A 51,358-nucleotide genomic window follows, 5' to 3' on the forward strand; every position below is an offset into this window, starting at 1 on the left:
GACGTTCAGGCTGGCGCGACGCTGGCTCTGCTCCCGCTCCGCCACCAGTCACGAATGGGGCACGCTGGCCGACGCCGACCTTGGCTTGTATGCCTGTGGCGACTGGTGCTTGTCTGGCCGCGTAGAAGGCGCCTGGCTCAGCGGCCAGGAAGCCGCCCGCCGCTTGCACGAGCACCTGCAGTGAACCGCATCAATCCAGGCAAATTGCTGCTGTCGAAATGGACAGCAGCCCACCCGCAAAACCGTGAAAAACATTTTTTGGTGACCGAGCTGTTCCGTGATGAGGAAGGCGTCGTGCTGGAAGTTGAAATCCAGGCGGTGTTGACCAAGCGCAGCGAACGGTTTGAATGGCAGGGCCTTCGCAATCAGGACCAGTGGAAAATGGGTTGGTTGTAGGAGGCCGATAAAAACCTATACAAATAATTTGACTTGTACAGCTTCGAATCTATGATGAGCTTATGTTGTACAGAACCTCGCATCTGTACAAGTTTAGATTCGAGGTGTTCCGATGATCCCTGCCACCGTGAAACCGAAGATTGCCATCAGCGCCTGCCTGATGGGCGCCGAAGTACGCTTTAACGGCGGACACAAAGAATCTCGCCTGTGCAGTCGCACCCTCACTGAATACTTCGATTTCGTCCCGGTTTGCCCGGAAGTCGCCATTGGCCTCGGCATTCCTCGCCAACCGATCCGTCTGGTCGGTGATCCTGAACAACCTCAAGCCGTCGGCACCGTCCTTCCAGAACTCAACGTCACTCGGCCACTGGCTGAATACGGTGAAAAAATGGCGGCGGAACTGGAGGACATCTGCGGCTACATTTTCATGCAGAAATCCCCTTCCTGCGGGCTGGACCGGGTCAAGGTCTACCACGCCAACGGTGCACCTGTGGATGGCGGTGGACGCGGTATCTACGCCCAGGCTTTCTGCTCACGGCACCCTGATTTACCGGTGGAGGAAGACGGGCGGCTGAATGATCCAGTGCTGCGCGAGAACTTCCTGACGCGGGTTTTCGCCTACAGCGCCTGGCAGCAACTGTTGAAAGAAGGCCTGACTCGCCGCGGCCTCACCGACTTTCACTCGCGCTACAAATACCTGCTGATGGCCCACAACCCGGTGCAGTACAAAACCCTGGGCAACTTGCTGGGGAACATGGGTCAGACTGACCCGATCGAGTTGGGCCCGCGCTATTTCAGCGAGCTGATGGCGGCCTTGAAGAAATGCGCCACGCGACGTACCCACAGCAACGTCCTGCAACACATCAGTGGTTACCTCAAGCAGGTAATCAGCGCTGAAGACAAACAGGAAGTGCAGCACGTTATCGGCCAATACCGCCACGGCATCGTGCCGCTGGTGGTGCCTTTGACGCTGCTCAAACACTACTTCCGCCAACACCCGGATCCCTACATTGCGCAACAGGTTTACCTGCAACCGCACCCGGAAAACCTCAGCCTGCGAAACGCGATCTAATGAACGACCGACTCGACACCAGCGCCAGCGAAGACCTGGGCGATGATTTCAAAAAAGCGCTCGACGAAGGCTGGCTGCCCATCCGTGAAGTCGCGCGGCAGACCGGCGTCAACGCCGTCACCTTACGTGCCTGGGAACGTCGTTATGGACTGATCGTGCCCCAACGCACGCCCAAAGGTCATAGGCTGTTCTCGGCCGAGCACGTGCAACGCATCCTGACGATTCTCACCTGGCTCAATCGTGGCGTGGCCGTCAGTCAGGTCAAGCAACTGCTCGATACCCCACAAGCCTTGAACGTACCCGTCGAAAGCGATTGGCACGTACTGCGGCATACGTTGCTGCAAGCCGTAACGCAGCTTAACGAGCGCACCCTGGACGACACCGTCAATCAGGCAATGGCGCTGTACCCGCCACGCACCTTGTGCGAGCAGTTACTGATGCCGCTGTTGGCGGACCTGGAGCAACGCTGGAAGGGCCAGTTCGGCGCGCAAATGGAACGCGTGTTTTTTTATTCCTGGCTGCGCAGCAAGTTTGGCGCGCGCATTTACCACAACAACCGTCAACTACGCACCGCGCCGCTGCTGTTGATCAATCACTCGGACCTGCCGCTGGAGCCTGACCTGTGGCTCACCGCCTGGCTGGTCAGTAGCGCCGATTGCCCGGTCGAGGTGTTCGACTGGCCGCTGCCGGCGGGTGAACTGGCGCTGGCGGTGGATCATTTGAAGGCTCGCGGCGTGCTGCTGTATTCCAGCAAAGCCATGAACCTGCCGCAACTGGTGAAACTATTGAGCGGCGTGAGTTGCCCAAAAATCATTGCCGGCCCAACGGTATGCATCCATTGCGCGGAGTTGTCCGTAAGAACCTCTGAGATCGCTGATGTGTTCCTGGCCGAAGATCCCTTGTCGGCTCACCAGAACCTCGTGCAGCAGGGGCTCATTTAATGGCGACTCTTAATAAAAGTACGGACACCACCATGCAATTGATCTGGCTGCGCAGCGACTTGCGCCTACTCGACAACACGGCGCTCAGCGCGGCTGCGGCGCGCGGCCCGTGCGTGGCGGTGTATGTGTTGAGCCCGCAGCAATGGCTGGAGCATGACGACGCGCCGTGCAAAGTGGATTTCTGGCTGCGCAACCTGAGCGAATTGAGCCGCGCATTGGGCGAATTGAACATCCCCCTGCTGATTCGCGAGGCGTCACGGTGGGATGACGCACCGAAGGTCTTGCTCGATCTCTGCCAGCAATTGAAGGTCGAAGCGGTCCACGTCAACGAGGAGTACGGCATCAATGAAAGCCGGCGTGACGAGCAGGTTGGCGAAGCACTGACGGCCGAAGGCATCGGTTTTTACAGCTATCTCGATCAGCTGTTTTTCAAACCTGGCAGCGTGCTGACCAAGACCGGGACCTACTTTCAGGTCTTCAGTCAATTTCGCAAGGTCTGCTACGAACGTCTGCACCGCTCGATACCCGCCATGGTCGTGAAACCCGCAGCGCAGGATTCGCTAGACATCGCCAGCGACAAGATTCCTGCCAGTGTCGAGGGTTTCGAAACGCCCGGCGAACAGCTGCGAGCACTCTGGCCTGCCGGCGAAGCGCAAGCCCGTCTGCGTCTCGATGCCTTCGCCGACGCCCAGATCGATTACTACAAAAACGAGCGCGACTTCCCCGCCAAACCGGGCACCAGTCAACTGTCAGCCTATCTGGCGGCCGGGGTCGTTTCCCCTCGCCAGTGCCTGCACGCGGCCTTGCAAAGCAATCAAGGGGAATTCGAAAGCGGCAACGTTGGCGCAGTCACCTGGATCAATGAACTGCTGTGGCGTGAATTCTACAAACACATCCTGGTGGGCTACCCACGGGTTTCTCGTCACCGAGCTTTTCGCCCGGAGACCGAAGCGCTGGCGTGGCGCGACGCCCCGGATGAACTGTTGGCCTGGCAGCAGGCCCGCACCGGGCTGCCGATCATCGACGCAGCCATGCGCCAACTGCTTGAAACCGGCTGGATGCACAACCGCCTACGCATGGTGGTGGCGATGTTTCTGACAAAAAACCTGCTGATCGACTGGCGCGAAGGCGAACGTTTTTTCATGCGCCACCTGATCGATGGCGACCTGGCGGCAAACAACGGTGGCTGGCAGTGGAGTTCATCAACCGGCACCGACTCGGCGCCCTACTTCCGGATATTCAACCCGCTGAGCCAGTCCGAGAAATTCGACGCCGAAGGCGTCTTCATCAAGCACTGGCTGCCTGAGCTGGCCGGACTGGACAAGAAGCAAGTGCACAACCCGGCAGACGTCGGCGGATTGTTCGGCGTGGCGGATTATCCATCGCCCATCGTCAATCTGAGCACGTCTCGACAGCGTGCCCTGGCCGCATTCAAAAACCTGCCCTCGCGGCAGGCGCAAGATTGAAAAGGAGAATGGGATGAGCCTTACACCTCCACGACGGTATTGGTTGACTGGCGCCAGCAGCGGTATCGGCGCCGCGCTGGCTGAAGAGATACTCAAGAGCGGCGCACACCTGGCCGTGAGTTCACGCTCGGTGGCGCCGTTGAAAGTCTTGTCCCAACGCTATCCGGGGCAAGTCCTGGTCGTGCCGGGTGATCTGACCAACAGCCAGAAAGTGCGAGAGATCGGCGAACAGATTGCTGAGGCTTGGGGATCGCTGGACACGGTGATTCTTAACGCCGGTACGTGCGAATACGTCGATGCCCAGCAGTTCGATGCGTCCATCATCGAGCACGTGGTGCGGACCAATCTGCTCGCCAGCGCCTACTGCATCGAAGCGGCCTTGCCTTTGTTGCGCGCCGGGACTGCGCCGCATCTGGTCGGCATGGCAAGCTCGGTAACTTACCTTCCGCTGCCCCGAGCCGAAGCCTATGGCGCGTCGAAGGCGGGCCTTCGTTACCTGTTCGAATCGCTGCGCATTGATGTGGCGTCTGAGGGCATCGAGGTCACGGTTGTCAGCCCGGGCTTTGTCGATACACCGCTCACGGCCAAAAACGATTTCCCGATGCCCCTCAGCTGGCCTGTGGATAAAGCCGCGCGGCATATCTTCGCCAAACTTGCGAACCGTCCACTGGAGATCGCGTTTCCGGCGCTGTTCATGGCCGCCCTGTGGCCGCTGTCGAAACTGCCCAATCGCATTCAGCTCGAGATCGGCAAACGCATGGTGCGCAGCAATCCGCCCATCAAGGACACACCGTGAACATCGCCATCATCGGCAGCGGTATCTCGGGGCTGACGAGCGCCTACCTGCTCAACCGCAGTCACGAGATCACTGTGTTCGAAGCCAGCGACTGGGTCGGCGGGCACACTCACACCGTGGACGTGACGGTCGAGGGTCGAAGCTACGCCGTGGACACCGGGTTCATCGTATTCAATGACTGGACCTACCCCAATTTCATTCGCTTGCTGGAACAGCTTGGCGTGGGCTTCAAACCCACCGAGATGAGCTTCTCGGTCACCGATCCGGACAGTGGCCTGGAGTACAACGGCAACAACCTCAACAGCCTCTTCGCCCAGCGGCGCAATCTGTTGTCACCTGGGTTCTGGGGCATGTTGCGTGACATCCAGCGCTTCAATAAGGAGGCGCTACGCGACCTCCAGGAAGAGCGGATCGACATCAACACCACGCTGGATGATTACCTCAAGGCCGGTGGCTATGGTGAGCGTTTCATCCTGCATTACATCGTCCCGATGGGCACGGCGATCTGGTCGATGTCCATGGCCGACATGCTCGGTTTTCCGTTGCAGTTATTTGTACGGTTTTTCAAGAATCACGGCTTGCTGTCCATCAACAATCGGCCGCAGTGGCAGGTGATCGAAGGCGGCTCCAGCGCCTACATCGAGCCGTTGACCGCTTCGTTCCGTGAACGCATTCGGTTGAATTGCGCCGTGACCCGGGTCGAGCGCGATGAGGAGGGTGTGGTTATTCACAGCGCCGCCGGTATCGAGCGGTTCGACAAAGTGGTGTTCGCTTGCCACAGCGATCAGGCACTGAAACTGCTGGCGGCACCGAGCGACGCCGAACAATCGATCCTCGGCGCCCTGCCCTACGCCGATAATGAGGTGGTGCTGCACACCGACACGCGCCTGCTACCCCAGCGCAAACTTGCCTGGGCCAGCTGGAATTACCGCCTCGGTGGCCCAGGCCATACACGGGCCGCCGTAACGTACGACATGAACATCCTGCAAGGCATCCAGAGCGACATCACGTTCTGTGTCAGCCTGAACCAGAGCGCGGGCATCAGTCCCTTCAAGGTCCTTGCCAAGTACACCTACGCGCATCCGCAATACAGCCTGGCTGCCGTTGCCGCACAGGGGCGTTGGGAAGAATTGAACGGCATTGAGCACACCTGGTATTGCGGCGCGTATTGGGCCAACGGTTTTCACGAGGATGGCGTGGTCAGTGCGTTGCGGGTTGCCCATGCGTTTGGAGAGCTGCTGTGAACAGCGCCCTCTACAGCGGCTGGATCTCCCATCGCCGATTCGCCCCACGGCGTCATGAATTCCGCTACCGGATCGGTCTGCTGTACCTGGACCTCGATGAGCAGGACGAAGTGCTGGGGTTATCACCGATGTCGGGTAACAGTCGCTTTTCGCCGTTCTCATTTCGCGAAACCGATTACCTCAAAACCTACACCCGCAGCGGCATGCGTCTGATCGATGCGGTGCGCCTGCAGGTCGGGGAAGCACTCGGACATGTTCCCCAAGGCTCGATCTGCCTGCTGACTCAAGCCCGTAGCTGGGGTTTGTCGTTCAATCCGGTGAGTTTTTTCTATTGCCATGAAGCCGATGGTCAGCTGGCAGCGATTCTCTGCGAAGTCAGCAACACGCCCTGGCGCGAACGCTATCACTACGTGCTACCGGCCAAGACCCCGGAAGATCTGGGCGATTTCCATCAGCACTTCGCCGTGGCCAAGGCCTTTCACGTCTCGCCGTTTTTGCCCCGGGACCTTGAATACCGAATGAGCTTCAGCCCGGCCGCGAAAAAACTCGGCGTGCACATGGCTGACTGGCAGGGCGAACTGAAGCTCTTCGACGCCACGCTCAATCTGCAACGTGAGGCCCTGGATCGCGCCAGCCTGCACCGTTACCTGCGGCGTTTTCCGTGGATGACCGCGAAAACCTGCCTGGCGATTTACTGGCAAGCCCTTCGCCTGCTGCTCAAGGGCACACCGATTTTTGCTCATCGACCTGCCGACGGCAGCTTTCAAATCGCCACAGTTCCCCCCAAGGATCGCCGCCATGAAATCCTCTAGCGTCACGGCCAAAGCCCCCCTGCTCAGTACCAACGGCCTGACCGGAACGCTGTTGCGTCGGGGCGTACTGCGTCAGCTGGCACACCTCAAACACGGGCAACTGGTGGTGGTCGAAGACGGCGAACGCCACGTTTTCGGCACCCAGGGCAGTCACTTGCTGGGAGAGATTCAGATCCTCAATGCCGCAGCGTGGGGATTGGTGGCGAGCAACGGTTCGATCGGTGCCGGGGAAGCGTTTATTCATGGCTACTGGAGTTCGCCCGACCTCACGGCGGTGGTGCGGGTATTTGTCAGCAACCTTGACGTGCTGGACGCGCTGGAAGGTGGCCTGGCGAAACTCGGCCGGCCCTTCGTTCAAGGACTGCACTGGCTGAACCGCAATACCCGCAAGGGTTCGCAAAAGAACATCGCCGCCCATTACGACCTCGGCAACGACCTGTTCGAACAGTTTCTCGATCCGACCATGATGTATTCGGCCGCCCAGTTCCTGACGCCCGAAGACAGCCTTGAGCAAGCGCAGCTGAACAAGCTGGAGCGGATTTGTCAGAAGCTGGCGCTCAAGCCGACCGATCACTTGCTGGAAATCGGCACAGGTTGGGGCAGCATGGCGCTGTATGCCGCGCAGCAATATGGCTGCAAAGTCACCACTACGACGCTTTCCAAAGAGCAATACGCCTTCACTGCGCAACGTATTGAAGCGCTCGGGCTGCAAGATCAGGTGACGCTGTTGCTGTCCGATTACCGCGACCTGACGGGCCAATACGACAAGCTGGTGTCGATCGAGATGATCGAAGCCGTCGGGCATCGCTTTCTGCCGACCTACTTCAAGCAATGCGCGCATTTGCTCAAGAGCAACGGACTGATGCTGTTGCAAGCCATCACCATTCGCGATCAACGCTACGAACAGGCCAAGAGCAACGTCGACTTCATTCAGCGTTACATCTTCCCCGGCGGCGCCCTGCCCTGCGTGCAAAAGATGCTGGAGATCGTCAGCCGCGACACCGATATGAACCTGCTGCACATGGAAGATTTCGGCCTGCATTACGCCAGGACACTGCGCCTGTGGCACGAGAACTTTCGCCGGGCCCACGGCCGCCTGAGCGAATTGGGTTACGACGATTATTTCCTGCGCCTGTGGGAGTTTTACCTGTGTTACTGCGAAGGTGGTTTCCTGGAGCGCACCATCGGCACGGCGCAATTGCTGCTGGCCAAACCATCAGCAATCACCGCGCCGCTGCTGGGCCGTTTCGATGCTTGAACGCCTGACCAACGCCGCGTTGTTTCAATTGGGCTGGTTCGCGTGCGTGGTTGGTGGCGACAGTCTTTGGTTGTTGGTGCCGTTGGCAGCGTTAGTGATTCATCTGCTGTGGATAAGTCGTTGGGCGGATGAAGGCCGACTGATCCTCAGCGTGGTTCTGTTGGGCACGACCGTGGACAGTACGTTGCGCTGGTTGGGGGTGTTCGATTTCGCCGATGTGGCCCCCCTCATACCGCTATGGCTGATGCTGCTATGGGCGCTGCTGGCGACGACCTTGCGCCATTGCCTGGCCTGGAGCGCCCATCCGTGGTGGCTCGCCAGTGCATTGGGCGCGATCGGGGGGCCGCTTTCCTATTACGCAGGCAGCCAACTGGCTGGGGTGCAATTTCCCTACGGACAATGGGTGACACTGATCGGCATCGGCGCACTGTGGGCGATGCTATTTCCCACGCTGCATTTCATGGCCCAGCGACTGGCTTCGGACACCCATCGTTAAACGTCTGTCAGGCCTTTTACACTCACAAGGTCCACTGCCTTACACTGCGCGCCATGAAGACCATTCCCCATACGCAAATCGCCGAGCCGGCGGTCACGTGCTCGACCTGCGCAGCGTGCTGCTGTCAGCTCGAAGTCATGCTGATCACGGACACGGGCGTGCCTGAACGTTTTATCGCTACCGATGACTGGGGCGGGGAAGTGATGCTGCGTCTGGATGACGGCTGGTGCGCCGCGCTGGATCGCAACACCATGATGTGCACGATCTACGAAAAGCGTCCGCTGATCTGCCGGGAATTCGAGATGGGTGCACCGGAATGCATTGAGGAAAGACAGGGCATTACGACGGCGTATCGGTGATTTTTGGACCACCGTGGATCATATGTGGGAGCTGACCTGCTCCCACAGTGATCAGTGCTTACAACGGCATTGTGTAATGCAGGGCGTAGCTTTCTACGCCGTCGTTGTGGTTGGCCAGTCCGGCATTGGAATAGTGTGTAGCCCGAATCCCGACTTCATGACCGCCCGCAAAGCGCAGACCGAAACCTAGACGGTCTTCAAACTGAAAAGACTGACCGATGTTGTTGTCTTCCAGCTGGGTATCGGAGAAGAACGCAACCCCAACGCCTGCCTCAATGTAAGGCTTGACGTTTTGACCGGCAAATTCGTAAACGAACACCGGAGCAAACGACAGGCTGTTGTTGCTGGAAGTCTTGTCGCCCTCCCAATAGGTATAGGCGCCGCTCCAGAAACCGGTCAGGCGACCCACATCGCTCTGCCACCAGCTCTTGTCCCAATCGAACTGCATGCCCAACCGGTAGGTCATGGTTGAGTCGCTGGTCGCGCCGACTGCGAACTCCACGCCTGCCGCCTGTGCAGTAATACTTTGCCCCATCAGTGCGGCCGCAATCGCGGCCAAGCAGAATAGTCGCTTCACTAGAAACATCCTTTTCCGAACGATTTTCGTATGGTTTTTTTGGTGCAGCTCAACATTCAAAGCTATAGAAGTCGACGATTAGTCAGAAGTTCAGACTGCTACGCGACTTTTTCACATTTTTTTTACAAGTCGAAGCTACGCACAATGCCGGTGGAATTCCAGAGTACCGGCAACACATTACTAAAATGTTCCGGATCGGCACTCGTCCAGAACTGTGCGGCGCGAGCAGGCCCCTCGGCGAGCAACTCACGTTCTGCCAACAGGCGCTGAAGTTGCCGTGCTACCGCAGCACCGGTGTCGATCAGGCTGATGTGCTCTGGGATCATCTGCTTTAGCAAAGGCTTTAGGAAGGGGTAATGCGTGCAGCCGAGAATGATCGTGTCACACCCTGCGGCCAGCAGCGGCGCGACATAGCTGCCAAGCAACGTTCGCAAGGCCGGACTGTGCAGATCACCGTTCTCGATCAACTCCACCAGACCGGGACATGGCTGGGTAATCACGCGCACATCGGTGGCAAAGCGGTCGAGCAGCGCGGCGAACTTGGCACTCTGCAATGTCCCGGTGGTGGCGAGGACACCGACCACGCCACTGCGCGTTGCAGCTGCGGCAGGCTTCACTGCGGGCTCCATGCCAACGATGGGCCACTCGGGATAATCGCGGCGCAAATCTGCGACACCTGCCACCGTCGCGGTGTTGCAGGCCAGCACCAGCGCCTTGGCGCCCTGCTGCTGAAAAAAGCCGGCCATTACGCTGCAACGATGGCGGATGAATTCCGGGGTTTTCTCGCCATAGGGAACGTTCCCGCAATCGGCGACGTACAGCAGGGACTCGTCAGGCAGCAAACGCTGGATTTCAGCCAGCACCGAGAGTCCACCGACACCGGAGTCGAACACGCCAATCGGCGCTTCACGCATGTTTCGACCCACAAACGCCGCAACCCGGATCTCGCTTGACGCGCAATTCCCGGAACCGTGTGCCCAGGGCATCAATCAACAACAATCGACCCACCAGCGGCTCGCCAAAACCTGCCAGCAGTTTCAGCGCTTCGAGGGCCTGGAGGCTGCCGACCAAACCGACCAAGGGACCGATGACGCCGGCTTCGCTGCAGGTCAGCTCGGCTTCGCTGCCGTGTCCGTATAAACAGTGGTAGCAGGGGCTTTCCGGGCGCCGTGGATCGAACACCGACAATTGCCCTTCGAGGCGAATGGCGGCGCCGCTCACCAGAGGTTTGCCGGCCAGCACACACGCGGCGTTGACCGCTTCGCGGGTGGAGAAATTATCGGAACAGTCCAGCACCAGGTCCACCGCCGCTACCGCAGCAGCGAGTGAATCCTCATCCAGCGCAGTGCGATGGGCGATCAGCTGAATCTCGGGATTGATGGCGCTTAATCGGCGGATGGCCGAATCGACCTTGCTGACACCCACGCTGTCGGTGTCATGAATGATCTGGCGTTGCAAATTGGTCAGGTCGACGCTGTCGAAGTCCGCCAGATGCAGCTCGCCAACACCGGCAGCGGCCAAATACAGCGCAACCGGCGAACCGAGACCGCCGAGGCCGACAATCAGGACACGGCTTGCTTTGAGTCGCAGCTGACCGTCGATATCGACGTGCTGCAACAGAATCTGACGGCTGTAGCGCAACAATTCCTGATCATTTAGCACGGCAAGCGTCCCAGGCTGATACGTTCGTGACCGCCCAGATCGGTGCGGCTGTGCACTTCTTCAAAACCACGGGTCAGCAGCAGATCGCGCACTGCCAAGGCCTGATCGTAACCGTGTTCGAGCATCAGCCAGCCACCCGCTTCAAGGTAGTCCGGCGCCTGGGCGACGATCAAACGCAAATCGTCGAGCCCGTCGATACCGGCAACCAGGGCACTGGCCGGCTCGAAGCGCACGTCGCCTTCGACCAGATGCGGATCGGCGCTGGCGATGTAAGGCGGGTTGCTGATGATCAGTTCGAAGCGCTGGCCTTCCAGGGCACTGAACCAATGGCTGCTCAGCACAGTGGCATTGTTCAGGTGCAGACGCTGGCGATTGCGTTCGGCCAAGGCAACGGCTTCGAGTACGCGATCCACCGCGGTGACTTTCCATGCCGGGCGCTCACTGGCCAGGGCCAGGGCAATCGCGCCGCTGCCGGTGCCGAGGTCGAGAACCCTGGCAGGGGTGGCCGGGAGCAATTCCAGCGCGGTCTCTACCAGCAATTCGGTGTCCGGACGCGGGATCAGGGTGTGCGGGGCGACCTCCAGGTCCAGCTTCCAGAAACCTTGCTGGCCAAGGATGTAGGCCACCGGCTCCCCGCCGCGACGACGTTGCAGGAATTCGGCGAACTTCAGCGCCGCTTCGCTCGGCACGATGCGTTCCGGCCAGGTATGCAGAAAGCTGCGGGGTTTGCCCAGCGCAGCCGCCAGCAACAACTCGGCATCCAGACGTGCAGAGGGCGAGTCGGGCAAGTCCGCGGCGCGTAACAAACTGGCAATGATGGTCATTTACTCACCTATCGCTGCGAGTTGGTCGGCCTGGTATTCGGCCAGCAACGGCTCGATCACCGCATCGACGCCACCGGCGAGGATTTCATCAAGGGAGTACAGCGTCAGGTTGACCCGGTGATCAGTCACCCGGCCCTGCGCAAAGTTGTAGGTACGAATCCGCTCTGAACGATCCCCTGAACCCACCAGCAACTTGCGCTCGCTGGCGATGGCATTGGCGGCAGCGCTGGTTTGCTGGTCGTTCAGCTTGGCCGACAGCCAGGCCATCGCCCGCGCGCGGTTCTTGTGCTGGGAACGTTCTTCCTGGCACTCCACGACGATACCGGACGGTATGTGCGTGATGCGAATAGCAGAGTCAGTCTTGTTGACGTGCTGACCGCCCGCGCCAGAGGATTTGTAGGTATCGACCCGGATATCCGCCGGGTTGATCTCGATCGCTTCCTGCTCGTCCGGTTCAGGCAACACCGCAACGGTGCAGGCCGAGGTGTGGATGCGGCCCTGGGATTCGGTGGCCGGCACGCGCTGTACGCGGTGGACGCCGGACTCGAATTTCAGTTTGCCGTAGACATTTTCGCCCTCGACTCGCGCGATGACTTCTTTATAGCCACCGTGCTCACCGATGTTCTCCGAAAGGATCTCCACCCGCCAGCCGCGACGCTCGGCGTAGCGTGAATACATGCGAAACAGATCGCCCGAGAAAATCGCCGCCTCATCACCGCCAGTGCCGGCACGAATCTCGAGGAACACGTTGCGACCGTCGTTCGGATCCTTGGGCAGCAACATGCGTTGCAGATTGGCTTCGATTTCGATCAGTTGCTCTTTGGCTTCGCGGACTTCTTCCACGGCCATTTCGCGCATGTCCGGGTCGCTGTCCTTGAGCAGCGCCTGAGCACCTTCAAGATCACTCTGTACCTTGAGCAACTGTTTATAGGTTTCGACGATCGGCTCGACTTCCGCGTATTCCTTGGAATAGGTGCGGAATTTGGTCTGGTCGGAAATGACTTCACCGTCGCCAAGGAGGGCGGTCAGTTCCTCGAAACGGTCCTGGAGGATGTCCAGCTTATTGAGCAGTGACGCTTTCATTGCGTTTTTTTATCCGAAAAGCTATCCGATGAGCCCTCACCGAGGGCAAAGAGTTCCTGGGCCATTGCCAGTGCGTCGAGGCGTCCTTCGGCAGAAAGCTTTTTCAACTGCACGCTCGGGGCGTGCAGGAGTTTGTTGGTCAGGCCGCGCGCCAATTGCACCAGCACGTCTTCGGCGCTGCTGCCATTGGCCAGCATCCGCTGGGCCTTCTGCAATTCTTCGTCGCGCATGCGCTCGCTTTGTTGGCGATAGGCCTTGAGCACATCCACTGCGGCCAGTTCACGCAGGCGGACCATGAAGTCTTCAGCGCCGATCGAGACCATCTCTTCCGCCGCTTGGGCAGCGCCTTGACGGCTTTTGAGGTTCTCGGCGACGACTTCATGGAGATCGTCGACGCTGTAGAGGTAAACGTCGTCAAGCTCGCCGACTTCCGGCTCGATATCCCGAGGCACGGCGATGTCGACCATGAAAATCGGTTTGTGCTTGCGCAGCTTCAAGGCACTTTCGACGGCGCCCTTGCCCAGGATCGGCAGCTGGCTGGCGGTAGAGCTGATAACGATGTCACTGCGCACCAGCTCTGCCGGGATATCCGACAGCAATACGGCGTGAGCGCCGAACTGTTCGGCCAGGATGCTCGCGCGTTCCAGTGTGCGGTTGGCAACCACGATACGTTTCACACCCAGTTCGTGCAGATGACGGGCGACCAGGGTGATGGTCTCGCCGGCGCCAATCAGCAGGGCCTGGCTGCGTTGCAGATCGCTGAAGATCTGTTTCGCCAGGCTGACTGCGGCGAACGCCACGGAAACAGGGTTCTCGCCAATGGCGGTGTCGGTACGCACCTGCTTGGCCGCATTGAACGTCGCCTGGAACAGACGCCCGAGCAATGGACCGATGGTGCCTGCCTCGCGGGCCACGGCGTAGGCGGATTTCATCTGACCGAGAATCTGTGGTTCGCCCAGCACCAGCGAATCCAGCCCGGAGGCGACCCGCATCATGTGACGAACTGCCGCATCATCTTCGTGCACGTAAGCGCTCGAACGCAGCTCGTCGAGGCTCAAATGATGGTAATCGGCCAGCCAGCGCAATACGACATCAGCCGAAAGGTGATCCTGTTCTATATAGAGTTCACTGCGATTGCAGGTGGAGAGGATCGCAGCTTCGCGGCTGTCGGTAAGTCGGCAGAGCTGCTGCAAGGCCTCCACCAGCTGCTCAGGGGTAAAGGCCACGCGCTCGCGGACGTCTACTGAAGCAGTCTTGTGGTTGATACCGAGTGCAAGGAAGGCCATTCAAAGTCGCAGATGGTGACGTGAAGCCGGCAATTGTCCTACTTCGACACAACGAGAACAACTACTCGATCTCTATCGCCTTGGTAGGCATCACCCGAAACTGCGAGCGCTTCTCGTTTACACGAAGCGTACACCGGTCCTTGTGGGAGCTGGCTTGCCTGCGATGGACTGACAGACACCGCTGGCTCCCTGTGAAAACTCGTCATCGTTAACGACCATCGCTGGCAAGCCAGCTCCCACAGGGCACGGCGCATCGGTAAATTGCCGGGCCGGTTATGTTTGGCCGAAGGCTTGTGTCATGATGATCTGACCGCAGGTTAGTCGTCCTCTTCCTATATGAATAGATCTTCCGCGTTGCTCCTCGCTTTTGTCTTCCTCAGCGGCTGCCAGGCCATGGCACCCGTTTCGTCGGACGGTACGCCGCCGACTGAAGACAGCACCCCTGCCCCTGAAAAACCCAAGGTCTATGGCTCGTTCAGCGAAGAAACCGTCTTCAGCCTGTTGAGTGCGGAACTGGCTGGCCAGCGCAATCGTTTCGACATTGCCCTGGACAACTACGTGACCCAGGCCATCAACACTCAGGATCCGGGAATTTCCGAGCGGGCATTCCGTATTGCCGAGTATCTGGGCGCTGATCAGGCGGCGCTGGACACTGCACTCATCTGGGCAAAAAACGCCCCGGATGACCTCGAAGCGCAACGGGCCGCCGCAGTGCAACTGGCTCGCGCCGGGCGCTACGACGACTCCATGGTCTATATGGAGAAGGTCCTGCAGGGCAAAGGCGACACGCATTTCGACTTCCTCGCCTTGTCCGCGGCCGACACGGACCAGGACACCCGCGATGGTTTGATGAAGAGTTTCGATCGTTTGTTGCAGCGTCATCCCAACAACGGCCAGCTGATTTTCGGCAAGGCCTTGCTGTTGCAACAGGACGGCGATGCCAAGGGCGCATTGGCCCTGCTCGAAGACAACCCACCGGAAGATGGCGAGATAGTCCCGATTTTGCTGCGGGCACGCTTGCTGCAATCGCTCGATCGTGGCGATGAAGCCTTGCCGCTGCTGCAAAAAAGCATCAAGAAGTACCCGGACGACAAACGCCTGCGCCTGACTTACGCACGAATGCTGGTTGAACAGGACCGCATGGAAGACGCCAAAGTCGAGTTTTCGAGCCTGGTCCAGCAGTACCCCGAAGACGATGAACTGCGCTATTCCCTGGCGCTGGTGTGCCTGGAAGCCAAGGCCTGGGAAGAGGCCAAAGGTTATCTTGAGGACTTGATTGCCCGGGACAGCCACGTCGATTCGGCGCACCTGAACCTTGGGCGCATCGCTGAAGAGCGCAACGATCCACAAGGTGCACTGATCGAATACGCACAAGTGGGCCCGGGTAATGATTACCTGCCGGCGCAATTGCGTCAGGCCGACATCCTCATGAACAACGGCAAGACGGCCGAAGCTCAAAGTCGCCTGGCAGCCCAGCGTGACGAGCAGCCGGACTACGCGATTCAGTTGTACCTGATCGAAGCGGAGACCCTGTCCGCCAACAAACAACCGGACAAGGCGTGGGCCGTGTTGCAGAAAGCCTTGCAGCAATACCCGGACGATCTGAATCTGCTGTACACCCGCGCCATGCAGGCGGAAAAGCGTAATGACCTGGCGCAGATGGAGAAAGACCTGCGGCTGATCATCAAACGCGACCCGGACAATGCAATGGCGTTGAACGCCCTCGGCTACACCCTGTCTGACCGTACAACGCGCTACACCGAAGCCAAGGCCCTGATTGAACAGGCGCACCAGATCAATCCGGATGACCCGGCAGTGCTCGACAGCCTCGGCTGGGTGAACTTCCGACTGGGCAACCTCGATGAAGCCGAGCGCTATTTGCGTCAGGCACTGGAGCGCTTCCCCGATCAGGAAGTCGCAGCTCACCTTGGCGAAGTCCTGTGGGCCAATGGCAAGCAACGGGAAGCGAAGCAAATCTGGGGCAAGTTCCTCAAGGAACAGCCCGACAGCCCAATTCTGCGCGGTACCATCAAGCGCCTGACCGGATCAGAGACTCTTTAAGATTATGTTTTTGCGCCATTTCATTGTTTTCAGTTTTATCGCCCTGCTCGCCGGTTGCGCGGGTTTCGGCGCCCGCGAGTCGGTCGAGGGTCACGGCAACACCGCCCAATGGCGTGAGCACAAACAGCAATTGACTGGCCTTGATGGCTGGCAGATCAATGGCAAGATCGGTATTCGCGCGCCTAAAGATTCGGGCAGCGGCACCCTGTTTTGGCTACAGCGTCAGGATTATTACGACATTCGCCTCTCCGGCCCCTTGGGTCGCGGCGCGGCTCGCTTGACGGGTCGCCCCGGAAAAGTCTCTCTGGAAGTTGCTAATCAGGGCCGCTACGAAGCGCCGAACCCGGAAATCCTGCTGGAAGAACAGCTGGGCTGGAAGCTGCCGGTGTCCAATCTTGCCTGGTGGGTCCGCGGGCTCCCCGCACCTGAGAGTAAAAGCCGTTTGACCCTGGACGCGGACAGCCGCCTGGCCAATCTGGAGCAGGATGGCTGGCAGGTGGAATATTTGAGCTACGCGGAACAAAACGGCTTTTGGCTGCCCGAGCGCATCAAGCTGCACGGCACCGACCTTGACGTCACGCTGGTGATCAAGGAATGGCAGCCACGCAAATTGGGGCAGTGAACATGACTGCTCCGCGCTTGACGCTGCCCTCCCCTGCCAAACTCAACCTGATGCTGCACATCCTGGGTCGCCGTGAAGACGGTTATCACGAGCTGCAGACTATTTTTCAATTTCTCGATTACGGCGATGAGATCACCTTCGCCGTGCGCGACGATGGCGTGATTCGACTGCACACCGAATTCGATGGCGTCCCCCATGACAGCAACCTGATCGTCAGGGCCGCGAAAAAACTTCAGGAGCAATCGGGTTGCTCGCTTGGCATCGACATCTGGATCGAAAAAATCCTGCCCATGGGTGGCGGCATCGGTGGCGGCAGCTCCAATGCCGCGACGACACTGCTCGGCTTGAACCATCTCTGGCAATTGGGTTGGGACGAGGATCGGTTGGCTGTACTGGGGCTTACGCTGGGCGCTGATGTCCCGGTTTTCGTGCGCGGTCACGCGGCTTTTGCCGAAGGCGTGGGCGAGAAACTGACCCCTGTAGACCCCGAAGAACCGTGGTATCTGGTGCTGGTGCCGCAAGTATCTGTAAGTACAGCAGAAATTTTTTCAGATCCGCTGTTGACACGTAACACTCCTCCCATTAAAGTGCGCCCCGTTCCCAAGGGAAACAGTCGAAATGACTGCTTACCGGTGGTAGCAAGGCGTTATCCAGATGTACGTAACGCATTGAATTTGTTAGGTAAATTTACCGAAGCAAAACTCACCGGAACTGGAAGTTGTGTGTTTGGGGGCTTCCCAAGCAAAGCTGAAGCTGATAAAGTCTCGGCCCTTCTTACAGAGACCCTTACAGGGTTTGTAGCGAAAGGAAGCAACGTTTCGATGTTGCATCGCAAGCTTCAAAGTCTGCTCTAAAGGAATCGAGTACTGGGTACTCGTTGCAACAGATACAGGGGCGTCGCCAAGCGGTAAGGCAGCAGGTTTTGATCCTGCCATGCGTTGGTTCGAATCCAGCCGCCCCTGCCATTTTCTATACTCATCCAGGTTACCCTCAGCCTCTAGGTACTGCGCGTGTCCAAGATGATGGTCTTTACGGGGAACGCTAACCCCGATCTGGCTCGACGTGTCGTACGTCAGCTGCATATCCCTCTCGGTGACATCTCTGTCGGCAAGTTTTCCGACGGCGAAATTACAGCCGAGATCAATGAAAACGTCCGCGGTAAAGATGTTTTCATTATTCAGCCGACTTGCGCTCCGACCAACGATAACCTGATGGAACTGGTAGTGATGGCTGATGCCTTCCGCCGCTCCTCGGCTACTCGTATCACTGCTGTAATTCCTTACTTTGGTTATGCCCGTCAGGATCGCCGTCCGCGTTCCGCACGTGTGGCTATCAGCGCGAAAGTCGTCGCTGACATGCTCACCGTAGTCGGCATCGATCGTGTTCTCACGGTTGATTTGCATGCTGACCAAATCCAGGGTTTCTTCGATATTCCGGTAGATAACATCTACGGCTCCCCGGTACTGGTGGATGACATTGAAGATCAGCGCTTCGAAAACCTGATGATTGTATCCCCGGACATTGGTGGCGTCGTGCGTGCACGTGCCGTTGCCAAATCCCTGGGTGTTGATCTCGGGATCATCGACAAACGCCGTGAGAAAGCCAATCACTCTGAAGTGATGCATATCATCGGTGATGTCGAAGGGCGTACCTGTATTCTGGTCGATGACATGGTCGATACCGCCGGCACTCTGTGCCACGCGGCCAAGGCCTTGAAAGAGCATGGCGCTGCCAAGGTTTTCGCCTACTGCACACACCCAGTGCTGTCCGGTCGGGCGATCGAAAACATTGAAAATTCCATGCTGGACGAACTGGTGGTGACCAACACCATCCCGTTGTCCGCTGCTGCTCAAGCCTGCTCGCGTATCCGTCAACTGGATATCGCGCCGGTAGTTGCCGAAGCGGTCCGCCGCATCAGCAATGAAGAATCGATCAGCGCGATGTTCCGCTAAGGGCCCTGCCCTTCTCGAATGTCTCGTTGACGAAAAGCGCCCCGCCCCGGCATTCCTGTCGGGGCGGGGCTTTTTTGCCCATATCGCCTTTAGCGCTGGTCGCAAACGCTGGGGCGAATGTGGTTATTTTGGAGATACAACATGAACGATTTTACTCTGAATGCTGAAGTGCGTTCCGACCTGGGGAAAGGTGCGAGCCGCCGCCTGCGTCGTCTCGCAAGCCTGGTACCTGCTGTAGTTTACGGTGGCGAAAAAGCCCCTGAATCCATCAGCATGCTGGCTAAAGAAGTTGCCAAACTGCTCGAAAACGAAGCGGCTTACAGCCACATCATCGAGCTGAACGTTGGCGGCACCAAGCAAAACGTAATCATCAAAGCTCTGCAGCGTCACCCGGCCAAAGGCCACGTGTTGCATGCTGACTTCGTACGCGTTGTAGCTGGCCAGAAACTGACCGCTATCGTGCCTGTACACTTTGTTGGTGAAGAAGCTCCGATCAAGAAAGGCGGCGAAGTTTCGCACGTTGTTTCGGAAATCGAAGTGACCTGCCTGCCAAAAGACCTGCCTGAATTCATCGAAGTCGATCTGGCTGACGCCGAAATCGGTTCGATCATTCACCTGTCTGACCTCAAAGCCCCTAAAGGCGTTGAGTTTGTTGCTCTGGCACACGGTGATGACAAGGCAGTTGCCAACGTTCACGCCCCACGTGTTGCTCCAGAAGCTACTGAAGAAGGCGAAGCAGAGTAATTTCACTCTGTTCGCCGGAGTGACCGGTAACATCGCGGACTAGTACGTAGCGAGAAAGCGGGCGAGAACGCGGAGTTTACATAATGGTAAATGAGCACTTGTCGTCCACTTTCGCCGCACATGCTTGCGGCGATGTTAACCACCACTCCAAGGAAGGGCCCCTATCGTGACTGCCATCAAACTGATCGTTGGCCTGGGAAATCCAGGCGCTGAATACGAACAGACCCGGCATAACGCAGGGGCCCTTTTTGTTGAGCGCATCGCGAACGCACAGGGCGTAAATCTTGTGGCGGATCGCAAATATTTCGGCCTGACCGGACGCTATTCGCATCAGGGTCAGGATGTTCGCCTGCTGATTCCCACCACCTACATGAACCGCAGCGGCCAGGCCGTCGCGGCACTCGCTGGATTCTTCCGCATCAAGCCTGAAGAAATCCTGGTGGCGCATGACGAACTGGATCTGCCACCGGGCGTTGCCAAGCTCAAACAGGGCGGCGGCCACGGCGGTCACAACGGGTTGCGCGACATCATTGCGCAACTGGGCAATCAGAATACCTTTTACCGCTTGCGGCTTGGCATTGGCCACCCGGGCGTTGCCAGTATGGTTTCAAATTTCGTCCTGGGTCGTGCGCCACGCGCCGAACAGGAAAAACTCGATGCCAGCATCGACTTTGCCCTCGGCGTGCTGCCGGATATCCTCGCCGGTGAATGGAACCGCGCGATGAAAAACCTGCACAGCCAAAAGGCCTGACTCTTATCCGAGGGGAAACACCATGGGATTCAATTGCGGCATCGTCGGCCTGCCTAACGTCGGCAAGTCCACCCTGTTCAACGCCCTGACCAAATCCGGGATCGCGGCCGAGAACTTCCCCTTCTGCACCATCGAGCCGAACACCGGCATCGTGCCGATGCCGGATGCACGACTGGAAGCCCTGGCTGCCATCGTCAATCCAAAGCGCATCCTGCCGACTACCATGGAGTTCGTCGACATCGCAGGCCTGGTTGCCGGCGCCTCGAAAGGTGAAGGCCTGGGTAACAAGTTCCTCGCCAACATCCGCGAGACCGATGCCATCGCTCACGTGGTCCGCTGCTTCGAAGACGAGAACGTGATCCACGTCTCCAACAGCGTCGACCCGAAACGCGACATCGAAATCATCGACCTGGAACTGATCTTCGCCGACCTCGACAGCTGCGAGAAGCAACTGCAGAAAGTCGCGCGCAACGCCAAGGGTGGTGACAAGGACGCGGTAGTTCAGAAAGGCCTGTTGGAGCAATTGATCGCTCACTTCACGCTCGGCAAGCCAGCGCGCACGCTGATGAAGAACATGGGTGCCGACGACAAAGCGGTAATTCGTGGTTTCCACCTGCTGACCACCAAGCCGGTCATGTACATCGCCAACGTCGCTGAAGACGGTTTCGAGAACAACCCGCTGCTGGACATCGTCAAGGCCATCGCTGAAGAAGAAGGCGCCATGGTGGTTCCGGTCTGCAACAAGATCGAAGCTGAAATTGCCGAGCTGGAAGACGGCGAAGAGAAAGACATGTTCCTCGAAGCCCTGGGCCTTGAAGAGCCAGGCTTGAATCGCGTCATTCGCGCCGGTTACGAAATGCTGCACCTGCAGACTTATTTCACTGCCGGTGTAGAAGAAGTGCGCGCCTGGACTGTCCGCGTCGGTGCTACTGCGCCACAAGCTGCAGGCGTAATCCACACCGACTTCGAAAAAGGCTTCATCCGCGCCGAAGTCATCGCCTATGACGACTTCATTCAGTACAAGGGCGAAGCCGGCGCCAAAGAAGCGGGCAAATGGCGTCTGGAAGGCAAGGATTACATCGTTAAAGACGGTGACGTGATGCACTTCCGCTTCAACGTCTGAGTTTGTTCGGGATGTAGCACCCGCCCAATAAAAAGCCGCGCTTGATACGCGGCTTTTTTGTGCCCGTGATTCGGGTAGGAGTGTTCAGGCCTTTTTGGTTCTCGGCAGGAAGATTGCCAGCACACCAAACAACGGCAGGAACGAGCACAGGAAGTACACGTACTCGATGCCGTGTATGTCCGCCAAATGCCCCAGCAGCGCCGCACCAATCCCGCCAAAGCCGAACATCAGCCCGAAGAACACACCGGCGATCATTCCGACATTGCCAGGTACCAGCTCCTGCGCATACACGACGATGGCCGAGAATGCCGATGCCAGGATGAAACCGATCACCACACTCAGGATGCTGGTCCAGAACAGATCGACGTGAGGCAGCAGCAAGGTAAACGGCGCGACGCCAAGGATCGAAAACCAGATCACCGCTTTACGCCCGATCTTGTCGCCAATTGGCCCGCCAAAGAACGTCCCCGCCGCCACCGCGCCCAGAAACAGGAACAAATGCAGCTGCGAACTGGCCACCGAGAGATCGAATTTCTCGATCAGGTAAAAGGTGAAGTAACTGGTAAGACTGGACATGTAGAAGTACTTGGAAAACACCAGCAGCCCGAGGACCACCAGCGCGCTGGTGACTCTTCCCTTCGACAAACCATGGGTGGCTGCCTGACCCTGTTTGAGCTTGAACAGGCTCAAGTGGTTCGCGTACCAACGGCTGATCCGATAGAGCACGAACAGCGCAAACACCGCGAACAGTCCGAACCAGGCGACGTAGCCCTGACCGAACGGAATGATGATCGCCGCAGCCAGCAAAGGACCGAAGGCCGAGCCCGCATTACCGCCCACCTGGAAAGTCGATTGTGCCAACCCGAAACGCCCGCCAGAGGCCAGGCGCGCAACGCGAGAAGCTTCCGGGTGAAAGGTCGAAGAACCGATACCAATCAGCCCCGCCGCCAGCAGAATCATCGGAAAGCTGCCGACCACGGACATCATCAGGATGCCAATCAACGTGCACACGGTCCCGGCCGGCAGTAGCCAGGGTTTTGGATGGCGATCAGTGTGATATCCGACCCACGGTTGCAGCAGCGAGGCGGTCAGCTGAAAAGTCAGGGTAATCAGTCCGACTTGCGTAAAGGTCAAACCGTAGTTGGCTTTGAGCATCGGATAGATCGACGGTAGAACCGACTGAATCAGGTCGTTGATCAAGTGCGCCAGCGCCACCGCGCCGATGATACGCATGACCAATGGGCTGCTTTGCGGGGTCGCTGATGCCGGCGAGGTGCCGGTCTGGGCATTGCTGATAGCCATAAGGGTTTCCGTACTACAAATGGGTGCAAACAGGCAGGTGCGCCAATGTGCCATTTTTCAGTGCGTCCGCGCCATCCCCTTAGCCTGCTAACGACCTTAAATAGAAAGTAATAGCGCATCGCCATGGTCTGAATCTTGCGTTAACCAACCCCATCAACGCGGCCTCTTACAAAGGGGACCGAGAATGGGAAGTTTCGCTACAGAGTCGGCCTACAGAGCTGGCGAGGGTGGACTTTCGAGGCCTTTAAAAGGGGCACAAGTCGCGACCCCAGCGGTCTCGACGCACGCCAATAGTGCGTGGTGCCCAGGGGAGTCTTGGGGCATGCAGGCATTTTTATCACCGGGGATCGGTTTGCTGGGGCGGTTTGGCTTCGCACGCAAATTTCAGCTGTTGTTTTTGCTGTTTATTTTGCCCCTGGCGGGCAGCCTATGGATGATCGGGCTGGATTATCGCGACAAGTTGAGCCTGATTTCTGGTGAACGCGCCGGGGTTCGTCAATTGCTCGCGCTGGATACGCTGGACAATCTGCTGGCCGCCCAACGCGATCGCGCAGCCCGTTGGCGCGCCACGGAAACCAATCGCCAGCCGACCCCGGCGACGCTCGCTGCCGTGGCCGGGTTTGACGCGGCTCAACCGGCAGTCAGCCAAGCGGCCTCGGAGTTGGGGAGCGCGCTGAAGGCCGAAGGTGCCAAGGACGAGACCCAAGCCCGGTATCAAGCGCTGCAAGCCGCACTTAACGGCCTGGACTCGAAAAGCCTGAGCAGCGTCGGCTGGTGGCCGGACGGTTATGACCGCTTCACCAACGCCCTGAGCGCCTTGCAGGCTCTGCGCGAACAGATCGCCATGGACACCCGCCTGACGCTCGCTCCCTGGCTGGAAACCTATCTGCTCACGCAGATCTCCACCCAGCATGCACCGGACCTGATCGAACGGATCGGTCGCCTTGCCAGCGTCGGCCAGGCGTCAGTGGTCTCCGGGCAGTTCACCCTGCAAAGCCGTCTGCAACTGCGCGACTTGCGCAGCCGCATCGGCGACGCCCGTGAGCAGTTGGTCAAGACCGCAAGCCTGCTGGAGGCGCGCCTGCCCAATGCCCTGCAGGACTGGGCGGGGCAATACCATGACAGCCTCAAGCATCTGGATACCACGTTGAAGGTGCTCGATGACGGCGTGTTCGGTGGCAGCATCACCCTCAAGCCGGAAGACTTCGAGCGCAACCTGGATGCCTTGCTTGCCGATCTCGCCGCGCTGCGCCAACAGTCACTGGTGTCGCTGGATCAACGGCTGGACGACTACCATGGCTCGGCGATTCGCCAGTTCATCGTGGTGGCTACGATCCTCGGCTGCTTGCTGTTGGCAGCGCTGTATCTGTTCGTCTGCCTGCAGGCCTCGATCAGTCGAAGCACCAGCGGTATCACCCTGTTGGCCGAAGCCCTGCGTGATGGCAACTTGAGCCTGCAGGTGCCGGTGCAAGGTCGCGACGAACTGGCGGCTATCAGTACCGCGCTCAACGTCGCGGTGGTGCAGTTGCGCAACAGCCTGTTGGGGGTCGATCACGAAACCTTGCAACTGGGCAACGCAGTGCGAATGCTTAATCAACACTCCAGGGGAGCCTTGGGCGAAGTCGAGGCGCAACAGCTGCAAATCAGCCAGATCGCTGCCGCCGCTACGCAACTGGCCGCCACCTCGCAAGGCGTCGCCCAGAGTTGCGAGCAGGCGTCCGGCAGCGCCCAGCACACGCAGCGCATTGCCGCCGACAGCAGCCGGGACAGCCAACGCACCACGGCGAGCATCCAGCAACTCAATCAGCGCTTGAGCGACACTGCCGCAGCCCTCGGTCGGGTCAGCGAGCAAGGGCAGCAGATCCAACTGGTGGTGGACACCATTCGCGGCGTCGCCGAACAGACCAATCTGCTGGCACTCAACGCCGCCATCGAAGCAGCGCGTGCCGGTGACCAGGGGCGCGGTTTTGCAGTCGTAGCCGATGAGGTGCGCAGCCTGTCAAAACGCACCCAGTCATCAACCGCGCAGATCGCCAACACGGTCGACAGCCTGCGCAACACGGTGAATGAAGCGGTGAGTCTGATGGAAGCGGCGTGCAGCCAGGCCCAGAGTGATGCGCAATCGGTCACCGGTCTGGGCGAACGTCTTGGAGAAATAGCCCACGCCGTCCAGGGCGTAACCGACACACTGGCGCAAATCGCAACCGCAGTGGAAGAACAGGCCAGCACCGCCGATGAAGTCAGCGGCAACATTCAGCAGGTTGATCAGGCGGCAGTCAGGTTGCTTGAGGGCGCACGAGCCGTGAACCTCGCGGCGGACACCTTGAGTCAAGGCAGCAAGGCATTGAGTGCCAATACGGGGAGATTTCAGCTCGGTTGATGCCCTCCCCCGGTCCGATTTTACGGGCCAGGAGGATAAGCGGTTGAAAGCGTAGAGAAATATTTTGTATTTACGCTTGACGCATCCCCATTACCGGTGAATAATGCGCGCCACTTGGCTACATAGCTCAGTTGGTTAGAGCATAGCATTCATAATGCTGGGGTCCGGGGTTCAAGTCCCTGTGTAGCCACCAAGTACTAAAAACGGCTTACCGAAAGGTAGGCCGTTTTTTTATGCCTCGAGAAAAGTCCCGGTAAAACCTGGAGCGGACGTTGCCCGCTCCGGCTCGAACACCTTCCCTTCAGGTGCGAACCGTCGGCAGTGCTGCCAACGCTTTTTCCCATATCTGCCAGGTCCGCAGCCAGACCATCGCCTGCCAGTCGCTGTCAGCGGGATAGAACTGTTCCAGCAAATTCAGTTTGATCTCGCGCCCTGTCTTGTCGCTCGGGTCGCCATGCAGATGCAGCCAATGATCATCGCGCAAATGACGATGAACCTCAGGCCCCGGATACGTCCCGCACTCGATCACAAAAGGCATCAACTTCACCTTCGGCAAGGTATCGATCAGCGCTTGAGAGGTATAGCCGGTGGCCGTTGCTGCAACGCCGGTTTCGCTCAACGTGTCGGCACCGGTCAGCAGGGTGTAAAGCCAGGGGCCGTAGATCGCCTGGGCATCGGGAAGGGCCGGGTAAGCCGCTTCAGTGATGGTCAGCAACATCGGATGTCCATACTCGCCGGCGCCTGTGTGCAAGTCGAAACACATGGCGACTTCGGCATGACTGATGTGTTTCTGGAGGATCTGGTGCAACGTCCGGTTTGACCAGCTCGGTGCCAGCCCGCCATAAAACAGACCATCGGGATGACGGTGCTGCCCGCCTTCGACAATCGACATCACCGCTGGCCAGCCGTGTTCGCGGATGTTCTTTTCGAGCAGTTCATCGGCGCGATCACGCCCGGGCCCTTCGAGCTCGGTGCAGGCATAGATCTCTTGCAGCGCGGCATAGGCCTGATTGTCTGGCAGCGCTCGCTCGAAGTTCAGGTGATTGCGGTTGAGGTCGATGTTGTCTTCGTTGACCCGACGCAACCATGCGGTGCCCCAGGGATTGATCAAATGAACCATTACCACCGCCACATCAGCAGGCAGTGAGCGTTTGCCCAGTTCCTGCAACCATCGAGTCTGGCAGCCCGAACCGTAGAACCCCTCAACGCCGTGGGTGCCGCTCAGCGCGATCAGCAAGCGCTTGGCGTGCGGATCGCCGAGTATCGCTACATCGGTGCTGAGCGGCTCACCGAACGGCCCCTTGAGAGGATGCGGGTACTCGGTCAGCGTTGCGCCGGCGGAGTTCGCTGCCGCGAGGAATTGTTCACGCAGCGTGCGATAGCCTGGCTGGGAGGGAAATTCGGTGTGCATGCCTGCCTCTTGTTGATCTTCTGGTCAGTCTGATGAACTCGACCCTACAGAAAATAGCTCGGTTCATGAAGGACAAAAGCGTCTTTACTGGAGGCCTTGGTTTGCTTCACCGGATGTCGGTCGATACAGTCCCCGGATCTTTTCCCACGGACGGAGTGCCCCACGTGTCTTCAGTTTTCCACTTGAGCCGCTATCGCCTTTCAGCGTTGTCATTGATTGTCACTGCACTGACGCTGGTCGCCTGCGCCCCACCCTCATCAACACTGCCCCTCGCCCCGGAAGCCGCCTCAGGTTTTCGCACCGACCTGCAGACCCGCCACGCGACAAAACACATGGCCGCTGCGGCGAATCCGCTGGCAGCCGAAGCCGGCCGGGAAATGTTGCGCCAAGGGGGTTCGGCCATTGATGCCGCCATTGCGATGCAGGCCGTGCTGACCCTGGTCGAGCCACAATCCTCGGGGATCGGTGGTGGTGCGTTGATCGTGTTGTGGGACGGCAAGAACGTGCGCACCTATGACGGTCGCGAAACCGCACCCGCCGGCGCGACCGAAAAGCTGTTTCTCCAAGCCGACGGCACACCGATGCCGTTCACCCAGGCTCAGATTGGTGGTCGTTCCGTGGGGACGCCTGGCGTGATGCGCGCGCTTGAACTGGCGCATCAGAAGCACGGTCGTTTGCCTTGGGCGAAGCTGTTCGAGCCCGCCATCACACTTGCAGAGCAAGGCTTTGCCATCTCGCCGCGACTTCACCGTTTGATTGCTGCGGATTCGTCCCTTCGCCGATCACCGGAGATGGTGGCGTATTTCCTGAATGCCGATGGCAGCCCGAAAGCCGTTGGTACGCGACTGCAAAACCCGGCGCTCGCTGGCGTGCTCCGACGCATTGCCCACGAAGGGCCGGACGCACTGTACAAAGGTCCCGTCGCCGAAGAGATCGTCGCCAAGGTTCAGGGGCACGCCAACCCCGGCAGCCTGACGCTGAACGACCTCAAAGGCTATAGCGCCAAGGAACGTACACCGCTGTGCACCGATTACAAACGCTGGCAAGTCTGCGGCATGCCCCCTCCCTCGTCGGGAGGCATTGCCGTCGCGCAAATCCTGGGCACGCTGGAGGCCCTGGAATCTCGTGATAAACGCTTCGCCCTGGCGCCGATGAAACCGCTTAAGACCGGCGCGCCTGCGGGTATCGAACCCACCCCTGACACCGTGCACCTGATCTCCGAAGCCGAGCGACTGGCCTATGCCGACCGCGCGCAATACGTCGCAGACACAGACTTCGTGCCCGTCCCCGTCAAAGGCCTGGTGGACCCGGCTTATCTGACCAGCCGGGCGGCCCTGATCGGTGATCGGAGCATGGGCACGGCCAAACCGGGCACGCCGCCCGGCATACAGGTCGCCTACGCGCCAGACCGTTCGCCACTGCGAATCTCCACTTCGCAAGTCGTGGCCGTCGATGACCAGGGCGGTGCGGTGTCCATGACCACCACCGTGGAGTCCGCCTTCGGTTCACACCTGATGGTGCAAGGCTTTCTGCTGAACAACCAGATGACCGATTTTTCGTTCATCCCCGAAGAGAACGGGCAGAAAGTCGCCAACCGCGTCGAACCCGGCAAACGTCCCCGCTCGTCCATGGCGCCCACGTTGATCTTTGATCGCCAGAGCGGCGAGTTCGTGGCCACCCTCGGCTCCCCCGGGGGCTCGCAAATCATCGAGTACGTCGCCAAGACCACCATCGGCCTGCTCGACTGGAACCTCGACCCGCAAGCCGCCATCAGCCTGCCTAACTTCGGCAGCCGTAACGGCCCAACGGAGCTGGAACAGGGACAATTCAGCGCTGGGCTGATTCAGGCGTTGAAGGCCAAAGGTCACAGCGTCAACGAGATCGACATGACCAGCGGGACCCAGGCGATTGTTCGGGTCAGGGATGCGCAGGGCAACGTATCTTGGGCGGGCGGGGCTGATCCACGGCGCGAGGGGGAAGCGTTGGGGGATTGAGTTGAAGCAGCACGCGGGAAACCCGGAGGACGAAAAACGCCTCCGGGTTTTTTACTATCTGGAAATCTTCAAAGCCCGCCGTGCTTCGTGCTTCTCCAGCGCCAGCTCGATCAATCGGCTGACGAGCTCGCTGTAGGTCATGCCCGTGGCCTGCCACAGCTTGGGGTACATGCTGATGCGGGTGAAACCTGGCAGGGAATTGATCTCGTTGATCAGCACTTCCCCGTTATCGGTCAGGAACACATCGACCCGCGCCAGCCCGGAGCAGCCCAACACGTGGAATGCCTCGACCGCCATCGCGCGAATGCGCTCACTGGCCTCGACACTGATAGTGGCAGGCACCACCACCTCAGCCGCCTGAGCATCGATGTACTTGCTGTCGTAGGAGTAAAAACCGCTGCGCACGACGATCTCGCCGCACCCACTGGCGATCGCGTCCTCGTTGCCGAGCACGGCGCACTCGATCTCGCGGCCGCTGACGGCGGATTCGATCAACACTTTTTCATCAAACCCCAGCGCCAGCTCAACGGCAGCCGTGTATTCGGCTTCATCGCTGACTTTGCTCACGCCCACGGAGGATCCCTGATTCGCCGGTTTGACGAACAGCGGCAGTCCCAGTTTGTCCTGCACTTCGGCGAAACCGGTGCGCGCAGCGGAGGCACGGGTCAAGGTCACGAAGGGTGTTACCACCAACCCGGCATCGCGCAGCAGTCGCTTGCTGATGTCCTTGTCCATGCACACGGCCGAACCGAGTACGTCGGAGCCGACAAAAGGCAGGTCCGCCATGCGCAATAAACCTTGCAGGCAGCCATCCTCACCGAGGGTGCCGTGGACGATCGGGAAGATCACATCCACATGCCCCAGCAGTTCCTGACTGGAGGTTTCGACCAGTTGCTGGCGGGCCTTGCCGGGCACGACGGCCAGTTCACGGTTGGACTGATTGAGCGCAATCAGCGCCGGATTTTCCTGGTTAAGCAAAAAATTCGAAGGGTCATTGAGGTGCCAGTGGCCTTGCTTGTCGATACCGATCAGCACCGGCTCGTAACGCGAACGATCCAGTGCATCGACGATGTTTTTCGCCGACTGCAACGACACTTCGTGCTCAGCCGAACGGCCACCAAAAATAATACCTACCCGCAGTTTGCTCATTCGGAACTCCTCAACGATTCGCCACCAGATGCGCACCGAACAGCAGGTAACAACTGCCGGCAAAGCGATCCAGCCATTTACGTGAACGGTTATAGCCTCGGGCCATCCGGCGGCTGGAAAACAGCAACGCCACGCTGCAATACCATGTGAAAGACAAGGTCGCCATGGTCAGCACAGCCAGCGCCAGCAACGTCGTTGGTACGGACGCGGGCATTGCGGTCGCGAAGATCGTCGCAACAAACAGGGCTGATTTTGGATTGGTCATGTTGCCCAAAAATCCCTGGCCATAGACCGACAGCAACGTGCGCACTGCCTCGCCAGGTGAGCCATTTTCGCCCGTGACCAATGGCGGTTTACGCTTGAACTGCTTCAGGCCCAGATAGATCAGATAACAGCCACCCGCAATCTTGAAACTCAGGTAGAGCGTCGGTGCCATGCTGAACAGCGATTTGATTCCCAGCCCGCCCGCCAGTCCCCACAGCACCGTGCCTGTCGCCACTCCCAGGGCGGCCACAATGCCGTGGCGCTTGGAGTGACTGGCGGCCAATTGCGCGATGTTGAAAAAATTAGGCCCCGGCGTCACCACCGCAACCGTCCACAACAGTGCAAGCGACAACAGCGCAGAGGTGTAGCTCAGGGGGGACAGTTCCATGAGGTGGGTCGCCTTCGTGGCTTCATCGGATGCGCAACACATTGCAACAATTACCTTGGGTTTTCCACTCAATTGGAGCCAGCCATCGGCCAGAAGACAGCTGGCCGGTCACTGGGTTAACGTGTTCTGCATCGAGCTTGAGACAACGTGACCATGGCCAGCCCCCCACCTCACAATGACTGGTTTCACCGGGCCCCCGATGTCGGCGGGCTTCAGCGTTTCGAGGCGTTTTTTGCGGGCCATGGCTACGAGCTGCACCGTCACGATACTTACGCCATCGGCAATACACTGGCCGGTGTGCAGCGCTTTCAATACCGCGGAGGCTGGCGTCATAGCCTGCCCGGCGGGACGATGGTGCTGCACCCGGACGAGATACACGATGGCGAGGCAGGGACCGAGATCGGGTTTCAATACCGAATGATGTACATCGAGCCGGCGATGATCCAGCAGATGCTGGGCGGTCAGCCACTGCCGTTCATCAAGGATGGGCTGTCGACCGACCCGCGCTTGTTCGCGGCTACGCAAGTGCTGCTGCGCAGTCTGGCTTGCCCCCTCGATCCGCTGGAAGAGCTGGACGCGCTGTTCGACCTTGCACAAGCCCTGAATAACGCCGCCGGAGTCTCCACCACCACACGCCCCACCTTCGACTATGTGGCAGCGGAACGCGCGCGGGAATACATGCACAGTGCGTTGGATCGGACGGTGACACTGGACGAACTGGCCCACCACAGCGGTCGGGATCGCTGGAGTCTATCGAGGGATTTTCGCCTGTTGTTCGGCACCAGCCCTTATCGATACCTGACCATGCGGCGCCTGGACCTGGTGCGCTCGCTGTTGATTCAGGGCCAGTCACTGGTGAGTGCATCGTTGATTGCCGGTTTCACCGATCAGAGTCACATGACCCGTCACTTCGCCAAAACCTTCGGATTGTCGCCGGCCCGCTGGATGAAAATGCATCGGCCTTGAGCCACGCACAATCGTACAAGAAGCAGGCTGATACGTTGGTTATCGTGGCTTCACGATCAATCACGAGAGTTGCTTCATGAACGCTTACAAAAGCCTGAACTTCGCCGAAAAAATCTCCCAAATTGGCCCGCACTGGACGCCTCGGGTCATCGCCGAAATGAACGATTACCAGTTCAAGGTAGTGAAGTTGTCAGGGGATTTCATCTGGCATGACCACTTCGATACCGATGAAGCCTTCATTGTTCTTGAAGGCCGGCTGCGCATCGATTTTCGCGATGGCCACGTGCTGGTCAATGCTGGCGAGATGTATGTGGTGCCCAAAGGCGTCGAGCACAAGCCGTTCGCGGAGCAGGAGGTGAAGCTCCTGCTGATCGAACCCAAGGGCGTGCTCAACACGGGTGACAAAGGGGGTGAACGCACGGCTCAGAATGACGTTTGGGTATAAGAGTCCCCGGTAGAAGCAAGCGGGTTGGTGCCCATCGTTTGCTTATAGCGTCTTGCCGACTACCGGGTCGCCAATGGTCAGGAAGTGCCCGCCTGCCACATGGTGCAGGGTTCGCAAGGCGTCATGCCCCTCAAAGTGCCAGCGGCCGTCGCTGAACACACGCTCATCGGCCTGAGCGGCGATGACTTCGGCGAGGAACAGATCGTACCGCTCGTGGTTTCCGGGTTCTGGCAGCAGCCGGCACTCAAGCCAGGCGACGCAACCTTCGAGCATCGGAGCGTCGATCAACTCACCACTGAAGGTCGGCAAGCCATAGGCCTGGAACTTGTCCTTTCCCTGGTCCCGGTTGATGTCCAGGCCTGACGTCGAGCCTACGGTCTGGACGATATCGGCCTGGGCCGCGCAAGGAACGTTCAGCACAAACGTCCCCGAAGCTTCCAGCAACTGCCGGGTCCAGGTGGACTTGTCCAGAACCACGGCAATTTTTGGCGGCTCGAAATCCAGCGGCATGGCCCAGGCCGCCGCCATGATGTTGCGTTGCCCGTCGTGAGCTGCGCTGACCAGCACGGTCGGGCCGTGGTTGAGCAGGCGATAGGCTTTGGACAGGGCAACCGGTTGGCGATGGGAAGCGGTCATGGTGTCTGCTCCAGAAGAAAAACGCCGATTGTAGCGGGTCCAGTCCTGTCGCGATCAAGTCGCCAGCTGATTGGCAAATTGCCCCACCGCGCTCACCACTTTCTTCGCGCCGTCCTGGATTTCGACGATCACCGTGCCCGCCTCCGCCGCCAGCGCCAGGCCTTGTTCCGCCTGGAGCTTGCCTTCGGTCATCAAGGCAACGGCGTTACGCGCCATGTCCTGGTTCTGCCGTACCACGCCGACGATTTCATCGGTGGCCTGGCTGGTGCGTGAAGCCAGCTGACGAACTTCGTCCGCCACTACCGCAAAACCCCGGCCCTGTTCACCGGCGCGCGCGGCTTCGATCGCCGCGTTCAGCGCCAGCAGGTTGGTCTGTTCGGCAATGCCGCTGATGGTTTTAACGATGGTGCCGATCACCAGCGATTGATCGTTCAGCGCTTCGATACCTTCACTGGCGGTTTGCATGTGTTTGGCCAGGTCGCGCATCACGTCAACCGCCTGGGTCACCACGGCGTTACCGCGCTGGGCGCTGTGGTCCGTTTGCTGGGAGGTGCTATAGGCAATGTTTGCGGCTTCTGCGACAGCTTGTTCCTGGTTCACCAGATCGGTGATCACCGTGGCAAATTTCACAATTTTGTAGAGCTTGTTGTTGGCATCGACCACGGGGTTGTAGGACGCCTCCAGCCAGACTGTACGACCATGGCTGTCGATGCGCTTGAAGCGGTCAGCCACGAATTCGCCCGCATTCAAGCGGCGCCAAAAGTCCTGATACCCGGCACTGTTGTACTCCTCGGGCACGCAGAATGTGCGGTGATGCTTGCCCTTGATCTGCGCCAGGCTGTAACCCATGCCACTGAGAAACCGGTCGTTGGCCGTCAGCACGTTGCCGGCGAGATCGAACTCGATCACCGCCGTCGAACGCACCAGCGCGCCGATCAGGTTTTCATGTTCACGGGACGCCTCGATGGTGCGGGTCAGGTCGCTGGAGAAAATCGAGAAGTGCCTGATCCGACCGTCCGCGGAACGAATCGGCTGCATGATCGAACGCAGCCAGGCTTCCTGACCATCACCGCGCAACAAACGCACCGCGCCGGCAAAATGCTCGCCACGGGTGAGCGCGTTTTTGAAACGGTGGTGGAACTCGTCCGACTTCACGTGGGCTGGCACGATGTCGTCGATGTGTCGACCGATCAGGTCGTGGCCCTTGTAGAGCATCTCATCAATGAAATTCGGGTTGGCCGATTGAATTCGCCCGTCAGGATCGAGTGCCAGGACCAGCATTTCGCTTTCCAGACTGTCCTTCACTTGCTGAAGGCTGGAGAGTTCTTCACGAAGAGCCGACAGCTCCTGCTTCATGCGTTTATTGAACATGGAATGCACCGATGGACAGGGGTAGAAAGCGAACTGCAGCCCTAGCCATCGGCTTTGGAAATATTTTCTGAAGAGCGTTTCAGGGGGCTCCTGTAAAAATAGTTGCGGCGCGTGAGGCGCCTTCTCCGTTTACGCCGCACCAGCCGCCGGGCAACGTCCGACACTCGGCATTCGCGCACCGAAATACGCGGCGCTGATTACGCCCACTGTTCCCATTACTGCACTGAAGATCACGCAGATCCATGGGCTCCAGGGCATCAAGCCGATCAGCAACAACGGTGTGATACTCGCCCACGCGGCGTAGGCAATGTTGTAGGTGAAGGAAATGCCGGAGACGCGAACCCGCGCAGGGAACAGGCTGACCATCACTGACGGCACGGCACCCACTACCCCGCAACACAGACCGGCAATCGCGTATGCCAGCCCTGTCCAGTTTGCGCCGGTGATCAGGCAGGCGTAGAGCACGCCGATCCCCATCGGCAGCAGCAGGCTATACAGCATGACGGTGCGCCAGGCGCCGATGCGATCGACCAACAACCCGGCGAGTACACACCCGATGTTCAAGAACACGATGCCCAGGGCGCTCAGCCCGAAGGTATAGCTGGGGGTCATGCCGAAGGTTTTCTGCATCATGGTCGGGGTGATGACGACGAAGACCACCACCGCCGACGTCAGTACACAGGTCAGGATCATCGCCGGCAGCATCGCCAGACGATGTTCACGCAGGACCGTGCGCAACGGCAGTTCAACGGCGGCATCCCGCTTGGCTTGCATCGCCATGAACACCGGCGTTTCGCTGAGCCAGCGGCGCAACCACACACCAATTACACCAAAGACTCCGCCGAGCAGGAACGGATAACGCCAAGCGAAATCGAGAATTTCTGCCGGGGTGAACGTTTGCGCCAGAATCGTCGCCGTGAGCGCACCGAGCAGGTAGCCGAACGTCAGTCCCGCCTGCAGGAACCCCAGCGCATAACCGCGGTGCCCGGCCGGTGCGTGCTCGGCAACAAACACCCAGGCGCTCGGCACTTCACCACCCACCGCCGCGCCTTGCAGGATCCGCAGGGCCAATAGCAGCAACGGCGCGAAATACCCGATCTGGGCATAGGTGGGCATGATCCCGATCAGCAGGCACGGGAGCGCCATCATCAGGATGCTCAGGCTGAAGACTTTCTTGCGTCCCATCCTGTCGGCGAAATGCGCCATCAGAATGCCGCCCAACGGCCGTGCCAGGTAGCCCGTAGCGAAGATCCCGAAGCTTTGCAGCAAGCGCAGCCACTCGGGCATTTCCGGCGGAAAGAACAGCTGGCTGAGGGTCAGGGCGAAAAACACGAAAATGATGAAATCGTAGATTTCCAGCGCGCCACCCAGGGCTGCAAGGCCGAGGGTCTTGTAATCCGAACGGGTGAAGGGCGTCGGGCGCGAATCGGTTTGGGCAGTCATGTAAAAGAACTCTGGCATAGGCAAAAACCAAGGCGCCCATGGTCTACGCAAAAGCGCTCACGGACAACCTGAACTGCCCTCTGGGTTGGTTTTTAGCCGTTCTCTGTGCATTGAATTCGCGTTCGTGAAGCTAATAATCGAGCGCTTTCCAACCCACAGGAAAGCCTCCATGAGCAGCCATTCACGCAGTAGACGCCTGACCGTTCCACAGTTGGTGGCCATGAAAGGCCAGCAGAAGATCGTTTCGTTGACGGCTTACAGCCGCTCGATGGCGCAGTTGATGGACCCCTTCGTCGACTTCGTGCTGATCGGCGACTCAACAGCCATGGTTGGCTATGGCCGCACCTCGACGCTGGACATGAGCCTGGAAGAAATCATCGGCCACACCCGTGCGGTCGTCGCCAGCACTCGGCTGGCCTGTGTGATTGCCGACATGCCGTTCGGCAGCTATCAGGAATCACCGCAACAGGCCTACCGCAACTGTGCCGAAGTCATGGCGCGGACCGGCTGCAATGCGCTCAAACTTGAAGGTGGCAAGGCCTTGGCCAGCACCGTTGAGTTTCTGGTGCAGCGTGGCATTCCGGTGATGGCGCACATTGGCCTGATGCCGCAGTACGTAAACGTCATGGGCGGTTTCAAGGCTCAGGGCCTGAACGAGGCGACTGCCACCGCCATCGAGGAAGATGCGCGCGCACACCTCGCAGCGGGGACTTTCAGTCTGTTGCTGGAAGGTGTCGCCGAACCTCTTGCGCGGCGCATCAGCGATTTTTCAGCGATGCCGACCATTGGCATCGGTGCCTCACCGGCCTGCGACGGGCAAGTGCTGGTCACCGAGGACATCCTGGGACTCGGCGGCGAACATGTGCCGCGCTTCGTCAAACCCTATGCGGATGTCGGTGCCCTGATCAGCCAGGCATTCGAGTGTTTTGCCGACGAAGTGCGCAACGGCCAGTTTCCACAGATGCAGCACTGCTACGGCGTCAGCTGACGTTCCTGATCAATGGCCTCGGCGAGCATTTTCACGGCCAAACCGATGTCCTTGCTCCAGTCCACGGTGTAGCTCAGGCGCAAGCAATCACGCCACAGCCCCTGCGCACTGAACAACTCGCCGGGCGCGATCACAATGCCTTTGGCCAGCAGACGCTCGTACACCCGGCGCATATCCACCGGGTGTACCGACTGCGCCCAAAGCGTCGCGCCCCCGGCCGCTGTCACCACATTGAGCTGGTCGGCGGCATGCGCTCGAAGCAACCCGGTCATCTGCGTCATGCGCTCGCTCAGCAGACCTCGCACGACCTGAGCGTGCTGATCGACCCGTCGTGAACTGTACAAACGGGCGAGCGCTTTTTGCCGAATCGGCGAGAGGCGAAACGCCCGGTCGAGGCACTGGCGTTGCATTGCCACCTCTTGCCCACGCACCAGCACGTAGGCAAAGGGCGCTTCCGGGCCGATCACCTTATCGAAGGTGGAAAACACTAGCAGTCTGTCGAGGTCGGCAAAATCGCGCATACGCGACGGGTCTGCGTGAAAACCGAACTCGCCGTAGCTGTCGTTTTCGAACAGCCAGACACCCCGCTCGCTCAGCCAGTTGCACAGCTGCTGTTTGTCCGCAGCGGGCATCAGACTGCCATGGGGAGTGCTCACCGCCGATGAGAACACCACCAGCGCCACGTTTTCACGCTGTAATACCTCGTGGACACGTTGCAGGTCCAAGCGTCCATCCGCCTGGAGAGGCACCTCAATCACCCGAATGTTCGCCGCCTGCAACTGCCGCAGGGTCACCCAGGAACATGGCGACTCGACCAATGCCGCTGTCCCGGACAATTGCAGTGCGGCCAGCGACATCTGCAAAACACTGCGCACATCGGCACCGATATACACCTGCTCCGGGCGCCAATAATGCTCGGTCGATCGGGTGTATCGCTCAGCCAGCGCGGTGCGCAACTCGATCTCGCCGAAAGGCTGATACAACGGCACCGCCGTGCGCGGGTATTGCCGCAACAGCTCGCGTTCCATCATCAGCAGCGGATTTTCCAGCGACAACAACATCGACGGCGCATCGCTGCACAGCGCCAGCATGCCGGGCTGACGCGCGCTGGCGTAGACATTGTCGAGCAGGTTGGTTGACGGTAGCGGCTGCGCGAAGGATGTCGGCGCATAGAAGTAACCGAGCTTGGGTCGGGAATAAACTCGCCCCTCGTCTTCGAGCAAGGCATACGCATATTTGGTGGTGGACACGGAGACGTTCAGGCGCAACGCCAACTGTCGCAGTGACGGCAGTTTCATCTCGCCATCCGCTGCGCTTGAGTCGATCAGCTCGACCAGGTAGCGATACACGGCCTGATAGGCAAAAGTGCTGTCCTTGTTCAATCGCAGTCATTCCTTGAGGGAGGCACGGCGCAGCATCCTCCCAAGACGGACCCGACGCAATCGCTCCAAAGAGCAAAACAGCGCCGCATAATCATCTCGATTGATTTACTGTTGGCACCTGTCCAGACGGGCCTGTGAAGCCCTGAAGACCACAATAAACATAAAAATTCGAGGTTCTCTCGTGGCCGCTGAAATCGACGATAGCCGCTATGCCCGCTTTGCCCTTCGTTGCTCGAGCTTTGCCGAGCGCTGGTTTCCCGACTCCTGGGTGTTCGCCGCCCTTGCGGTGATCATTGTCGCCGTGGCCACGATGGCCATGGGCGCCAAACCGACCGACGCTGCCATGGCCTTCGGTGACGGGTTCTGGAGTCTTATCCCGTTCACCATGCAGATGGCGTTTGTGGTGATCGGCGGGTATGTGGTCGCCAGTTCGCCACCCGCGGTGAAACTGATCGACCGACTGGCGCGCATCCCGAAAAACGGCCGTTCCGCCGTGGCCTGGGTGGCGCTGATTTCCATGGTGGCCTCGTTGCTCAACTGGGGCTTGTCGCTGGTGTTTGGCGGTTTGCTCGTACGCGCCCTCGCCCGCCGCACCGATCTGAAAATGGACTACCGCGCCGCCGGTGCAGCTGCCTATCTGGGCCTTGGCGCAGTGTGGGCTCTGGGTCTTTCGTCATCCGCTGCGCAATTGCAGGCCAACCCGGCCAGCCTGCCGCCCTCGATCCTGTCGATCACCGGCGTGATTCCCTTTACCCAGACAATCTTTCTCTGGCAGTCCGGCGTGCTGTTGCTGGCGCTGATCATAATTTCGCTGATCATTGCCTACGCTACCGCCCCCGGCCCAAACACCGCACGTGATGCGAAAGCGTGCGGCATCGACCCGAGTTTCAATCTGCCCCCCCTGCAACCGCGCACCCGTCCCGGTGAATGGCTGGAGCACAGCCCGTTGCTGACGATTCTGCTGGCGCTGCTGGCTGCGGGGTGGCTGTTCCATGAGTTTTCGACCAAACCGGCGATCAGCGCGATTTCCGGCTTGAATACCTACAACTTCCTGTTCCTGATGCTCGGAGCATTGCTGCATTGGCGGCCCCGCAGCTTCCTCGACGCAGTCGCACGGGCGGTGCCGACCACTACGGGCGTGCTGATCCAGTTTCCGTTGTACGGCTCGATCGCTGCGCTGATGACCACTGTCAAAGGCACGGACGCCCAGACCTTGGCTCATCACATCTCAACCTTCTTCGTCAGTATTGCGTCCCACGACACTTACGCGCTGTTGATGGGGGTGTACTCGGCGATCCTGGGGTTCTTCATTCCTTCCGGTGGCGGCAAGTGGATCATCGAAGCGCCGTACGTCATGCAGGTGGCCACGGACCTTAATTACCATCTGGGCTGGGCCGTGCAGATCTACAACGCCGCCGAAGCCCTGCCGAACCTCATCAATCCGTTCTACATGCTGCCGCTATTGGGTGTGCTGGGGTTGAAGGCTCGGGATTTGATCGGGTTCTCGTTCGTGCAACTGCTCGTACACACGCCGATCGTGCTGTTTCTGCTGTGGGCGCTGGGGACGACGCTGGTGTATACGGCGCCGGTGATGCCGTAACGCCACTGATTGCACCTGCTGTGAGGTAGGTGCAGTCACATCAAAGTCAAAGGAGCATTGCCGCGTAAGCCCAGGCTGACGCGGAAAATGGCTCATTTCCTCTGTCATTTGTGTCAGTAGACCGTTTGATTGTTTTGCTAAAGACTTGAGACGTACCCACGTGCAGCAGGGCTGACAAGAAGTCGGCAGGTGGAAGTCGCGGCACTCAACAGACAAGGAATGTTATGAGAACCCTCGCCGAACATGGATTGCCCCCGCCATCACACCCAGGTATCTACCCCTTCGTAGAATTGCCACTTCGCCTTGGATTCCCGTCCAGAAACGACTTTGAAATCATCCACTGCGCAGAGGGATCAGCCGTGGCTGTCGCAGTTTTACGGGAGTTTCCGCGCATCACTCGCATCTGCCGGGTCTCGGGGCAACTTCTACCCTATCGCTCGCGAAACACCCGCCAGCTGGCGCCGGGGATTCATATCTATGACCCGCGCTTCTGTGGCTTGCTGAGCCATTCCTGCGACCCTAACGTCTTTCTCGACATGAGCGAGCTGTGGTTATGGGCACTCAAGGACCTCAGGAAAGGTGATCGCCTGACGATGGACTTCGCCGCGACGGAAGACCGGCTGCAGCGACAGTTTGCCTGCCGCTGCGCAAGTCCCGATTGCCGTGGCTGGATCACCGGTTACGATGAATCGCCGAACGACAATGGCCGAGAGTTCCTCCAACACTGGCGTCGAAGAACGCTCGAGTGAGGCCGTTACTGCGCCTCGATCGGACGCAGGCGGTACTGCGGCGGCAACTGCTCGAACCCGCTGATGGTCGCGTTCAGGCTTTTCCAGCGGCCGTCCTTGATGCCGTAAATGCAGCCGTGAATCGACAGTTTCTGTCCACGGTGCCAGGCGTTTTGCACAATGCTGGTGTGACCGACGTTCGCCACTTGCTGAATGACGTTGAGTTCACAGAGACGGTCGACCCGCTCTTCTTCGGTCGGCAACTTGGCCAGTTCTTCGCGCTTTTCGTAGTAAAGGTCGCGAATCGAGCGCAGCCAGCCATCGATCAGTCCCAATTGGCGGTCCTGCATCGAGGCACGCACGCCGCCGCAGCCATAGTGGCCGGTGACGAGGATGTGTTTGACCTTGAGCACGTCCACTGCGTATTGAATCACTGACAGGCAGTTGAGGTCGGTGTGCAGCACGACGTTGGCGACGTTGCGGTGGACGAACAGGTCGCCGGGCAGCATGCCAACGATCTCGTTCGCCGGTACGCGGGCGTCGGAACAACCGATCCACAGGTACTCTGGCGTTTGCTGACGGGCCAGCTTGGCGAAGAAGTCAGGATCTTCTTTGGTGATCGCGTCAGCCCAGCGCTCGTTGTTATTAATCAGATCTTGTAATTCGTTCATGCAGTGAAGCCTCGAGAATGATGCGCTTCTATGACAGACAACCATCCGTCGGGGTCACGCGCGAGATGCAGATAGCCGGTGTTGCACGCCGGCGGAATTCTCATGAGCCCTGTGGGTCCACCCTAGTAAGGCCCACAGTATGAGGAATTACCATGACTGATTCACGACGTCCGTTCGATGCGACACAGCCAGAGCCCATCGATGATAAAGAAGACCGCATGGGTTCGATGCATGAGCTGGATTTCGACGACGATGAACCCAGCGCAAAAATTGGCGAAGAAATTCCGGAAAACGAGCGTGAGCAACTGATGCCCCGCGAGCGTGTGCGCGAAGCCGGCATGACCGGGGCTTCCACCGATGACCACGAATCCACAGATGATGACATGAGCCCTGAGACGCTGATTCGTGAGGACGGTGCTCGTGATGCGAAGGAAGCGGGTGAAGGGGGTCAGGCGGATTGGGATTTGAGCATTGTCGATGAAGACGACATTGGCGGCGGTAACGGTCTGGATGAAGCTGAATTGGCGAAGCGCGATCCGCTGGATGGGAATCGCTGATCGACTAGTCCAGATTCCCCTGTAGGAGCTGCCGAAGGCTGCGATCTTTTGATCTTAAGAGGTCGCGACTAAGGAAGATCAAAAGATCGCAGCCTTCGGCAGCTCCTACGGGGCTTTATTCAATCGACCAACGTGCAGGCCATGACTACCGCATCTTCGCGCCCGCCCACCGCCGGGTAGTAATCCCGGCGACGGCCAATCTCGTTGAATCCATAGCGCTCATACAACCGAAATGCCGAACGATTGCTGTCGCGCACTTCCAGGAAACACTCCCGCGCCTCAGCCTTGTAGGCAATCGACATGAGATGCTCCAGCAGCGTCAACCCCAGGCCTCGGCCCTGATTCTCCGGTTTGACGGTGATGTTCAGCAGATGCGCTTCATCGAGGATGATCTGCACCACGCCGTGCCCCACCTGCTGCTGGCCTTCGAACATCAGCCAGATCTGGTACTTGCCCAGCCCGTCCAGAAAAATCCCGCGGGTCCAGGGATGGCTATACGCCGCGTATTCGATTTTCAGGACAGCGTCCATGTCCGCTTCAACCATCGGGCGGAACGTTACAGCGTCACTCATTTGATTCTTTCCAGCGCGCCATCAGCCGACGCATGGCTTGCCAGACATCAGCCTTACGCTGTGGCTCTTCCATTAAAAGTTCCAGACCCGGCAGGGCCCAGACCGAGCCCAGGCCTTCGACCTGGAGTTCACGGTTGAAGGATTCGGCATTCGCCTCACCGGCGAAACGAACTGCCGGCAAGCCAATCAGCCACACACAGACGCAGGGTGCGTCTTCCAGTCGGGCCGAGAGAAATCCTTGTACAAAATCACGAGCCGCTTCAGGACCCTGGTCCATGGTGCCACGCACCAACAGCGGCCAACGCACCGGCTCGCCGACGATTTGCGGGCTGTCCGGCAGGCCGGCGGCGCGCAACATGTCCTTGAGCAACAGGTACGCAGGGTCGCGGGTTTGAAACGTTTCGCCTGTGGGTAACTCGACCAGCAACAGGCAACGACCGGCGCGCAGCAACTGCAGGGCGAACCGCGGAGGCGGCACAACCGGCGCCTTGATGGCGGCAGGCGCCTCCTCTTCCTCAACTTTCGCGTTCGTGCGAGTGCTGGCCAACGAAGGTCGCGGCACCTCGATTTTTACCCGTTCGGCGGGCTTTATCGTGGGTTCTACCGGCGCGTCCACCACGGGAGCCTGAACAATCGGGGCCTCGACCAAAGGCTCAGGCAGCTCCAACAGCTCGGGCCGCGAAGGCGCAGCAAAAGGCAATTCAGTGCGCGGCAGCCAGTTGACCACCTGCATGGCGGTCAAGTAAGCGCGGCGACGAGACTCGATTAGCAAAGGTCGGCCACTTGTGGATAACTGAGAGTGCGGTGATTCTACCGCCCTTCGTCCAAGATCGCCCGTTGTTGATCGACAGAAAGCCGACTGTCCGTCTTGAGAGTGAATCGCAACCAACGTGATGCAGTACAATCGCTGCTTTTATTCGCCAACCAGCCGGCCATTCCGATGATCGAACCCAAGCGCGTCTTGCGCGCCCTCGCTGAACACTGGGCACTTCTGGAGCCACTGTGCGAGCACTTCGACCAAGGCACCTTGAGCCTCAACGAACTGCGCACACAACTGGGCGCCCAGCAACTTGACAGTACGCCGCAGGACATCACCAGCCTGCTGGATGTGTGGATCCGTCTCGACATTCTGGTTCCCGTGGCAAAAAGCCCGAACCGGTTCGAACTCAACGCGCAGATTCACGACTTCCTTGCGTACCTGCGTCGTGAGCACCGTCTGGGCCTGTGCCTGGAGATCGAGGCCTATCTGCGGCACCTCGAGCGCCTCGCCGGTTATATCCAGGATGCCTTCGACATTCGTGACGGCAGCGACCTGGCGCGCCAGCTGCGCCTGCTCGACATGCGTGTACGAGATGTATTGAAGAAACTTGCCAACGACGAACAGGCCCTGGTGGCCGTGGCCGAACGCGCCAAGACCAGCGACCGGCAAATCCCGCTGCGCCAGCGCTACGCCGAAGTGCTGGCGACGTGGGACGAATACGTCGAGCCGATGATCCAGTTGGTGAATGCCGATGGCGCCTTCGAACAAGGCGTGCGCAAGGTCGAAAATGTTTTACTGAGAATGCTCTCCGAGCAGCAACGCATCGGTCACCTGGTCGACGACGACATGCTGCTGCGCACCCACGCACGTATCCTGGAAATGCAGACCAGTGCCCAGCTGACATTGCGTCATGCTCGCGAACTGCTGTTGCCACTGCGTGAAGAAGCCCGTCGCCACAACGCCGTGACCCGTGGCGCGGCGCTGGCCCTCGCGGCCATCCGGCGTAAAGGCATCGATGCAGTGCCGCAAGCAGCCATGCCGATGTTCACCCGCCCGCAAAGCACCTTCCTCGGCAGCGCCAGTCAGGTCGAAGCCTACGTTTATGCGCTGGCCCGATTCGAGCCGAAACCTGCGCGCTTCCCCAAGGCCCACAAGACCCAGAAAGGCGAAGCGCCGCGCGCGCCACGCACGGTTCGGGAGATGCTCGAACGCTGCGAAGATGCACTGCCGATGCCGGACCTGATGACCTGGTTGCTGGAGCAGGAACCGGACGGCGCCACCGACGAATTGCTGTATTGGTTCTCGCGCCTGTCGCGGGAAAAACGCTTCACACGTGAGCGTCTGGAACGCCGCGATTACCACACTCATGAGCATCAGGTCAGCCTGCGCTCCTTCGCCCTGCTCTCGGCCCGCGATACCGCCGCCGAGGATTCTGCGAGCACCCCACATGCATCTTGATTTATCCGAACTGTCTCAATTGGCGCCGATCTTCCGCGAGCTGTTCAAGGGCTATCACGTCAGCCGCCGCGACCCGGAACTGTATGCGCAATTATCGAATTTCCAGGATCAGTACCGCACGCTGTTCAAGGCGCTGGGTTTTGAACTGGTCTGCGACACCCGTGGTTTCTATTACTTCGTGCCGGACCTCGCCGCTGCGGCGGTGAACAAGACTGCGCAGCGACTGGCGCTGTTCACCTTTATCCTCGTCGAGCATCTGGCCGACCAGGGGCGCGACCCGGTTGCCGTGCTGGATGGCGGCAGCCTCGGCCGTGATGAATTGCCTTCGCTGCTTGAAAAGTACCGCGACCTGTTTATTCAGGCAGAAGTGCAGACCGTCGAAGAACTCGAAGAAAAAATCATGCGTCGCATGACCCAACTCGGTTTTGCCGGCGAAGAAAACGGCATCTACCGTTTCCTGCCACCGATGCACCGATTCCTCGATGTCTGCCTGTCGGTCCAGCAAGACCGCGATCTGGCGGCCAGCCTGCACAGCGTGCTGCCATTGCCGGTCCCGGTCTTGATCGATGACGACAGCGACGAAAAGCTATTGGAAACTGATGACCCGCTGGACTTGAGTGACTTCGCGGAAGACAGCGAAGAAGACGCGCTGGCCCGCGCCATTGCCGAAGAACAGGAGACCGACGCATGAGCAAGGAACGCTACGGCATTCGCCGCTTTGCCCTTTTGAACACTGCAGGTTACAGCCTCGGCCTGTTCCCGCTGGAAGAACCACTGTCGGTTTACGGCGCGAATAACCTCGGTAAATCTGCCTCGATCAACGCCTTGCAGTTCCCGATTCTGGCGCGCATGTCGGACATGAGTTTCGGCAAGTACAGCCTCGAACAGTCCCGCCGTTTCTACTTCGCGTCGGACACCAGTTACATCCTGGTCGAAGTTTCGCTGCCTCATGGGCCACACGTGATCGGTGTCGTCGGTCGCGGCCCGGGCGGTGGTTTCGGTCACCAGTTCTTCGCCTACGCCGGCAAACTGGATCTGGCCCATTACCAGAAAAACGACACCTGCCTGCGCCAGAAAGAACTGTTCACCAACCTTGAACGTGAAGGCCTCAAAGCCTACGAGCTCAAGCCCGATGAACTGCGGCGTTTGCTCGTCGGCGGCCACACCTCGATTCCGCTCGACCTGACGCTGATCCCGCTGCGTTCCACCAGCGAGCAGAGCCTGAAGACCTTCCGCGCATTGTTCATCAACCTGCTGCACATGCGCGAAATCACGGCAGCCAAGCTCAAGCAACTGTTCCTCGATGCCTTCGAACACAGCTTGCGTTCGGGCAGTGTCGATTACATCGCGGCGTGCGAAGAAGCGTTTCGTGATGTTCGACGCATGGAGCAGGACTACAACTCGCTGGTGACGGCCGGTCCGCTGGTTGAAGCGCTCGCCGCAGGGGTTACCCAGCGCAATATCCTGCGCGGCAAATTGCACCGGATCTCGCCGCTGCTCGATTCCCTGCTGGGCACTTGGGCGGACTACGCCGGTGCACGCAAGGAAGAGCTGACGATTCAGGCCGAACACTACCGCAATGAACAGGACGCGCTGCAAAACGATCAGCGTGGCGGCACACAGGAGCTGATGCGCCTGGAGCGGGAAATCACCGGCATCCAGCGTTGGCTCGGAGAACTGTCGGTACTCAAGCATCGCTTTGCTTTGGTTGATGACGTCAAAGTCCTGGAGCAGCAATTGCTGGCTGCCAAGGACGCGCACGATGAGCTGGCCGGTGCGCTGGCACAATCGCGGCAGTTCAGCGCCGAAGACCTTGAAGAGCGTCTGCGCGACCTGGAGAAACGCCTGAAGTCGGTCAAGCAGCAGCTCGATCACGCTGACAACAACAGCTATGCCCGACTGCGCGAAGAGTTCTCTCAGCAGGATGTCGAACGCCTGATGCGCTTGTTCAACAGCGCGCTGTTCAGCTTGCCGCTGGGCGAGCATGGCATCGCGCTGGATGAAGACGGTCAGTGGGTCAAATCCATGGAGCTGATTCTTGATGGCTTCAAGGGTGAGCGCTTCGAAGTGCCGGGGCTTTCCATCGACCTGTCGCACATCGAACCGCCAGCCCTGCAGGCGCTGGCCGATCGCGCCGCATTGCGGGACCAGAAAGAGCGTCTGGATAAAGAACTCAAGCAACTCAAGACACAGCAAGCCGTCGCGGCCGACCGCGCGGCCAGCAAGACCCAGACCGAAGCGTTGTACCAGCAAGTGCTGGATGCGCAGAAAGCCCTGGAAGATTTCCGTCGCGCACAAACCTTGAGTGCCGAAGAAGGTGACAAGCTTGAGCAACTGGCGCAGATGGAAGCGGCGCAGGACGAGCTGAAACGCTCCAGCGATGCGTTTACCGAACGCGTCCAGCAACTGTCGGCCAAGCTGCAACTGGTCGGTCGGCAGATCGGTGACATGGAAGCCAAGCAACGCACCCTCGACGACGCCCTGCGCCGCCGCCAGTTGTTGCCGGCAGATCTGCCGTTCGGTACGCCATTCATGGACCCGATCGACGATTCCATGGACAACCTGCTGCCGCTGCTCAATGACTATCAGGACAGCTGGCAGGGCTTGCAGCGCAGCGATGGCCAGATCGAGGCGCTTTACGCTCAGGTCCGTCTGAAGGGCGTGGCCAAGTTCGACAGCGAAGACGATATGGAGCGTCGCCTGCAACTGCTGATCAACGCGTACGCGCATCGCACTGATGAAGCGCTAACCCTCGGCAAGGCTCGCCGTGCGGCCGTGACAGATATCGCCCGAACCCTGCGCAATATCCGCAGCGACTACGACAGCCTTGAGCACCAACTGGCGCTGTTCAACCGCGAGATCAACAAGCGTCAGGTCTCCAACCTGCAGAGCTTCCGCATCGTGCTCGCGCCGAACAAGGAAGCGCTCAAACACATCGATCAGATTATCCACAGCGCCGGCCAGTACGAAGAAGGCGAGACGCTCTCCGTTTTTGACCTGAGCCAAAGTGCCGATCAGGACAACAAGAACGAAGAGGCCAAGGAATACCTGGCACGCCTGGTAGCGGCGAACCACAACCAGCTGGGTCTGAAGGACTTGTTTGAACTTGCCTTCGAGATCACCAAGGTCAATGGTCAACCGGTGATTCACACCGACATCGACGGGGCCGCGTCCAACGGCACGACCATGACCATCAAAGCGCTGACCAACATGTACTTGTTGCTGCACTTGATGGACCGTGACCAGGCCGGTCGCGTGCGCTTGCCTTACTACCTCGATGAAGCTGCTGACATCGACGAGAAGAACCAGGCAGCGCTACTCGAAACAAGTCTGCAACTGGGCTTTGTGCCGATTCTGGCGAGCGTCAAGCCGCAGGTCTGCGCCAGTGTGGCGATTGACCTTGAAGGTGGTAGCGGGCCGAACGGAATCTATATCGATGAAGCGGACTGGAAGTACATCCGTCGACACGATGAGGTGAAGGCTGTCGTTAGCGTTGAAGCGGATGAGGCTGCGCTGGATGCAGTCTGATTTGCGTTAATCGATGGGCGTAAAAAAGGCCGCGATCCAATGGATCGCGGCCTTTTTTGTCGGGCTTATTTACCGAGGGGAATTTTTGGCGCCCAGGTCAGCCATTCGTCTTCAAATTTATCGAACATCGGGAACGTCTGTTCCGGACGCGCAGGATTGCCCATGCGATCGCCATCCGGCGTTGCGAACGCGATGCCGCCCTGGATCAGCGTTTCCAGAGATTCAGTGCGCATGGTCGCGCCTTTGAACAGGCCATAGTCGAAACCGAATCCACTGGAGTTCCAGAAGCGCGTACCGCTACGCACCAGTGGCGCGTACTTCGGTTCGATCAGGATATGTATCAGGACGCGATCAGCCGTCTGACCCAGTTCATAACTTGTCACCTTGCCTACGGTCACTTCGCGATAGGTCACCGGGACGCCGGTTTTCAGCGAGCCGCGACGAGCCGCGCTGAGTACCAGACTCAACCCTGGTTCCTGCTTCACCGCTTCTGGCGGGTTGGACAAGGCTACAAAGTTTTTCTGTGGGCCCAGGTTTTTCAGCGCTGGCTGTACTTCGATGTACTGGCCGGTCACGAGGGTTTCGAGGTTGGACGTCTTGATCAAACCCAACTCCGGTTTGACCACCCAGAACTGACTGCCGGCCCGAGCGATGCGCTCGGGCACCTCGGTAATACGCGCGGTGAGCATCACGGACTGGAGGTCATCGGTCAGATCAACGTCTTCAATCTTGCCGACATCCAAACCTTTGAAACGGACCGGAGTACCGCTGCGCAAACCATCGGCGCGATCCACCTTAATGGTCACTACAGTGCCTTTCTGATTCGCTTCATCATGGTTGGCGAACAGACGGAACCGTGGAATACGCTTCTGCAGCGGCGCTTTGGCTTGCGGGGTTTCAAAAGCGATGCCGCCCGCCATCAGGCTTTGCAGGGATTCGCTTTTCACCTGAATGCCACCGGTCAATCCGCCTGTGAGCGTAATACCGCTGGCGTTCCAGAACCGTGTAGAGGCGTTAACCAAGCCTTCGTACTCTTTCTCGATGTGTACACCGATTACCAATTGCTTCTTGGCTTTAGAGAACTGATAGCTCTGGACGGAGCCTACCTTGACCTGTTTGTAGAGAATCGGGCTACCGACTTCCAACGAACCCAGGTTCTCGGTGAATAACACCAAATGCAGACCCGGTGAACGCAAGTCCAGAGGGGGGGCCTTGGGTCGTGCTACGAACTCTCGTTGCGGCGCGGCACCTTTGTCACCGGGACGGATAGCAATGTAGTTTCCCTTCACGAGGGCTTCTAGGCCGGTGATGCCAGCGAGCGAGATCGAAGGTTTGACGACCCAGAACTGCGTGCCGTCGACGAGATAGTCTTCGGCCAATGGGTCCAAAGTGAGTTCTGCAGTGGCAGCAGTCAGGTCCGGATCGACCTTGAGCGCCTTCAGATTGCCAACCTGAATTCCTTTGTACATAACCGGCGTACGACCTGCCTGCAGACCTTCAAAATCACTGAGTTTGACCTTGATGCGGATACCAGCCGCAGCCGCGTCGAAGTCTTCGTAGAGGCGGAACGGCAAACTTGGATCAGTAGGCGGGCTGTCCTTGCGGTTTTCTGGTGTGGCGAACGCGATACCCCCCGCGACAATGCTGGCGAGGGATTCGCTGCGCACTTTTACACCGGACAGATTCGCGTCGATGCTGATGCCGCTGGCATTCCAGAAACGTGTGTGTTTGCGCACCAGATTGGCATAAGTGGGTTCGATGAACACTTTGAGTTCAACGGTGCTTTGGTCCTCGGACAGCAGGTAGCTTTTGACCTGCCCGACCTTGATCTGTTTATAGAACACGGGGCTGCCGCGGTTCAGCGAGCCGAGGCGATCAGCCTTGATCGTCAGGTGCAGACCAGGCTTGGCGTCGGATAATGGCGGTTCCTCAGCCAGTGCCTTGAACTTGCGAGTGGGCTCGCCCTCACCGGGACTGACAGCGATATAGTTGCCCGAAACCAGGGTTTCAAGACCGGTGATACCGGCCAGGGTCACGCTCGGCTTGACTAGCCAGAAACGAGTGCTGGTGCGCAGATACTGCTCCACATCCTTGTTCATCTCGACAGTGGCTATCACACCTTTGGAAGAGCCTTCGTCGTCGAGTTTAAGGGTTTTGACCTTACCGACCGACATCCCCTTGTAGACGACTTCGGTCTTGTTGGCCTGGATGCCTTCACCACTTTCAAAACGCACCAGAATTTCGATTCCAGTTTCGTTGTAAGCCCTCCATCCGAGCCAGCCGCCAATGATCAGAGCGATCAGGGGCAATACCCAAATAGCAGACCAGTTGGAGGCCGGTCGGGTTTTCGCTGTAGGCAAATCAGTCATGGTCGTCGTCCGACTCCGTGTTATCCCAAATCAGTCGGGGATCGAAAGTTACTGCGGCAAGCATCGTCAGAATCACCACACTGGCGAAGGCGATGGCGCCAAGATTGGCTTCAATGCTGGCAAGCCGTCCGAAATTGACTACTGCCACGAGGATGGCAATCACAAAGATATCCAGCATCGACCATCGGCCGATGAACTCGATAAAGCGGTACATCACAATGCGCTGCCGGGCCGAAAGAGGCTGGCGCCTTTGTACGGAAAACAGCAGTAGCGCGATGCCCACCAGTTTGAATGTCGGTACCAGAATGCTGGCGATAAAAACCACCGCCGCAATGGGAATCATGCCGTGCTGAACCAACTGGATGACACCCGACATGATGGTGCTGGGGTCACCTTGACCAAGCGAGTTGACAGTCATGATCGGCAACAGGTTGGCTGGTATGTAGAGAATCGCGGCCGTGATCAGCAACGCCCAGGTACGTACCAGGCTGTTCGGGCGACGGGCATGTACCAGCGCACCGCAACGGGTGCAAATCTGCTCGTCAGCTTCCTGCTTATTCAACTCATGGCATTCAATGCAAATCAGAATGCCCGCATCAATCGCCCGCATGAGCATCTTCTCCCGATAACGCCTGCCAGATTTGATGAGGCGACATGACGACCTCCAAACAGACCTGGACCAACAACAAACTGATAAAGCACACCAGGCCAAGGCCCACGGTAATAGCTGCCATATCTGCCAGTTTTACAATCGCCACCAGTACGCCCATCAGGTAGACCTCAAGCATTCCCCAATCTCGCAAATGGTGATAAATGCGGTAGAGCAACAAACCGTAACTTCGACCTATATCGAAGCGGATACTCAATAGCACGGCCAATTGGCAGAGTAACTTGGCCAGTGGAATTCCCATGCTGCAGAGGAACACCACGACAGCTACACCTTGCATGCCGGTATCAAACAGGCCAACAACCCCACTCCAGACCGTGTCATGGGACGACTGCCCGAGTAAATTGAGCTCCATGATGGGTAGAAAGTTCGCAGGGATATAAAGCAGCAGGGCGGCGATGACTAAGGCGAGGCTTCGTTGCACGACATTATGACGATTGGCATAGAGTTCGTAACCGCAGCGAGGGCACAACGCTTTCTCGCCGTGTGCGAGTGCTGGCTTGCGCATCAGCAAGTCGCACTCATGACACGCCACCAAATCGTCCAGTGGTAATTCTGACAGCCCTGAGGCGTCAACCGGATCTGGCATAAAAGACTCTGACTTCGAAAAAGTTGGGCCTATTCTAGTGTTCTTATTCAAAAATAACTGTGCAAATTTGTACCGACGCTTTCGTAGTACTTTCCTGCGGACAAAACAAAACCCCTGTTCGCGTTAGCAAACAGGGGTTTCGGAATTTAATCTTGACGATGACCTACTCTCACATGGGGAAACCCCACACTACCATCGGCGATGCATCGTTTCAC

The 51,358-nt window shown here is 58.9% G+C and carries 49 protein-coding genes and 2 tRNA genes; 31 read left to right on the top strand and 20 right to left on the bottom strand.

Annotated features, from left to right (window positions below):
* The 11 genes from GBC55_RS22485 to GBC55_RS22535 all read left to right on the top strand — a co-directional run.
* Positions 1-184 (top strand): FAD-dependent oxidoreductase (locus GBC55_RS22485; RefSeq protein WP_247266970.1); only part of this gene is annotated, 184 nt, incomplete at its 5' end.
* Complete coding sequence (locus tag GBC55_RS22490; RefSeq protein WP_162439671.1) at positions 181-396, top strand: TIGR02450 family Trp-rich protein; 216 nt, start codon at positions 181-183, stop codon at positions 394-396. The genes GBC55_RS22485 and GBC55_RS22490, both read left to right, overlap by 4 nt.
* A gap of 112 nt (positions 397-508) precedes the next feature.
* Positions 509-1,468, top strand: coding sequence for a DUF523 and DUF1722 domain-containing protein (locus GBC55_RS22495; RefSeq protein WP_162439672.1), 960 nt, complete (start codon positions 509-511; stop codon positions 1,466-1,468).
* The gene (locus tag GBC55_RS22500) at positions 1,468-2,409 is read left to right on the top strand and encodes a MerR family transcriptional regulator (RefSeq protein ID WP_162439673.1); all 942 of its coding nucleotides are present in this window, start codon (positions 1,468-1,470) and stop codon (positions 2,407-2,409) included. The genes GBC55_RS22495 and GBC55_RS22500 overlap by 1 nt, the downstream gene beginning before the upstream one ends.
* Before the next feature lie 32 nt (positions 2,410-2,441).
* On the top strand, positions 2,442-3,875 hold the full coding sequence (phrB, locus tag GBC55_RS22505; RefSeq protein WP_162439714.1) for a deoxyribodipyrimidine photo-lyase: 1,434 nt from the start codon (positions 2,442-2,444) through the stop codon (positions 3,873-3,875).
* A gap of 13 nt (positions 3,876-3,888) precedes the next feature.
* Positions 3,889-4,671, top strand: a complete 783-nt coding sequence (locus tag GBC55_RS22510) for an SDR family NAD(P)-dependent oxidoreductase (protein ID WP_162439674.1) — start codon at positions 3,889-3,891, stop codon at positions 4,669-4,671.
* On the top strand, positions 4,668-5,915 hold the full coding sequence (locus GBC55_RS22515; protein ID WP_162439675.1) for an FAD-dependent oxidoreductase: 1,248 nt from the start codon (positions 4,668-4,670) through the stop codon (positions 5,913-5,915). The genes GBC55_RS22510 and GBC55_RS22515 overlap by 4 nt, the downstream gene beginning before the upstream one ends.
* Positions 5,912-6,727 carry a DUF1365 domain-containing protein gene (locus GBC55_RS22520; protein WP_162439676.1) on the top strand — a complete coding sequence of 272 codons (816 nt, stop codon included), beginning with the start codon at positions 5,912-5,914 and terminating at the stop codon, positions 6,725-6,727. The genes GBC55_RS22515 and GBC55_RS22520 overlap by 4 nt, the downstream gene beginning before the upstream one ends.
* Positions 6,714-7,985 carry a cyclopropane-fatty-acyl-phospholipid synthase family protein gene (locus tag GBC55_RS22525; RefSeq protein ID WP_162439677.1) on the top strand — a complete coding sequence of 424 codons (1,272 nt, stop codon included), beginning with the start codon at positions 6,714-6,716 and terminating at the stop codon, positions 7,983-7,985. The genes GBC55_RS22520 and GBC55_RS22525 overlap by 14 nt, the downstream gene beginning before the upstream one ends.
* Entirely contained in the window at positions 7,978-8,481 is a 504-nt protein-coding gene (locus tag GBC55_RS22530) for a DUF2878 domain-containing protein (protein WP_162439678.1), read from the top strand. The genes GBC55_RS22525 and GBC55_RS22530 overlap by 8 nt, the downstream gene beginning before the upstream one ends.
* Before the next feature lie 53 nt (positions 8,482-8,534).
* Positions 8,535-8,840 (top strand): YkgJ family cysteine cluster protein, encoded by a 306-nt coding sequence (locus tag GBC55_RS22535; RefSeq protein WP_162439679.1) that lies wholly within the window; start codon positions 8,535-8,537, stop codon positions 8,838-8,840.
* 58 nt (positions 8,841-8,898) lie between these two features.
* Here the strand turns inward: GBC55_RS22535 and GBC55_RS22540 are convergent, their stop codons facing one another.
* The 6 genes from GBC55_RS22540 to hemA all read right to left on the bottom strand — a co-directional run bounded on the left by GBC55_RS22540 (position 8,899) and on the right by hemA (position 14,272).
* Entirely contained in the window at positions 8,899-9,417 is a 519-nt protein-coding gene (locus GBC55_RS22540; RefSeq protein ID WP_162439680.1) for an acyloxyacyl hydrolase, read from the bottom strand.
* Between the two features lie 122 nt (positions 9,418-9,539).
* Complete coding sequence (murI, locus tag GBC55_RS22545) at positions 9,540-10,331, bottom strand: glutamate racemase (RefSeq protein WP_162439681.1); 792 nt, start codon at positions 10,329-10,331, stop codon at positions 9,540-9,542.
* Entirely contained in the window at positions 10,324-11,079 is a 756-nt protein-coding gene (locus tag GBC55_RS22550) for a molybdopterin-synthase adenylyltransferase MoeB (protein ID WP_162439682.1), read from the bottom strand. Before GBC55_RS22550 ends, murI begins: the two co-directional genes overlap by 8 nt.
* Positions 11,073-11,903, bottom strand: coding sequence for a peptide chain release factor N(5)-glutamine methyltransferase (prmC, locus tag GBC55_RS22555; RefSeq protein WP_162439683.1), 831 nt, complete (start codon positions 11,901-11,903; stop codon positions 11,073-11,075). Before prmC ends, GBC55_RS22550 begins: the two co-directional genes overlap by 7 nt.
* Positions 11,904-12,986 (bottom strand): peptide chain release factor 1, encoded by a 1,083-nt coding sequence (gene prfA, locus GBC55_RS22560; protein WP_162439684.1) that lies wholly within the window; start codon positions 12,984-12,986, stop codon positions 11,904-11,906.
* Positions 12,983-14,272: a glutamyl-tRNA reductase gene (gene hemA / locus GBC55_RS22565; RefSeq protein WP_162439685.1), complete on the bottom strand. Its 1,290-nt coding sequence runs from the start codon at positions 14,270-14,272 to the stop codon at positions 12,983-12,985. Before hemA ends, prfA begins: the two co-directional genes overlap by 4 nt.
* Before the next feature lie 336 nt (positions 14,273-14,608).
* On the opposite strand from hemA, the gene GBC55_RS22570 reads away from it, so the two are divergent.
* The 8 genes from GBC55_RS22570 to ychF all read left to right on the top strand — a co-directional run bounded on the left by GBC55_RS22570 (position 14,609) and on the right by ychF (position 21,525).
* Complete coding sequence (locus tag GBC55_RS22570) at positions 14,609-16,333, top strand: tetratricopeptide repeat protein (protein WP_162439686.1); 1,725 nt, start codon at positions 14,609-14,611, stop codon at positions 16,331-16,333.
* A 4-nt stretch (positions 16,334-16,337) separates the two neighbouring features.
* Complete coding sequence (lolB, locus tag GBC55_RS22575; RefSeq protein WP_162439687.1) at positions 16,338-16,955, top strand: lipoprotein insertase outer membrane protein LolB; 618 nt, start codon at positions 16,338-16,340, stop codon at positions 16,953-16,955.
* Between the two features lie 2 nt (positions 16,956-16,957).
* Entirely contained in the window at positions 16,958-17,809 is an 852-nt protein-coding gene (gene ispE, locus GBC55_RS22580; protein WP_162439715.1) for a 4-(cytidine 5'-diphospho)-2-C-methyl-D-erythritol kinase, read from the top strand.
* A 36-nt stretch (positions 17,810-17,845) separates the two neighbouring features.
* A tRNA-Gln gene (locus tag GBC55_RS22585) sits at positions 17,846-17,920 on the top strand.
* Between the two features lie 45 nt (positions 17,921-17,965).
* The gene (locus GBC55_RS22590; protein ID WP_003208392.1) at positions 17,966-18,907 is read left to right on the top strand and encodes a ribose-phosphate pyrophosphokinase; all 942 of its coding nucleotides are present in this window, start codon (positions 17,966-17,968) and stop codon (positions 18,905-18,907) included.
* Positions 18,908-19,048: 141 nt separating this feature from the next.
* The gene (locus GBC55_RS22595; protein WP_162439688.1) at positions 19,049-19,651 is read left to right on the top strand and encodes a 50S ribosomal protein L25/general stress protein Ctc; all 603 of its coding nucleotides are present in this window, start codon (positions 19,049-19,051) and stop codon (positions 19,649-19,651) included.
* 166 nt (positions 19,652-19,817) lie between these two features.
* Positions 19,818-20,402, top strand: coding sequence for an aminoacyl-tRNA hydrolase (pth, locus tag GBC55_RS22600; RefSeq protein ID WP_008037207.1), 585 nt, complete (start codon positions 19,818-19,820; stop codon positions 20,400-20,402).
* A gap of 22 nt (positions 20,403-20,424) precedes the next feature.
* A complete protein-coding gene (ychF, locus tag GBC55_RS22605; RefSeq protein WP_162439689.1) occupies positions 20,425-21,525 on the top strand; it encodes a redox-regulated ATPase YchF in 1,101 nt (366 codons plus the stop codon).
* 84 nt (positions 21,526-21,609) lie between these two features.
* On the opposite strand, the gene GBC55_RS22610 is transcribed toward ychF, so the two are convergent.
* Positions 21,610-22,827 (bottom strand): MFS transporter, encoded by a 1,218-nt coding sequence (locus GBC55_RS22610; RefSeq protein ID WP_162439690.1) that lies wholly within the window; start codon positions 22,825-22,827, stop codon positions 21,610-21,612.
* Positions 22,828-23,149: 322 nt separating this feature from the next.
* Here GBC55_RS22610 and GBC55_RS22615 point away from each other — a divergent pair, with 322 nt between their 5' ends.
* Together GBC55_RS22615 and GBC55_RS22620 are read left to right on the top strand one after the other, a co-directional pair.
* Positions 23,150-25,207, top strand: coding sequence for a methyl-accepting chemotaxis protein (locus tag GBC55_RS22615; RefSeq protein ID WP_162439691.1), 2,058 nt, complete (start codon positions 23,150-23,152; stop codon positions 25,205-25,207).
* 116 nt (positions 25,208-25,323) lie between these two features.
* Positions 25,324-25,400: transfer RNA gene (locus GBC55_RS22620), tRNA-Met, on the top strand.
* A 108-nt stretch (positions 25,401-25,508) separates the two neighbouring features.
* Here the strand turns inward: GBC55_RS22620 and GBC55_RS22625 are convergent.
* A complete protein-coding gene (locus tag GBC55_RS22625) occupies positions 25,509-26,618 on the bottom strand; it encodes a DUF2817 domain-containing protein (protein ID WP_162439692.1) in 1,110 nt (369 codons plus the stop codon).
* A 164-nt stretch (positions 26,619-26,782) separates the two neighbouring features.
* On the opposite strand from GBC55_RS22625, the gene ggt reads away from it, so the two are divergent.
* Positions 26,783-28,612: a gamma-glutamyltransferase gene (ggt, locus tag GBC55_RS22630; protein WP_247266971.1), complete on the top strand. Its 1,830-nt coding sequence runs from the start codon at positions 26,783-26,785 to the stop codon at positions 28,610-28,612.
* Positions 28,613-28,666: 54 nt separating this feature from the next.
* On the opposite strand, the gene ddlA is transcribed toward ggt, so the two are convergent.
* Both ddlA and GBC55_RS22640 read right to left on the bottom strand, forming a co-directional pair.
* Positions 28,667-29,761 carry a D-alanine--D-alanine ligase gene (gene ddlA / locus GBC55_RS22635; protein ID WP_162439694.1) on the bottom strand — a complete coding sequence of 365 codons (1,095 nt, stop codon included), beginning with the start codon at positions 29,759-29,761 and terminating at the stop codon, positions 28,667-28,669.
* Positions 29,762-29,771: 10 nt separating this feature from the next.
* Positions 29,772-30,413 carry a LysE family transporter gene (locus GBC55_RS22640; protein WP_162439695.1) on the bottom strand — a complete coding sequence of 214 codons (642 nt, stop codon included), beginning with the start codon at positions 30,411-30,413 and terminating at the stop codon, positions 29,772-29,774.
* A gap of 153 nt (positions 30,414-30,566) precedes the next feature.
* Here GBC55_RS22640 and GBC55_RS22645 point away from each other — a divergent pair, with 153 nt between their 5' ends.
* Together GBC55_RS22645 and GBC55_RS22650 are read left to right on the top strand one after the other, a co-directional pair.
* On the top strand, positions 30,567-31,379 hold the full coding sequence (locus GBC55_RS22645) for an AraC family transcriptional regulator (protein ID WP_162439696.1): 813 nt from the start codon (positions 30,567-30,569) through the stop codon (positions 31,377-31,379).
* A 76-nt stretch (positions 31,380-31,455) separates the two neighbouring features.
* Complete coding sequence (locus GBC55_RS22650; protein ID WP_162439697.1) at positions 31,456-31,824, top strand: cupin domain-containing protein; 369 nt, start codon at positions 31,456-31,458, stop codon at positions 31,822-31,824.
* 42 nt (positions 31,825-31,866) lie between these two features.
* Here GBC55_RS22650 and GBC55_RS22655 read toward each other — a convergent pair whose 3' ends face one another.
* From GBC55_RS22655 to GBC55_RS22670, 3 genes are all read right to left on the bottom strand, one after another.
* Positions 31,867-32,460: a flavin reductase family protein gene (locus GBC55_RS22655; protein ID WP_162439698.1), complete on the bottom strand. Its 594-nt coding sequence runs from the start codon at positions 32,458-32,460 to the stop codon at positions 31,867-31,869.
* A gap of 54 nt (positions 32,461-32,514) precedes the next feature.
* Positions 32,515-33,831, bottom strand: coding sequence for a PAS domain-containing methyl-accepting chemotaxis protein (locus GBC55_RS29830; protein ID WP_162439699.1), 1,317 nt, complete (start codon positions 33,829-33,831; stop codon positions 32,515-32,517).
* A 129-nt stretch (positions 33,832-33,960) separates the two neighbouring features.
* Entirely contained in the window at positions 33,961-35,274 is a 1,314-nt protein-coding gene (locus tag GBC55_RS22670) for an MFS transporter (RefSeq protein ID WP_162439700.1), read from the bottom strand.
* Positions 35,275-35,443: 169 nt separating this feature from the next.
* Here GBC55_RS22670 and panB point away from each other — a divergent pair, with 169 nt between their 5' ends.
* Positions 35,444-36,262, top strand: coding sequence for a 3-methyl-2-oxobutanoate hydroxymethyltransferase (panB, locus tag GBC55_RS22675; RefSeq protein ID WP_162439701.1), 819 nt, complete (start codon positions 35,444-35,446; stop codon positions 36,260-36,262).
* Here panB and GBC55_RS22680 read toward each other — a convergent pair.
* The gene (locus tag GBC55_RS22680) at positions 36,247-37,644 is read right to left on the bottom strand and encodes a PLP-dependent aminotransferase family protein (protein ID WP_162439702.1); all 1,398 of its coding nucleotides are present in this window, start codon (positions 37,642-37,644) and stop codon (positions 36,247-36,249) included. The genes panB and GBC55_RS22680 overlap by 16 nt on opposite strands.
* A gap of 181 nt (positions 37,645-37,825) precedes the next feature.
* Here GBC55_RS22680 and GBC55_RS22685 point away from each other — a divergent pair, with 181 nt between their 5' ends.
* Together GBC55_RS22685 and GBC55_RS22690 are read left to right on the top strand one after the other, a co-directional pair.
* Entirely contained in the window at positions 37,826-39,244 is a 1,419-nt protein-coding gene (locus GBC55_RS22685) for a TIGR00366 family protein (protein WP_162439703.1), read from the top strand.
* Between the two features lie 224 nt (positions 39,245-39,468).
* On the top strand, positions 39,469-39,993 hold the full coding sequence (locus tag GBC55_RS22690) for a lysine methyltransferase (protein ID WP_162439704.1): 525 nt from the start codon (positions 39,469-39,471) through the stop codon (positions 39,991-39,993).
* A gap of 5 nt (positions 39,994-39,998) precedes the next feature.
* On the opposite strand, the gene can is transcribed toward GBC55_RS22690, so the two are convergent.
* Positions 39,999-40,643, bottom strand: coding sequence for a carbonate dehydratase (can, locus tag GBC55_RS22695; RefSeq protein ID WP_162439705.1), 645 nt, complete (start codon positions 40,641-40,643; stop codon positions 39,999-40,001).
* Between the two features lie 152 nt (positions 40,644-40,795).
* Here can and GBC55_RS22700 point away from each other — a divergent pair, with 152 nt between their 5' ends.
* Complete coding sequence (locus GBC55_RS22700) at positions 40,796-41,200, top strand: serine kinase/phosphatase (protein ID WP_162439706.1); 405 nt, start codon at positions 40,796-40,798, stop codon at positions 41,198-41,200.
* A gap of 119 nt (positions 41,201-41,319) precedes the next feature.
* Here the strand turns inward: GBC55_RS22700 and rimI are convergent, their stop codons facing one another.
* Positions 41,320-41,772, bottom strand: a complete 453-nt coding sequence (gene rimI, locus GBC55_RS22705; protein ID WP_162439707.1) for a ribosomal protein S18-alanine N-acetyltransferase — start codon at positions 41,770-41,772, stop codon at positions 41,320-41,322.
* Positions 41,765-42,505 carry an energy transducer TonB gene (locus GBC55_RS22710; RefSeq protein ID WP_162439716.1) on the bottom strand — a complete coding sequence of 247 codons (741 nt, stop codon included), beginning with the start codon at positions 42,503-42,505 and terminating at the stop codon, positions 41,765-41,767. Before GBC55_RS22710 ends, rimI begins: the two co-directional genes overlap by 8 nt.
* A 207-nt stretch (positions 42,506-42,712) precedes the next feature.
* Here GBC55_RS22710 and mksB point away from each other — a divergent pair, with 207 nt between their 5' ends.
* From mksB to mksF, 3 genes are read left to right on the top strand one after another with little or no spacing between them, the layout of a single operon-like run.
* On the top strand, positions 42,713-43,990 hold the full coding sequence (mksB, locus tag GBC55_RS22715; protein WP_162439708.1) for an Mks condensin complex protein MksB: 1,278 nt from the start codon (positions 42,713-42,715) through the stop codon (positions 43,988-43,990).
* Positions 43,980-44,681, top strand: a complete 702-nt coding sequence (gene mksE, locus GBC55_RS22720) for an Mks condensin complex protein MksE (RefSeq protein ID WP_162439709.1) — start codon at positions 43,980-43,982, stop codon at positions 44,679-44,681. The genes mksB and mksE overlap by 11 nt, the downstream gene beginning before the upstream one ends.
* The gene (gene mksF / locus GBC55_RS22725) at positions 44,678-47,518 is read left to right on the top strand and encodes an Mks condensin complex protein MksF (RefSeq protein WP_162439710.1); all 2,841 of its coding nucleotides are present in this window, start codon (positions 44,678-44,680) and stop codon (positions 47,516-47,518) included. Before mksE ends, mksF begins: the two co-directional genes overlap by 4 nt.
* A gap of 65 nt (positions 47,519-47,583) precedes the next feature.
* Here the strand turns inward: mksF and GBC55_RS22730 are convergent, their stop codons facing one another.
* The 3 genes from GBC55_RS22730 to GBC55_RS22740 are packed head-to-tail and all read right to left on the bottom strand — an operon-like array spanning position 47,584 to position 51,143.
* Positions 47,584-49,887: an MlaD family protein gene (locus tag GBC55_RS22730; protein WP_162439711.1), complete on the bottom strand. Its 2,304-nt coding sequence runs from the start codon at positions 49,885-49,887 to the stop codon at positions 47,584-47,586.
* Positions 49,880-50,497: a paraquat-inducible protein A gene (locus GBC55_RS22735; protein ID WP_162439712.1), complete on the bottom strand. Its 618-nt coding sequence runs from the start codon at positions 50,495-50,497 to the stop codon at positions 49,880-49,882. Before GBC55_RS22735 ends, GBC55_RS22730 begins: the two co-directional genes overlap by 8 nt.
* Positions 50,484-51,143 (bottom strand): paraquat-inducible protein A, encoded by a 660-nt coding sequence (locus GBC55_RS22740; protein WP_162439713.1) that lies wholly within the window; start codon positions 51,141-51,143, stop codon positions 50,484-50,486. Before GBC55_RS22740 ends, GBC55_RS22735 begins: the two co-directional genes overlap by 14 nt.
* Positions 51,144-51,358 lie beyond the last annotated feature (215 nt).

This window comes from Pseudomonas sp. TNT3 (genome assembly GCF_010095445.2).
Classification (GTDB): Bacteria; Pseudomonadota; Gammaproteobacteria; order Pseudomonadales; family Pseudomonadaceae; genus Aquipseudomonas.

Excerpts from the sequence above, each read along its gene's own strand:
- GBC55_RS22495 (WP_162439672.1), top strand. The coding sequence starts at position 509 with ATGATCCCTGCCACCGTGAAACCGAAGATTGCCATCAGCGCCTGCCTG.
- GBC55_RS22500 (WP_162439673.1), top strand. The coding sequence starts at position 1,468 with ATGAACGACCGACTCGACACCAGCGCCAGCGAAGACCTGGGCGATGAT.
- phrB (WP_162439714.1), top strand. The coding sequence starts at position 2,442 with ATGCAATTGATCTGGCTGCGCAGCGACTTGCGCCTACTCGACAACACG.
- GBC55_RS22510 (WP_162439674.1), top strand. The coding sequence starts at position 3,889 with ATGAGCCTTACACCTCCACGACGGTATTGGTTGACTGGCGCCAGCAGC.
- GBC55_RS22525 (WP_162439677.1), top strand. The coding sequence starts at position 6,714 with ATGAAATCCTCTAGCGTCACGGCCAAAGCCCCCCTGCTCAGTACCAAC.
- GBC55_RS22530 (WP_162439678.1), top strand. The coding sequence starts at position 7,978 with ATGCTTGAACGCCTGACCAACGCCGCGTTGTTTCAATTGGGCTGGTTC.
- GBC55_RS22535 (WP_162439679.1), top strand. The coding sequence starts at position 8,535 with ATGAAGACCATTCCCCATACGCAAATCGCCGAGCCGGCGGTCACGTGC.
- murI (WP_162439681.1), bottom strand. The coding sequence starts at position 10,331 with ATGCGTGAAGCGCCGATTGGCGTGTTCGACTCCGGTGTCGGTGGACTC.
- prmC (WP_162439683.1), bottom strand. The coding sequence starts at position 11,903 with ATGACCATCATTGCCAGTTTGTTACGCGCCGCGGACTTGCCCGACTCG.
- prfA (WP_162439684.1), bottom strand. The coding sequence starts at position 12,986 with ATGAAAGCGTCACTGCTCAATAAGCTGGACATCCTCCAGGACCGTTTC.
- hemA (WP_162439685.1), bottom strand. The coding sequence starts at position 14,272 with ATGGCCTTCCTTGCACTCGGTATCAACCACAAGACTGCTTCAGTAGAC.
- GBC55_RS22570 (WP_162439686.1), top strand. The coding sequence starts at position 14,609 with ATGAATAGATCTTCCGCGTTGCTCCTCGCTTTTGTCTTCCTCAGCGGC.
- lolB (WP_162439687.1), top strand. The coding sequence starts at position 16,338 with ATGTTTTTGCGCCATTTCATTGTTTTCAGTTTTATCGCCCTGCTCGCC.
- ispE (WP_162439715.1), top strand. The coding sequence starts at position 16,958 with ATGACTGCTCCGCGCTTGACGCTGCCCTCCCCTGCCAAACTCAACCTG.
- GBC55_RS22595 (WP_162439688.1), top strand. The coding sequence starts at position 19,049 with ATGAACGATTTTACTCTGAATGCTGAAGTGCGTTCCGACCTGGGGAAA.
- ychF (WP_162439689.1), top strand. The coding sequence starts at position 20,425 with ATGGGATTCAATTGCGGCATCGTCGGCCTGCCTAACGTCGGCAAGTCC.
- GBC55_RS22610 (WP_162439690.1), bottom strand. The coding sequence starts at position 22,827 with ATGGCTATCAGCAATGCCCAGACCGGCACCTCGCCGGCATCAGCGACC.
- GBC55_RS22615 (WP_162439691.1), top strand. The coding sequence starts at position 23,150 with ATGCAGGCATTTTTATCACCGGGGATCGGTTTGCTGGGGCGGTTTGGC.
- GBC55_RS22625 (WP_162439692.1), bottom strand. The coding sequence starts at position 26,618 with ATGCACACCGAATTTCCCTCCCAGCCAGGCTATCGCACGCTGCGTGAA.
- ddlA (WP_162439694.1), bottom strand. The coding sequence starts at position 29,761 with ATGAGCAAACTGCGGGTAGGTATTATTTTTGGTGGCCGTTCGGCTGAG.
- GBC55_RS22640 (WP_162439695.1), bottom strand. The coding sequence starts at position 30,413 with ATGGAACTGTCCCCCCTGAGCTACACCTCTGCGCTGTTGTCGCTTGCA.
- GBC55_RS22645 (WP_162439696.1), top strand. The coding sequence starts at position 30,567 with ATGGCCAGCCCCCCACCTCACAATGACTGGTTTCACCGGGCCCCCGAT.
- GBC55_RS22650 (WP_162439697.1), top strand. The coding sequence starts at position 31,456 with ATGAACGCTTACAAAAGCCTGAACTTCGCCGAAAAAATCTCCCAAATT.
- GBC55_RS22655 (WP_162439698.1), bottom strand. The coding sequence starts at position 32,460 with ATGACCGCTTCCCATCGCCAACCGGTTGCCCTGTCCAAAGCCTATCGC.
- GBC55_RS29830 (WP_162439699.1), bottom strand. The coding sequence starts at position 33,831 with ATGTTCAATAAACGCATGAAGCAGGAGCTGTCGGCTCTTCGTGAAGAA.
- GBC55_RS22670 (WP_162439700.1), bottom strand. The coding sequence starts at position 35,274 with ATGACTGCCCAAACCGATTCGCGCCCGACGCCCTTCACCCGTTCGGAT.
- panB (WP_162439701.1), top strand. The coding sequence starts at position 35,444 with ATGAGCAGCCATTCACGCAGTAGACGCCTGACCGTTCCACAGTTGGTG.
- GBC55_RS22690 (WP_162439704.1), top strand. The coding sequence starts at position 39,469 with ATGAGAACCCTCGCCGAACATGGATTGCCCCCGCCATCACACCCAGGT.
- can (WP_162439705.1), bottom strand. The coding sequence starts at position 40,643 with ATGAACGAATTACAAGATCTGATTAATAACAACGAGCGCTGGGCTGAC.
- GBC55_RS22700 (WP_162439706.1), top strand. The coding sequence starts at position 40,796 with ATGACTGATTCACGACGTCCGTTCGATGCGACACAGCCAGAGCCCATC.
- rimI (WP_162439707.1), bottom strand. The coding sequence starts at position 41,772 with ATGAGTGACGCTGTAACGTTCCGCCCGATGGTTGAAGCGGACATGGAC.
- GBC55_RS22710 (WP_162439716.1), bottom strand. The coding sequence starts at position 42,505 with ATGCAGGTGGTCAACTGGCTGCCGCGCACTGAATTGCCTTTTGCTGCG.
- mksB (WP_162439708.1), top strand. The coding sequence starts at position 42,713 with ATGATCGAACCCAAGCGCGTCTTGCGCGCCCTCGCTGAACACTGGGCA.
- mksE (WP_162439709.1), top strand. The coding sequence starts at position 43,980 with ATGCATCTTGATTTATCCGAACTGTCTCAATTGGCGCCGATCTTCCGC.
- mksF (WP_162439710.1), top strand. The coding sequence starts at position 44,678 with ATGAGCAAGGAACGCTACGGCATTCGCCGCTTTGCCCTTTTGAACACT.
- GBC55_RS22730 (WP_162439711.1), bottom strand. The coding sequence starts at position 49,887 with ATGACTGATTTGCCTACAGCGAAAACCCGACCGGCCTCCAACTGGTCT.
- GBC55_RS22735 (WP_162439712.1), bottom strand. The coding sequence starts at position 50,497 with ATGCGGGCGATTGATGCGGGCATTCTGATTTGCATTGAATGCCATGAG.
- GBC55_RS22740 (WP_162439713.1), bottom strand. The coding sequence starts at position 51,143 with ATGCCAGATCCGGTTGACGCCTCAGGGCTGTCAGAATTACCACTGGAC.